Source organism: Methylobrevis albus (assembly GCF_015904235.1).
GTDB classification, from domain to species: Bacteria; Pseudomonadota; Alphaproteobacteria; order Rhizobiales; family Pleomorphomonadaceae; genus Methylobrevis_A; species Methylobrevis_A albus.
Genome location: NZ_JADZLT010000050.1, coordinates 366,769 through 423,348, shown reverse-complemented (window position 1 = coordinate 423,348; position 56,580 = coordinate 366,769). Strand labels below are relative to the sequence as shown.

Genomic DNA, 56,580 nt, shown 5'->3' with positions numbered 1-56,580 from the left:
GGTGATCACCGCCTATCTGATCGGCTTCGGCGTCGCCCAGCTGTTCTACGGCCCGATCTCCGACATCTTCGGCCGCAAGCCGGTGGTGATGGCCGGCCTTGCCGCCTATGTCGTCGCCGGCACCGTGTCGGTGATGGCGACGGACTTCGACCAGATGCTGCTCGCCCGCCTCGTCCAGGGCATCGGCGCGGCGGCGACGCGCGTCATCTGCATGTCGATCGTGCGCGACTGCTACGGCGGCCGCCGCATGGCGAGCGTCATGTCGCTGATCATGATCGTCTTCATCGCCGTGCCGGTGGTGGCGCCCTCGGTGGGGCAGGCGATCGTGCTGTTCGGCCCGTGGCGCTGGATCTTCGGCTTCCTGACGCTGGCGGGTGCCTTCGTGCTCGGCTGGGTGGCGCTGCGCCTGCCCGAGACGCTGCCGAAGGCGGCGCGTAGCAAGCCCGACGTCGCGAGCATCCTCGCCAACTACGGCACCGCCCTCACCAATCGCCTCGCCAACGGCTATACGCTGGCGACAGCGCTCGTGATGGGCGGCCTGTTCGGCTTCATCAACTCGGCGCAGCAGATCTTCGTCGATGTGCTGGATACGGGCACGCTGTTCCCGGTGCTGTTCGCCTTCATCGCGATCTTCATGGCGATTTCGTCGTTCATCAACGCGAAGATCGTCGGCCGGCTCGGCATGCGCCTCGTCTCGCACTGGGCGCTGATCGGCTTCACCGCCGCCAGCGCCCTGCACGCCGCCGTCGCCTACGCCGGCTTCGAGAGCGTCTGGACCTTCGTCGGCTTCCAGTCGCTGACGATGTTCATGTTCGGCCTGGTGATGTCGAACTTCAACGCCATGGCGCTGGAGCCGCTCGGCCGCATCGCCGGCACGGCGTCCTCGACGCTGGGCTTTGCCACCACGGTGATCGGCGCGGTGCTCGGCTACGAGATCGGCCAGCGCTTCGACGGCAGCACCGTGCCCCTGACGCTGAGCTTCGCCGTGCTCGGCGCGGCTGCCGTGCTGGTCGTCTTCGTTACCGAGGGCGGCCGGCTGTTCACGGCGCGGAACCCGCAGCCGGCGGAGTGATATTCGGGGGGCGGGCGGCGGCTTCGTGCCGTGTGGCCTCCCCCCTCCCTGTCCCTCCCCCGCTTCGCAGGAGAGGGGACGATGGGGGAGGGGACTTTCGCACAACGATGGTCACGCCGGATCGAAGAGCTGTTGAGATCGGCGCCCCATCCTCCTGCGTCCCCTCTCCTGCGAAGCGGGGGAGGGACAGGGAGGGGGGAGGCCACACGGCAAAGCCGAAGAGCCGCCCCAACCCTCACTCCGCCGCGGCGGCGGTCTTCTTCGGCTGCACGGCGGCCATGTAGTCGTTCATCAGCGTGATCGAGATCTCGCCGGGCTTGTAGCTGTGCGGGCCGATCTCCGACACCGGCGTCACTTCCGCGGCGGTTCCCGTGAGGAAGCACTCCGAGAAGGTCGAGAGTTCCTCGGGCAGGATGTGGCGCTCGATGAGTTCGAAGCCGCGGGCGCGGGCGAGGTCGACCACCGTCTGCCGCGTGATGCCGTTCAGGAAGCAGTCCGGCGTCGGCGTGTGGATGACGCCGTCCTTCACGAAGAACATGTTGGCGCCGGTCGCCTCCGCGACATAGCCGCGGTAGTCGAGCATCATCGCGTCGGCGTAGCCTTTCGCTTCCGCGGCGTGCTTCGAGATCGTGCAGATCATGTAGAGGCCGGCGGCCTTCGACTTCGACGGCGCGGTCTTCGGATCGGGCCGGCGGTATTCCGCCATGTCGAGCCGGATGCCCTTCAGGCGCTCTTCCGGCTTGAAGTAGGACGGCCATTCCCAGGCGGCGATCGCAAGGTGGATGGTGTTGTGCTGCGCCGAAACGCCCATCATCTCGCTGCCGCGCCAGGCGACCGGGCGCAGATAGGCGTCGACGAGGTTCATCCGCTGCAGCGTCTCGCGGCAGGCGGCGTTGATGACCTCCGCCGAATAGGGGATCTCGAAGCCGAGGATGCGGCCGGATTCGATCAGCCGGTCGGTGTGCGCCTCGAGCTTGAAGATCTCGCCGCCGTAGGCGCGCTCGCCCTCGAACACCGAGCTGGCGTAGTGCAGGCCGTGCGTCAGCACGTGCACCTTGGCATCCTTCCAGTCGACGAACTCGCCGTCGAACCAGATGACGCCGTCGCGGCTGTCGAAGGGAACGCTCGCCATGTCAGAAACTCCCAGATCCTTCGCCCGGCGGCCCACCTGGACCTTGGAGCGCGGCGCCCGTCATGGGGCGACCATTGGTTTTGCGTCGCAGCGGTCGAGCGGATATCTTCACCACGGATCGAGGGTCGGACAACCGTTTCGGCGGACATTTCCGGCCTGTCCGGTCGGGGAAGCGCCGCAGCGGTGGCGATTCGGCGATCGGATCCCGGGCGGAGCGGCCCCTCGCGAACGGGCTCGACGATGCGGGACGATCACCGTTTCGCAAAGCTGCGACGGCGACCGAGAACGATCGTTTCGCTGGAACGCCGCATCCAGTAACAATCGGAACAGAATAAGTCAATATGGCTGACATAAATTTCTCGAGGAGCGCCCCGCCGGTCGATCCGGCAGCCAAGGCCGCCGAGCCGTCCGGCCCGGATTTCCAGCTCATCGAGCTGCTGTTCTTCGCCTACCGCGACTTCGTCGGCGACGCCGACCAGATGCTGGCGCGCTACGGCTTCGGCCGGGCGCACCACCGGGTGCTGTATTTCGTCGAGCGCAACCCCGGCATCCGCGTCACCGACCTGCTCGATATCCTGCGCATCACCAAACAGAGCCTCGGCCGGGTGCTGAAGCAACTGGTCGACGAGGGCTTCATCCTGCAGACGCCGGGCGAATCCGACCGTCGCCAGCGCCTGCTGCACGCGACCCGCAAAGGTAGCCGCCTGGTGCAGGAGCTCGCCGAACGCCAGTCGCAGCGGCTCGAGCAGGCCGCCGCCGGCCTCGACGCGGCCGGGCGCGCCGGGGCACGCGCGTTCCTGCAGAACATGATCGACCGCGACGCGCCGCCCCGCGCGCCGAGCGACGACGTCGCTTGATCGCCCGCGCGGCGACAGGTGAGCCCGAGGAGAACGGCATGAGCCAGCAGGCGCCGGACACGTCCGCCATCGCCCCCACCGACGACGCCGTGCACATCCTCGTCGTCGACGACGACAGCCGCATTCGCAGCCTGCTGCAGCGCTTCCTCGGCAAGGAGGGGTTTCGCGTCACCGTCGCCGCCAACGCGGAGGAGACCCGGCGCAAGCTGCAGCAGATCGCCTTCGACCTCCTGATCGTCGACGTGATGATGCCGGGCGAGGACGGCATCAGCCTCGCCACCGCCATCGGCCGCACCCACGACGTGGCCGTGCTGCTGCTCACCGCCCGCAGCGAGCCGGAAGACCGCATCCGCGGCCTCGAGACCGGCGCCGACGACTATCTGACCAAGCCGTTCGAGCCGCGCGAGCTGGTGCTGCGTATCCAGAACATCCTGCGCCGCCGGGCGCGCTCGCGCAGCGCGGCGCCCGACGGCATGACCCGCACCCGCAGCATCCGCTTCGGCCGCTTCACCTACGACGTCGGCCGCGAGGACCTCAGCGACGGCGACGAGCCGGTGCGGCTCACCGAGCGGGAGCGCCAGCTGCTCACCATGTTCGCCCAGGCTCCCGAGGGCGTCGTCGCCCGCGACGCGCTGATCGGCGGCGGCGACGGCGGCGTCGGCGAGCGCAGCATCGACGTGCAGATCAACCGGCTGCGCCGCAAGATCGAGGCCGATCCGTCCAATCCGGCGCATCTGCAGACCGTGCGCGGCATCGGCTACCGGCTGAGGTTCGAGGAATGACCCCTCCGCCGCACCGGACGCTGCCGCCCGCCGCGCCGGACATCGATGCCGCCGCACCGCCGGACGACGACGGTCCGGACCTTGCCGACGACGCCGCCGACGTGGTCAGCGAGGGGCTCGACCGCGCCGCGACCGGTGTCCGCGTTGTCCGGCGCGGCCTCGGCCGTATCATGCCGGCGCCGGTCGCCGGGCTCTGGGCGGCGGTCGGCCGGGCGATCAACCGGCGCCTGCCCAAGAGCCTGTTCGGCCGCTCGATGCTGATCGTCGTGGTGCCGATGGTGATCTTCCAGTCGGTGATCGCCCAGGTCTTCATGGAGCGGCACTACACGCTGGTGACGAAGCGCCTCTCCGATGCGGTGGCGCGCGACATCGCCAGCATCGTCGACCTGATGCTCGACCGCCCGGATCCGGACGCGATGGAGACGATCCAGCGCATCGCCGCGGCGCGGCTCAGCATGTCGATCGCCCTGCAGCCGGCCGCCGACCTCGAGCCGACGCCGCCGGCGCCGCTGTTCTCCCTGCTCGACGAGACGCTGACCGCGAGCCTCGCCGACCAGATCACGCTGCCCTTCGCCGTCGATACGGTGAGCTACGAGCGACTGGTCGAGGTGCGCATCGCGCTGCCCGAGGCGGTGTTGCGCATCCGCCTGCCGCGCAACCACGCCTACGCCTCCAACTCGCACATCTTCATCGTCTGGATGGTGCTGACGGCCTTCGTGCTGATCGTCGTGTCGATCGTGTTCCTGCGCAACCAGATCCGTCCGATCCAGCGGCTCGCCGTCGCCGCCGAGATGCTCGGCCGCGGCCAGAACCCCAAGGATTTCACCCCGAGCGGCGCGCGGGAAGTGCGCAAGGCCGCCTACGCCTTCATCGAGATGCGCCGGCGCATCGAGCGCCAGGTCGAGCAGCGCACCACCATGCTCGCCGGCGTCAGCCACGACCTCCGGACCATTCTCACCCGCTTCAAGCTGGAACTCGCGCTGTTGCCCGAGAGCGAGGAGGCCGAGGCGCTCGCCGCCGACGTGGTCGAGATGGAGGCGATGCTCGAGGCCTATCTCGCCTTCGCCCGCGGCGTCGCCGACGAGCCGAGCACCGTCACCGACGTGCACCAGCTCGCCGCCGACGTCGTCGCCGAGACCGAGCGCACCGGCCGCCCGGCGACGATCGCCGCCGGCGGCCCGGCCAACGCCGCCGTGCGCCCGCTCGCCTTCAAGCGGATGATCGCCAACCTCGTCGGCAACGCCGTGCGCTACGGCAGCCGCGCCGCGGTGCAGGTGACGCGGCAGGACAACTGGCTCACCGTCATCGTCGACGACGACGGCCCCGGCATCCCGGAGGCCGAGCGCGACGCCGTCTTCAAGCCGTTCCACCGCCTCGACAGCGCCCGCAACCAGGACGTCGGCGGCTCCGGCCTCGGCCTCGCCATCGCCCGCGACATCGCCCTCACCCACGGCGGCGACATCCGCCTGTCGACGGGGCCGCTCGGGGGATTGCGGGCGCTGGTGCGGGTGCCGTGTTGAGGGGTGTGTGCCGTGGGGCTTCCCCCCTCCCTGTCCCTCCCCCGCTGCGCAGGAGAGGGGACGCAGGAGGTCAGGGCGTCGTTCTCAACGGCTCTTCGGTTCGGCGAAACATCAGTTTTGCGAAAGACATCTCGTCTTTCGTCCCCTCTCCTGCGAAGCGGGGGAGGGACAGGGAGGGGGGAGGCCACACGGCACACCCCCTCAGTACATCCGCCCCCCCACCGGTACGTCCTTGTCAGGCGTGATCAGCACCACCTTGCCGTTTTCGTCCGGCACGCCGAGCGTCAGCACCTCGGACATGAACTTGCCGATCTGCTTGGGCGGAAAGTTCACCACCGCCAGCACCTTGCGCCCGACCAGATCTTCCGGCGCGTAGTGCTCGGTGATCTGCACCGAGGTCCGCTTGACGCCGATCTCCGGTCCGAAATCGACTTTGAGCTTGTGCGCCGGCCGCCGCGCCCCCTCGAGCGGCTCCGCCTCGACGATCACGCCGACACGGATGTCGACTTTCAGAAAGTCGTCGAAGCCGATGGGGGCGGTGGGCGTGTCGGACATGGCTGCTCCGGATAAAACAAGCGGGGGAGGACTCAGCCCTTGAAGCGGGTCGCCTCGAAGGCCGGCACGGCGGCGGCGAAGCTCTCGAGCCAGGCGGCGAGCGCCGGATGCTCGGCGCGCCAGGCACCGGCAAAGCGCAGGTCGAGGTAGCCGAGCGCTGCTGAGAGCGCGATCTCACCCACCGTGATCGCCGCGGGATCGCCGACCGCCGTCGGCGGGGCGGCCTCCAGCGTGGCGAGCGCCCGGCGCACCTTCTCCGCCTGCCGCGCGCTCCAGCCCGGGCTGCGCTCGCCCTCGGGGCGCAGCCGCGTCTCGTAGACCTGCAGCAGGGCCGCATCCATCAGCCCGTCGCAGAGCGCCTGCAGCGTCAGCGCGGCAAAGCGCGGGCCGGTCTCGGTGGGGATGATCCGGCCGCCGCCGGCGAGATGGTCGAGATATTCGAGAATGACGCGGCTGTCGTAGAGCGCCGCGCCGCCCGCCGGCACCAGCGCCGGGATCTTGCCGAGCGGGTTGCGCGCCAGCAGCTCGGCGTCCGGCACCACGGTCTCCACCGCCACCACGGTGATGCGATCGCTAAGCCCGAGCAGGCTTGCCGCGATCTTCACCTTGCGCCCGAACGGCGAGGGCGGGGAACTCAGCAGGGTGAACTCGGTCATCGGGATGTCCTCGGCGGCGGGGTGCGGCCCGGCGTCGGGCCGCCGGCGGCCAGTGGTAGCCCGCTCAGCGCCCCTCGTAAACCACCGGCCAGGTGGCGGCGGCGCGCGGCCGGATGCAGTCCTCCCAGACGGCGAAGCGTTCCAGCTTGAAGGCATAGGCGTCCCAGCGCCAGCGCCCGGTGCGGCCGCAGCCGTCCGAGGTGCCGGGCATGGTGGCGGTCAGCACCCGGGCGCCTTCGTCATAGGCGACGTTTTCCAGCACCTCGGTGCCGGTCCAGCCGAAGCGGCTGGAATAGTCGGCGAAGTAGAGCGGGTGGATGCCGCCGATCTCACCGCTTTCGATCAGCCACAGCCTTGCGGCCACCCGGCCGCCGTCGCGGGCGTAGCAGGGCAGCACATAGAGCGTCGCCGTGTCGGACAGCGGCCCGATCAGCGGCTCGATCGCCGAAAGCCGCGGCGAATCGATCGCCTCGCACTCGGTCGCCCCGTGGCGGGCGACCAGTTCGGCCGGCACGCCGGCGGCGGCGATCATCGCCGGCACGTCCACGGCCGGCGCGCGCGGCAGGTCCTCCGGCGGGCCGGTGCGGCGGTCGCCGGCAATGCGGTTCTGCGCGCGGTCGATGTGCGCCAGCGCGGCGGTCAGCCCGTCGAGGGCGAAGCGCGGCTCGCGCGGCGCCCCGGCGATGTCGATGTAGCGGATGCGCAGCGTCGCGCCCGACTGCAGGTCGATCATCATCCGGTCGCGCCCGGCGGCGGACAGGATGTAGAAGCTGTCGGGCCGCACGAAGGGCGCATAGTCCGCCTCGGCGCGCAGCGTCACGCCGACACCGCCGTCGACCGCCATGGCGATCGTGCGGTCGCGGTCGGCGAGGTCGGCGAGGGTGGTGAACGACATCGTCCAGCGCGCCCGGCTGCCCGGCGCCCGCTGCAGCTGGAACACCGCCACCGGCTGCTCGCGCCCGTCGGCCGCGGCGCGGCGCTCGGTGGAGGGTAGCAGCGCGGCGCAGCTGCCGTCGTCCTCGCAGACGGCGGTGACGTTGCCGAAGCGCACGGTCTCGGCCGCCGCCGCCGGCAAGGCGCCGATCACGACGCCGAGCAGCGCGGCCAGCGCCGCCGCCAGTGCCGATCTGAGGGCGTGTCCCATGCGGATCGTCCTCGTCATCCTCCCGAAACCTTCCCGGCCCTTCGGCCGTGTTCTTCAATCGTCGCGTATCCTCGCCGCGTCAGCGCACCGGCGGCATCGCGACGCTCGCCTGCCGGCAGCCGCGCCGGTCGACCTCCGGACAGCTGCGGAAGTCGAGGTCGCGGGTGAGGCAGATGCGCACCTCGCGCAGCCGGTGCCGGTCGCAGGTCACGGCGATGCCGTTGTCCTTCAATCCCGGGTTGGCGGCGACGAACGCCGCCTCCACCGCCTCGGGCCTCACCGACATATAGCGGTCGAGCCGCCGATAGGCAGGGGGAATCGCCACGCGCGCGCGCGCCGCGCGAACGGTCGCAAAGAATTCATCGGGATCGGCGCCGGAACAGCTGCCGTGCTTGCGCCACTGGTGCCGCACCAGGCCGGGGCTCGGCATGATGTCGAGCACGCCGTCCACCGTCCGCCGCGACGGCTCGTCGTAAGCATCGCAGAAAGCGGGACCCTCGCCGCGCGCCGCCTGCGGCCACAGCCCGTGCACCACGAAGGCGAACGGCCGGCCGGAGCCGCACTGCAGCCGGTCGCGCTCCGACCCCTCCGCCTCGCAATAGCTCGGCGACCACGACAGCGACAGCACGTAGAACTCGAAGTCGCCCGGCTCGTCGGCCGCCGCCGGGGCGAAGACCTCCGGCACCAGCAGCGCGCCGAGGCCGAGCGCAAAGATACCCGCCACGGCAAGGCGCGAGGCCGCCCGCCTGCGCGTTGCGGCGCGCCGCAGACCAGCGCTCAGCGCAGCGAGCGGCATCCGGCACCGTAGACGTACCAGGCGTCGTTACGCGCGAGGCAGAACTCGACGTTCCAGCCGATACTTGCAAAACCCTGCCGCTGCGAGATCCGGTAGACCAGCTCGTCGCGGCCGCCGGTGGAGAGCAGCGCGGTTGCGGCGCAATGGCGGTGCACGATCGAGCTCGGCCCGTTCGCCACGACATAGCCGGCGCCGATCCGCTCGATCAGCGCGATCTCCACCCCGTTCTTCGTCTCCGGCGTCGCCCCCGCATGCCGGGTCGCAATCGTCCCCAGCACCCCGGCATCGTCACACGCCGGCACCCCGGGAACTTCGACCGCCGCGACGGGCCGCTGCCCCCCGCCATAGTAATCGGCGGCGAGGGCAGGGGCGGTGAGAACCGCAAACGCGGCGAACATCAGCGACGGCAGACGCATGGGGCAGCCTGAATGAATGACGGAGGGCTGCCGAAGCAGCGGAGTTGAGAAGGTGGCGGAGGGGAGGGGCGGGGTCAAGGCGGGAGGGGAATGAAGCAGGGCAATCGCCGAAGAGAAGGCAGGAAGTTTGTCATGGTCCGCGCCGGCGGACCATCCACGAAGGCCGCCGGCCACGGTGCCTCGTCCCTGGTCGCCTGTGCCGTCGATCGCAGCTTCATGGCCTCATCAATTTCATCGGAGACCTGTCCAGGCCGCGGGTCGTGGATGGTCCGCCTGCGCGGACCATGACGATGCTTCGATGACGATCAAACGATCGCCATGCAGTTGCACCGGGCTGGTTCGTGCCGCCGGGCAGACTACGACGGCCCTTGCAGCGTCCACCCCCGCACAAAACTCAGCCGTCATCCCCGCGAAAGCGGGGATCCAACTCTCAGCTAAATGAAGGCTCAATCGGCTACTTCCGAGCACGCACGGCTGCACACTCGATTTCCCAACCACTTTCTGCAGACGATGAGCCAAAATTGATTGATTCATCAAAGTCGATTTGATGGAATAAATTAGTTCAGACTATTCGCATTCCGATCCGCCCCACATAGCAGTGAAAGCCAGAGATTATCGTGTTACTAGGAAGTATGACTGTCAGATCCTTTTCAATTCTAATTTCTCGATAGTTTTCAAACGGATTCAAAGCTGCAAATCTGGGATAATCAATTCTAAATCTAGATTCAGATATATATATTACGCTTGTATTTGGGTTAAATTCAAAATTGATTACTCTTTTAGGATTAGAAAGTGATCTTATTTTCATTCGAGTTCCGGAAAAATCAAAATCCCAAAGATTTTCACCGAGAATCATCTCGTTATCGATGATTTTAAGAACTTGATTTCCTTCGATGTCGTTGATGAATATGGACACAAGAAGATTATCTCCTTCGCGTCGCACAGAGAATATCTCCATCTCCATGAAATTGATTGCTACGTATTTCTCACCGTCACTCATGGCCGGAGATCCAAATACGTTGTTTCCAATTCGAAATTCAACCGAATTACCCTGAAGTATCCATGTATGAATTCCCTTAGATTTGCGCATTTTGTTATGCGGTGATGCGCGATACTTTTTTACGACATCTTTAGACAGTCTTTTTGCTGTCTTTTCCATATGATGATTGTAGCACAAGAGCGCAATGTTACTTGATTCATGGCTTTGGGTGATGCTGAACTCGTCGATATGATCATAGGTGAAGATAGGGGCGCCACAAATTACGCAGCCGAAGCCGCAATCTTGACGGACTTGGCGTTGAACCGGTTCTGGAATGGTGCGGCTTGTCATCTGTGATCTCCAAGCCTCAGCATTACATTTAATCGACCTTTAGTGCAAAATAACAATATTCTCTGCATAGACCGGCGAACAGCAACGCGGTCCTGGTGACATGGATAGCCGAAGTTACGAACGGTCCCTTATGCCCATGCCCCACCCCCTCATCGGTCGCCAAATCATCGCCAGCATCGGCGAACCCTGGGACTTTTGCTCGGCCGCAGGCCAAGGGCGGCTCGACGGAACCGTGATCGACGTGTTCGAGGATGGCGACGGCCGCCTGCGCGCGATCATCCGCTGCTCGGCGTTTGTCCACAATGGGGTGGAAATCTCCGTCGCCGCAGCATCCGAGCGCTACGCGATCCCATTCGCCCTGCACGAAAGAAACGGCGCCAACCTCGCCTTCTTTCGGGATGGATCGCTCGTCGCGCGGGGAACCTTTCCCGGTACGCCGGGCGATTCCACGACGATCAGCTGGCTGATCGGATCGTTCCAGTTCTGATAGTCGTTCGGCTGGAGCCGAACGCCCTCGCGCTCGCCGCTGCCGTTCGGCCTGGAGATCGGCGAGGGGACAGCGCACCCGGCCTCGTCCTTCGAGACAGGCGCGTTGCGCCTTCCTCAGGATGAGGCCTCCGGGCGTTTTTCTGTGTTTTCAAACGCTTGTCTTTTTCCCTCATCCTGAGGAAGCCGCGCAGCGGCTGTCTCGAAGGGCGAGGGAAAAGCCGAGGCGTCGGCGGGAAGCGCTCTCACCATCTCTGCCAGCGGAACGTCCCGGATTCACAAATGAAGCACGCGACTTGCACGGGGAAGAATGGCCCGGCCAATCGCTCCCTCACTCCCCCGCCACCCACCCCACCCGCCAGCCCGCCCCCGGCCCGGTCGCCAGTGCCTCGGTCAGCCCCGGCAGCGCGGCCTTCGCGTCGTCCGCCAGCGTCCACGGCGGGTTCACCACCAGCATCCCCGCCGCCACCAGCGGGCCGTCCGGGGTGACCCGGCGGGTCCAGTGTTCGAGGCGGAGGATGCGCGGGATGCCGGTGGCCTCGACGCGGTCGATGAAGCTTTCCACGGCCTGCGGGTCCTTCAGCGGATACCACAGCAGCTGGATGCCGGTGGCGAAGCGGCGGTGGGCGTCGGTCAGCGCCCGGGCGAGGCGGTCGAATTCGCCCGGCTGCTCGAACGGCGGGTCGATCAGCAGCAGGCCGCGCCGCTCGGGCGGCGGCAGCAGGCTTTTCACCGCCGTCCAGCCGTCGAGGCTCATCACCTTGGCATCCTTGCCGAGCACGGCGGCGAGCGTCGCGTGGTCCTCCGGGTGCAGCTCGTTGGCGACCAGCGTATCCTGCGGGCGCAGCATCTGCGCCGCGATCAGCGGCGAGCCGGGATAGAGCGCGATCTCGGGCCCCGCGTTGGCGGCGCGCACCTCGGCGAGCCAGGGGGCGAGAAAGTCGCTCGTCGCGGCGGGCAGGGCGGCGTCGAGCACCCGGCCGAGCCCGCCCCGCCACTCGCCGGTCCGCCCCGCCTCGTCGCCGGCGAGGTCGTAGAGGCCGATGCCGGCGTGGGTGTCGATCACGCGGAACCCGGCCTCCTTCTGGCGGAGGTGCGCGAGGATGCGGGCGAGCACGGCGTGCTTCAGCACGTCGGCGAAATTGGCGGCATGGAAGGCGTGGCGATAGTTCATGGCGCGAGGCCTACAGCATGCCGCGCGCCGGGGAAATCGGCTTTTCGCGGCGGCGCCGGCGATGCGGCCGGCGGGTGCCTTCTCCCGAAAGCTGAACGGTGGATGAACGCGGGCTTCAGCGCCCGCTCAGCTTCTCCGCTATATTGACGAGGGGCGGAACATCCGGTCGATCCGTGCGTCTACCCGCGCGGACGGCGAATGCCGCCGCAGCCGGTGCCGCGAAGCGCCGGACAGAATACGGAGGACCAGGTCATGAAGCGCAGGCTCTTTGCGATGGCGGCACTCGTCGCGTCGCTGCTGTTGCCCGCGGCGGCCGAGGCGGCCAACGCCTACGCCACCGGCAACGTCAACATGCGCGCCGGCCCCGGCACGGCCTACCCGAAGATCACCACGGTGCAGCGCGGCGACGCGATCGACGTCTACGGCTGCGTCGCCGGCTGGTCGTGGTGCGACGTGAACTGGCGCGGCGCGCGCGGCTGGGTGTCGGGCAACTACATCGAGATGATCTACGCGCAGCAGCGCGTCGAGCTGCCGCGCTATGCGCCGCGCATCGGCGTGCCGGTGATCACCTTCGGCATCGAGAGCTACTGGGACCGCTGGTACGTCAACCGGCCGTTCTACCGCGAGCGGGAGCGCTGGTACCGCTCGCCGCGTTGGGACGACCGGCCGCAGCGCCCGCCGGTCTACTATGACGACTACCGCCCGCGGCCGCGCAACCCCGGCGGCGACGACCTGCGCCGCCCCGGCGTGCCCGACCGCGGCCAGTGGCGTGACGACCGCCGCCGCGACGACCGCCGCGTCGAGGAGCGCCGCCGCGACGATCGCCGCATCGAGGACCGTCGCCGCGACGACCGCCGCCGCGACGAACCCCGGCGCGACGATTCCCGCCGCGACGACAACCGCGGCCCCAACTTCGGCATCGGCGGCACCGGCATGCGCGATCCGTCGGGCGCCAACGAACGCCGCGACCAGCGCGACGTCTGCCGCCAGCCGGGCGCCCGCAACGACCCGCGCTGCAACTGACGACCCCGCGCCGGCCCCGGCCGGCGCTGGATCTGAACACCACGACGCCGGCCCCGGCCGGCACGCCTGACGACCACGCCGCCGGCCCCGGCCGGCGGCGTTTGGACCCGGCCACGACCCTGCCGCCCGCGCGGGCCGGGGGCGTGGTCGGCCGGCAGCCTGGAGGGCGCGCGCCGCACCCGCTCTCCAGGCCGTTGCCGATCCGGCGCAGCAGCCTTGCGCGATCTCTTTTCGTTCTGCTCCGGCCTTTTCCTGCGGGCGGACTCGCGCCATATTCCGGCAATGAGCCGCACCCCATCGAAATCGCCGCCCCGCGCCCCGGACACCGACGCCGCCGATCGTCCCGACGGCTTCGGCGAGGCGCCGCAGGCCTCCTTCACGCCGGCGCCCGCCACCGGCTCCGTCGCCGACTGGCTGCGCGACGTCGCCGGCGCCGACCTCGACGGCCTCGCCGCCGCCGCGCCGAAGACGGTCGCCCGCACGGCAAAATCCGCCAAGCCGGCCGACAAGGCCCAAAAGCCCGCCCGCTCGGCGCGCGGCACCTCGATGGGCGCCACCAACGACCCGAAGGCGCGCTCCGAGGGCGGGCTCAACCCCGTCGCCGGCATGAACCTGTCGCTCGACGAAGCCGTGGCCATGAACAAGGCCCGCGCCGAGCTGTCGAACCCGGAGGCCGGCGTCACCGCCACCGTCGCGGCGCTGGAGAAGCTGATCCAGGGCGGCCGCGCCGAGGTCGAGGGCAAGCCGTGGACGCCGCACCGTCCGGCGCGGCCGGAGAAGTCCGAGGGCGGCGTGCCGTTCCGCCTCGCCTCCGCCTATACCCCCGCCGGCGACCAGCCGACCGCCATCGCCGAGCTCGTCGAGGGCATCGCGACCGGCGAGCGCACCCAGGTGCTGCTCGGCGTCACCGGCTCGGGCAAGACCTACACCGCCGCCCAGATCATCGACCGCACCCAGCGCCCGGCGCTGGTGCTGGCGCCGAACAAGACGCTGGCGGCGCAGCTCTACGGCGAGTTCAAGTCGTTCTTCCCCGACAACGCCGTCGAGTATTTCGTCAGCTACTACGACTACTACCAGCCGGAAGCCTACGTTCCGCGCACCGACACCTACATCGAGAAGGAATCCTCGATCAACGAGCAGATCGACCGCATGCGCCATTCGGCGACGCGCGCGCTGCTCGAGCGCGACGACGTCATCATCGTCGCCTCGGTGTCGTGCATCTACGGTATCGGCTCGGTCGAGACCTACACCGCGATGACCTTCGGCCTCGAGGTCGGCGAGCGCATCGACCAGCGCCAGCTGCTCGCCGACCTCGTCGCCCTGCAGTACAAGCGCCAGGACATGGCCTTCGTGCGCGGCTCGTTCCGCGTCCGCGGCGACACGGTGGAAGTGTTCCCCGCCCACCTGGAAGACCGCGCCTGGCGCGTGTCGCTGTTCGGCGACGAGGTGGAATCGATCACCGAGTTCGATCCGCTCACCGGCCAGAAGGCCGCCGACCTCAAATACGTGAAGTTCTACGCCAATTCGCACTACGTCACGCCGAAGCCGACGCTCGCCCAGGCGACCAAGTCGATCAAGGCCGAGCTGAAGGGCCGCCTCGCCGAGCTCGAGGCGCACGGCCGCCTGCTCGAGGCGCAGCGGCTGGAGCAGCGCTGCCGCTTCGACCTCGAGATGCTGGAGGCGACCGGCTCCTGCGCCGGCATCGAGAACTACTCGCGCTACCTCACCGGCCGCGCCCCCGGCGACCCGCCGCCGACGCTGTTCGAATATTTGCCCGACAACGCGCTGGTCTTCGTCGACGAGAGCCACGTCACCATCCCGCAGATCGGCGCCATGTACAAAGGCGACTTCCGCCGCAAGGCGACGCTGGCGGAATACGGCTTCCGCCTGCCGTCGTGCATGGACAACCGCCCGCTGCGCTTCGAGGAATGGGACGCGATGCGGCCGCAGACGGTGGCCGTCTCCGCCACCCCCGGCGGCTGGGAGCTGGAGCAGTCGGGCGGCACCTTCGCCGAGCAGGTGATCCGCCCGACCGGCCTGATCGACCCGCCGATCGACATCCGCCCCGCCCGCACCCAGGTCGACGACCTGCTCGGCGAGGTGAAGCAGGTCGCGCTGAAGGGCTACCGCACCCTCGTCACCACATTGACAAAACGCATGGCCGAGGACCTCACCGAGTACCTGCACGACAACGGCGTCCGCGTCCGCTACATGCACTCCGACATCGAGACGCTGGAGCGCATCGAGATCCTGCGCGATCTCCGCCTCGGCGCCTTCGACGTGCTGATCGGCATCAACCTGCTGCGCGAGGGCCTCGACATCCCCGAGTGCGCCCTCGTCGCCATTCTCGATGCCGACAAGGAAGGTTTTCTGCGCTCCGAAACCTCGCTGGTGCAGACCATCGGCCGCGCCGCGCGCAACGTCGACGGCCGCGTCATCCTCTACGCCGACCACACCACCGGCTCGATGGAGCGCGCCATCGCCGAGACCAACCGGCGCCGCGAGAAGCAGCTCGCCTACAACGCCGAGCACGGCATCACGCCGGAAAGCGTGCGCCGCTCGATCGGCGACATCATGGGCTCGATCTACGAGCAGGACCACGTCACCGTCGACGCCGGCTTCGCCGAGGAGGGCACCCTCGTCGGCCACAACCTCAAGGCCCACATCGCCGACCTCGAGCGCCGCATGAAGGACGCCGCCGCCGACCTTGAGTTCGAAACCGCCGCCCGTCTGCGCGACGAGGTCAAGCGCCTGAAGGAAACCGAGCTCGCCGTCGCCGACGACCCGCTCGCCCGCCAGGCGAGCGTCGACGACCGCACCGGCGGCTACCGCGGCGACCGCAAGGACCCCGCCGGCACCAAGGGCCGCGGCGCCACCCGCGTCCACAAGCCCGCCAGCCACGAAATGGGCCCCCACAACCGAACCCTCCCCATCGGCAGCCCCGACGACCCGCACGGCCCGCGCAAGTCGAAGGTGGCAAAGCCAAGCCTCGACGACATGGGCCCCGGCACGGACATGACCGTGCCGGTGGGCGAGGGCAAGGTGTTCCAGAAGCCCGACCCGATGACGAAGAACTATCGGCCGGGGGGGAGGCGGAAGGGGTAGGGGGGAGGAGACGATCAGGAACTCTGATCATTCCCATCCAGACAATCTTCAGCATCAATGTTAGCTGTTCGGTCGACAAGGCGTTGGATCCGGCCTTTGTCCAATTGGAATAACGGCTTGGCAGATTCCGCCGCAAGTTCCAGAAGTCGGAGGCGATCTTCCTTTTGCCAATGGTTCCAGTAAACACGGGCAAGAAGGTGAGTGGCTAAAACGATCCTTAGAAACGGTACGTTTGGCAGCGCCTTAATAGATGACAAAAGCCGTTTCTGGCCGCGTTCGCTGTCGATGTCGCTCAGCCAAACTCCGTGAAATAGCTCCTCAAACAGACCTTCCGGACTGGCGCGTTCGACGCTGCCAACGAGCACTTTTTGTCTGGCGCCCTCGCAGATGTGACTGAGAATCCTTCGGGCAGGCTCAGCCAGAAAACTAAATTCAAGAAGATCGACCAGACCAGCAATCTTTTTCTTTGCTTCTGATGCATCTATATCAGAACCAGAAAAAATTTCATTTATAGATGATTCTGAAGTGAGATCTAATTTTATCTGATCGAAGTCAACTTCGACATGAGCTATGGTCCATCGATGCACGATTGAACTTCCGAGAGCAACAAGGTCTTGCGCCAGTCTTTTTTTCGTTTCACCAAGTAGTCCCTCAGCTGCGGCTCCTAAAAGAGTTGTGCCGACGGCCCAGCTTTTTGAGGACAAACGAATCTTAGACTCATCGATTGATCTGCCATCATTTTCATGGTCGCGACCGAATTTTGATTTGTCGGCTGCCGTCTCACGGATTCTGTCCGCTATATCAATAATTCTTTGCTTGCGCTCTTTATCTCCCTTTCCTTTCTGAACATCGTCCGTAAGGCGACGCATTGACTGCTGAAGATGCCCTAAGCGTTCAATGCTTTTTAGTGATGCAGGTCTAATGTCTCCAAAGAGAATGTGCTGCTCGTTATCATTTAAGCCGATGTTTTCAATCGATATCTCGATTGAATCAATTACGTGGTCAACTACCGCAGTCGATGCACCCAATTCGGCATAAAGGTCAAAGGTACCCATATCAAATCCTGATTTATGAAGATCAAAATAAGATCGAGCTTTGTCGGGATGCTCACAAAGTTCTTCTGCCAGCAGATATGATTGAATAAAAGGAAGAGAAAATTTGACATTTCCTTCATGAAAATGGAGAACGCCAGCATCAACAAACGACGTCACAAAAAATATTGGATCAATCTCGAAGTCATTAATCTCGGCGAAATCTTTCGTAAATTCAATTAGTTCAGACTGACTAAGCGCTCGCTCCTCAAGCTGAATTATACAGGCAATTTTTCGAAGGAATTTCTTTCTAGTGGTTCTGCTTAGGGTGATTTTCGCTTTATCCCCGGCAACTACAAAAGTTAAAAAGCCATCAACTGCGAGTTGTATAAGTTCGGCGCGTCGATTGGCTTGCAACAGAGCGGTAAGAACTTCCTTGTTAATGCCCGCAAAATACGTTGGGTGCGCGGAAAGATCAAAATGCCGAAAAGTGTCCCTTAGACGCAAAGCGATTACTTCGGATTCGGCAGAAGATAGTTCAAAGTTTTTTTGCACAAAATGTGCAATCTCAACAAACGAGACGCTAGTTAAATTGTATAAGCTAGCACCAACGGAGGCAGAAAATTCACTCTCGGCGACTATGCTTGTTTCATTTCTCGTAACAATTACAAATTTACATTTTGGATTGCTCTTAATTTCGGACTCGAGGAAGCGCATACGGGTTGACGATTCCAAAGGGATGCCATCAATTATGTAAATAATCTGGGTGCCGTTGAGATTACTGGGAATATGGAAACCGTATGCGGAAGCGGATGACATATTCCGTGCGGTTGGTCTCACCTGCGACTCATGAACAACAATTGGAAGTGCTTGCTTTCCGTCAATTTCAGCTTTGAGTAGGTCGTTCGCGATTACCCAAGGAAGGCTGCTGTCGGGGTAGGTACGCGAAAGTGTCAGCAAAATCACGTTGTCCGCCTCAAGTGCTTTTCGAACTTCGAGAGGGTCGGATGTGAAGTTGTATCCCAGAGCGCCTGTGTACTGGACCTCTCGGATTCTGGGCACTGGTAGACGATAGCCTTTTGCTTGAAGTTTGAATTCTGGAGACAGCTCCCGAAGACGAGAATCCAGAACATCTTCTATAGAAGCGATAATCCCAATTAAATTGTCAGCTTGCTGGTTAAATTCCTTTTTCTCAAGGTCGAGCGGAAGTTGATTGCGTGCAGAGGCTGCTTTGAGAGCACTCAGAAAATAGGGATTTTGCAGTTGGAGTTTGAAAAATTTGGCTGCATTCGAGGCGGCAATACGCCGAACTTTGGCACCTGTTTGTTCTTCAAGTTTATTTTTATTTTTGTCGGCGTGATCGGAGATTCCGCGAATAGTCAAACAAGGTATAAGTGCGTGCTTTCCTATCTCGAAAATTCCGCCGGACTCAGTTTCGATAGCCAAGATCTTTCGTTCGATCGATCGTATTTTCGCGTTGTAATCAGAACTTTTTGAAACGGACCCGCAGGCGATAACACCATTTTTAGAGTTTGGTATAGAAAGGATTCGAGATTTTCCATCCCTTTCTATTACGGGATCTGGAAGAATCGATGCGGCAAATTCCTTGCACTCTTCTTGCCAAGCCGCATACTGCTGTCTCAAATTGGGATGAACTCTGGAAAAATTGAGGGCCGCAGTAATTTGGGCAGGTGTACTAAAGTGCGTTGGGGAGAAGGAAATATTTATTCCTTGACCGTCATCTTCAACTTTCGCATTTTCAAGAATATCTATGACGGACTCAGAATAGCAAACATCGCATAAGCGAAGGTCGCTCGAAAGTGAGCCAGCGATGCCGATACATACAATTATTCCGACGTCGTAGATTGCAAGAACATCGTGGACTGATCGCCTTGCATGAGAGTTTCCCATGCCTTGTTGCTGGACAACAAGAACGCGAAGGTCAGATGAAAAATTTTCCGCTATATATCGTAGCGACGTCCCATCTGTTCGGTCCTCAAGGAATGGGAATACATTAGAAACCTCTAAAAGCTCCTCTTCTAATGGGACAACAATTAAGACGTCAATAAATTCTTTGCCGGTCATTGTCTTCTATGCTCCTTCAGGTTGCAATTTTTGCATGGAAGAGTCTGGAAGACAAGGCGTTGCCTAGTGGTTGCCTTCTCCCGGGGCCTGGTTTTGCTCAGGGTGTGCATGACGGCTCACCTCACCGCCTCTATCCGCGCCCTCTACATGTGCTAGTCATCATGCGCGTTCGCCCTAGCGTCTCCCCCCTTATCCCCCTCCCTCAATCCTCCCCCATACTCCCTCCATCCCACCCGCGAGGGGCGCCGTCCGGAGGCGTCTGGGCGATGGGGTGGGGTGCGGCGCCCGCGCGCCCGGCTGTCGCGGCCGGGCTCCCGGGCGGCCTCGGGGAACCGCCGGCTGCCACTACGAGCGGTTGCCGGTAGTCCGGTGATGCGAGCCACGGTGAACGGCGGCGAAATCCGCCGGGATGAAGGCGCAGGTGGAGCGGCCGCGGAAATGCCCTGGTGCGAGCGCCGTTGCCGAGTCATCTGTCCGCCGCGGCCGCGAGAGCGGTCCTGGGGTTGGAGACGTGGCGTGATGGGGCGCCGCAAGGCGAGCGTCCGGCCCGAACGGGGCGTGCCGCGGTTTCGCAAGACCGCTGCCGCGCCAGGGCCGGGGCGCGACGGAGCCGGCTGACGGGAAGGAGCGGACGCCGCAGGACGCGGCCACCGCCGTCCGCCGCAGGATCGCCCGCGCAAAGGCGATCCGCGGCCCGCCGCCGGATCCGGCAGGACCAATGCCGCGCCTTTCGGCGCCCCATCCCCCCTCGGCCCTCGCGCCGGGCCGGGCCAGACCATCCGATGCCCCCGGCGGCCGGCCGCGCGGGGCGCGCCGCCATGCGCCGCACCATATGCTGCACTGCGGGAACACCTTCCCCCGCCCCCCGTTCCCTCCATCGGACATCCGTCGAAGGGAACCCCATGGAAACCATCGAACCGATCCTCCGCGAGATCGACTCCGAGCTCGGCTGGCTGCCGGGTTGGGCGGTCAGTCTGGTGCTGTTCGCCGTCGCGGTGCTGCTGGCGCTGCTCGTGCACCGCATCGTGTTCCGGCTGCTGACGCAGCTCGTCGCCGAGCGCGACCTGTTCTGGCGCTCGCTGGTGGCGCGCACCGGCGGGCCGGTGCGGCTCGCCATGGTAATCGTGGTGCTGGGCGCCGCCAGCACGGTGGCGCCGCTCACCGGCGACCAGGCCGACTGGATGCGCCGGCTGCTGCAGATCGCCTTCATCGTGCTGCTCGGCTGGATCGCCCGCACCGCGCTGCACATCTGGACCACGGTCTATCTGCGCCGCTTCAAGCTCGACGCCGAGGACAACCTCCTGGCGCGCAAGCACGTCACCCAGTCGCGCATCCTCGAGCGGGTGGCGAATTTTTTGATCTACGTGATCGCCGTCGCGGCGGTGATGATGACCTTCGAGAGCGTGCGGCAGTACGGCGTCTCGCTGCTCGCCTCGGCAGGCGCCGCCGGCGTCGTCATCGGCCTCGCGCTGCAGTCGGTGCTGAAAAACCTGTTCGCCGGCATCCAGCTCGCCGTCACCCAGCCGCTGCGCCTCGACGACGCGCTGCTGGTCGAGGGCGAGTGGGGCAACGTCGAGGAGATCACCGCCACCTATGTCGTGCTGCGGCTGTGGGATTGGCGCCGGCTGGTGCTGCCGCTCAGCTATTTCATCGAGCAGCCGTTCCAGAACTGGACCCGCGAGGGCTCGGCGCTGATCGGCACGGTGATGATCTATCTCGACTACGACGTCCCCGTCGCCGACATCCGCGCCGAGGTCGAGCGCATCGCCAGCGCCTCGCCGCTGTGGGACCGCAAGGTGGTGGCGGTGCAGGTGACGGATTTCCGCGAGAGCGTGATGGAGGTGCGCATCCTCGTCAGCGCCACCACGGCGCCGCGCACCTTCGACCTGCGCTGCATCGTGCGCGAGCAGCTGGTCGAGTTCCTGCGTGCGAAGTACCCGGCCGCCCTGCCGCGCACCCGCATCGAGGTCGCGAGCCTGCCGGAACCCGTCATGCGCCGCGCCGCGGGGATGAAGCCGGCCCGCAGCGGAGAACTGGCGGCGGCCGGCCAGTCCTGATCCAGCACGACGGCGGCCATGCTCCCGCCGCCGTCGTGCGGTAAACTTCTGGTCAATCAGGGCGAACGCGGCCGATCCGCCGCGCCGTCCGCCGGATCGGAAGGCGAAGCCATGGCAGCGACAGACACCGCAGGACGGCAGGGCAGGGCGCACGCACAGCGCCCCGTCATGCGCGTCGCCGTCGCGTTCGGCCTGCTGCTCGGCGGCCTCGCCGCCGTGCCGCCCGCGCTCGCCGAACAGCCGCTCGGCATCGTCCGCCCGCCCGCCGTGCGCGTCGGGCCGTCGAGCGGCATGGACCGCCCCGGCGTCATCCGCCCGCCGGCCCCGCGCGAGAACCTGTTCTACGAGGCTCCCAGCCAGAGCTACGAGGCGCCGACCTACCGCTATGAGGCGCCGCAGGCGATCCCCGACAGCAATCTCGATCGCCGCCTGCCGGGCAGCCCGAAGCTGCCCGCGCGCTGCCGCAGCGGCTATGCCGCCTACGATCCCGCCACCAACACCACCCTCGACGAGGCCGGCAACCGGGTGCCCTGCACCTGACCGCCGGCGCCCGCCGGCGCCCGCCGTCGGCCTCAGCCGCCGGAGGCGAGGAACTGCACGATCAGCGCGCGCTCGTCGGCGTTGGTGATGCCCGGGAACGGCTTCATGTTGTGGCCCGGCACCACGGCGTCCGGGTTCTCGATGAAGGCGTCGAGGCGCGCCTCGTCCCAGGTGAAATCCGCCCGCGCCAGCGCCGACGAGAAGCCGTAGCCCTCGACCGAGCCGGCCTCGCGGCCGACGACGCCGGCAAGGCTCGGCCCCAGCCGGTGGTCGCCCTCGTTGAGGGCGTGGCAGGTACGGCACGAGTTGTTGAACGAGGTCTGGCCGTCCGCGGCCGGCGCATCGGCCTGCGCAAAGGCGGGCGCGGCGGCGAGCAGGCCGGCGAGGGCGAGCAGCGCGGGCGTGGCGCGTCCCGGCGTGGAGCGTCGCGTCGTGTCGGGCATTCGTTCCTCCTGCATGTATGATTTCTTCCCGTCCTCCGTGGCAACGCGGCGCAAGGCGCCGAAGTTCCCGCCGCAGGGCCGCAATCCCGCCGGCTTTTCCCGGCCTAATTGTCGCAAGTTCCGGGGTGGCGGGCAGGGCATGGCGCGGCGAAGTGTGGTCGAGTGGCGTCCCGGGCTCCGCGCCCTTCTCCTGTCCGCACTCGCCCTCGGCCTCGCCGCCTGCGGTAGCGGCCCGTCGCAATGCGGCCGCGCCTCCTGGTACGAGCTCACCTCGCGCACCGCGAGCGGCGAGATGGCCGACCCGAACCGCCTCGCCGCCGCCCACCCGAATCTCCCCTTCGGCAGCCGCGTCCGCGTCGAGAACCTGAAGAACCGCCGCAGCGTCGTCGTCCGCATCAACGACCGCGGCCCCTACAGTGGCGGCCGCGTCATCGACGTGACGCGCGCCGCCGCCGACCGCCTCGACTTCCGCCGCGACGGCGTCGCCGACGTCAGAATCTCCGTCGTCGACGGCGGTCCGCTGAAGGGAGGCCGGCGCTGCTGAAACAAGGTGAATAATCGATGAACGATGCCCGGCCGCGCAGGCATGACCGCCATGCAGCCGGCGCCGTTGACCCACCGCCGGCGACCGGCCAAAGCTGGTCGTCTAGGATCCTTCCGACATTCCGGATACGCACCCCATGGACACCGTCGCGCTCAGCGCGGTCATCGGTTCGGCTGCAGCGCTCATCACCACGCTGTGCTGGCTGCCCCAGGCTTTCAAGATCGTTCGGGAGCGCAACGCGTCCTCGATCTCCGCCCCCGCCTATGGCGCGCTCGCCTTCGGCGTCGCGCTCTGGCTCGTCTACGGCCTGATGATCGGCGAAGTGCCGGTGATCGCCGCCAATGCGGTGACGCTGCTGCTCGTGCTCGTCATCCTCGGCCTCAAGGTGCGGCTCGGCTGAACCGCGCGTCGAGCTCGCCGATCAGGCTCTGCACCCGGCGCCGGTTGGTGCCGAGGTCGGAGTGGCCGATCCGGCTCGCCGAGTAGATCCACACCGACGACGGCCCATCGGCGTCACCGCTCACCATGGCGGTGACGCGGTCGGGAAACCGCATCAGCGGCGTGCGGGCGATCGCCGAAACCTTGCGCGCCGGTGCGTCCGTCGATGGCGCCTCGGCAATCCCTTCCGCAACCATCACCTCCTGCAGCGCGGCGAACACCGCTTCCGGCGACCCGGCATAGCTTGGCGCAACCGCTTCCGGCAGCGCGGCGGTGCATTCGTCCGCCGGGCAGACGAGATAGTCGTTCGGCTTGCCGCTCCGCACCGGGGCGACGAAGTCGTACGCGCCGGGGTCGGGCGTATCGGCGAGTGCGTCCCACGCCTGGTCCCGGCCATAGAGCGCGAGCCCGGCATAGGCGGCGAGCAGCACGCCGGCGACCGAGGCGATGTAGACGGCGACCGATTTCAAGGTGCTGGGAACTTTCGATGCAGGAAGAGCCGGCCGGGCGGCCGTCCACACCACGGATGTCGCCCGCGTGGGGCGCGGTCCGGGCGCCGGCCGCCGGTCCCGGCGCGCACCCGGATCCTGCGATGCAGGACGCGGGCGAACGATACGCGGCGCGACCATCAGTCCTGTGGCGCCGGAACGATACGCCCGACGACGCCATCGGATTCGTCGGTAACGAACCAGATCGCCCCATCGGGACCGGCGCGCACGTCGCGGATGCGGCCGAAGGCGTTCTCGGCGATCACCGTCTCGCCGACCACGCTCTCACCCTCGACATCGAGGCGAACGATCTTCTCGTCCCTCAGGGCGCCGACGAAGATGTCGCCCTGCCACGCCGGGAACAGGTCGCCGGTGTAGAAGGCCATGCCGGAGGGGGCGATCGACGGGTCCCAGTAGTGGAGCGGCTGCGCCATGCCGGGGGCGCTGGTGCCCTGGCCGATCGCCGCGCCGGAATAGTGCACGCCATAGGAGATCTCCGGCCAACCCTGGTTCGAGCCGGCCTGCGGCAGGTTGATCTCGTCGCCGCCGCGCGCGCCGTGCTCCACGGTCCAGAGTTCGCCGGTCTCGGGATGCAGCGCGGCGCCCTGCGGGTTGCGGTGGCCGTAGGACCAGATCTCCGGCAGGCCGCCGCTGTCGGCGGAATTGAACGGGTTGTCGGTCGGAACGCTGCCGTCGGTGTTGATGCGGACGACCTTGCCTATGTGGGTGGTGAGGTCCTGGGCCAGTTCCTGCTGGCCGCGATCACCCAGCGTCACGTAGAGCTGCCCCTCGCGATTGAACACGAGGCGGGAGCCGAAGTGCTGGCGGGCCGAGACCTTCGGCGACTGGCGGAAGATGACCGTGAAGTCTTCCAGCGTCGCCGCGCCGTTCGCGACGGCGAGCCGGCCGCGGCCGACGGCCGTTCCGGCGCTCTGGCCCTCGCCGGGCTCGGAATAGGACAGGTAGACGAAGCCGTTCTCGGCGAAGCCCGGGTCGATCACCACATCGAGCAGTCCGCCCTGGCCGCGTGCGGCGACCTCCGGAACGCCGGCGATCGGCTCCGACAGGCCGGCGCTGCCGATGAGCCGCAGTCGGCCCGGGCGCTCGGTGACCAGCGTGCCGCCGTCGGGCAGGAACGCGATCGACCAGGGGTTTTCAAGGCCCTCCGCCACGATCTCGGCCGCGATCGCGACATCACCGGCCGGCTCCAGTTCGACGGTGCGGGCCGAGGCAGGCAAGATTAGGGCAACGCTGCAGAGCGCGGTGGCGAGGCCGAGGGCGGCATGGGTCGTCATGGCGGATCTCCAGGTTGCGGGTCAGCGCGGACATAGGGAGGCCGTTACGACCCGGCAACCGGCGCCCGATCACGCCGGACCAACGATCTCGTGTTCGCCGCCTCACCTGCAGCGTGCCTGAGGTGAGGCAGAGGACCGGCATCCGGCTCAGCGGCGCGGCGTTTCCTTTGTGACCCGGCGGCCGAATTCGCGCCACAGCGCACCGCTGAGACCCAGCATGCCGGCGAGCATCGCGCCGATCACGCCGTAGGCGTAGCTGGTCTCGACGCGTGCCGTGGCGGCCGCCTCGAACAGCGTGTCGCGCGCTGGCCGCACCATCACCGCGGTGGTGTCACTCGCGGCAAGCCGGGCATAGCGCAGGTCGTCGGCATGTTCGCCGCGGGTCGCGGCCTCGACGAGACGCCACGCCGGCTCCCCGGCCGGCGCGGCGGATGCGACACCCGCGACGGTGAGGATGGTCACGACGGCCAGAAGAACCACGAGCAGGATGGAATCCCGGCGCCGGGGCCTCGCCACGGCAGCAGGCAGTGCATCGTCCGGAAAGGCGGCGATCGGCGAAATCGGATGGTCGGTCATCGGAAGGCCCCTCATCAGTCGGACCGGCTTGTGGACGCCGGTTATCGAATGACGCGATTAGAGCGTCCGAATGCGACCTCGTGCCGACGCGAATGGGCAGGTGACCGGGAGATTTCGTGGCAAAATCGAGACCTTGGCGGCGTTTCCTCCAGCACCGGGAGGCGGTGCCGGGGTGTGCCTGTACCAAATCGGCCCGTCCGGGCGGCGACAGCCCGGCCGGCTGATGCTAAAAGCGCCACCGATCGCCGGCCGGGCTGGCGCTATCTGCGGCGGAGGAACGGTCGATGATCGTGGTGTTCGGGTCCATCAACGTCGATCTCGTCACGCGGGTACCCCGGCTTCCCGGCCCCGGCGAAACGGTGAAAGGCCCCGGCTACGAGCGCATTCCCGGCGGCAAGGGCGCGAACCAGGCGCTGGCCGCGCGCCGCGCCGGAGCGGACGTGGCGATGGTCGGCGCCGTCGGCGACGACGGCTTCCGCAGCATCGGCCTGTCGCTGCTCGGCGAGGCGGGGGTAGACCTTGCCGCCGTCGCCGTGGTCGACGCGCCGACCGGCATCGCGATGATCGCGGTCGACGCCGCGGCCGAAAACCAGATCGTCGTCGCGAGCGGGGCGAACGACCGGGCGGATCCCGCGGCGCTGGAGGATCTCCTCGGCGAGACGGCGACGCTGGTGCTGCAATACGAGGTGCCGGACGCGGCCAACCTCGCGGCGGCCCGCATCGCCCGCGCCAAGGGCGCCCGCATCATCCTCAATGCCGCGCCGGCCGCCCCGGTCCCGCCGGCGCTGGCGGGGCTGGTCGATATCCTCGTCGTCAACGAGCACGAGGCGGCCGAAGTCGCCGCCGCGGCCGGGCTGCCGGGCGATCCCGTCGCCTTTGCCCGCGCCTATGCGGCGGCGAACGGCGCGGTCGTCGTGGTGACCCTCGGCGGCGAGGGGGCGATCGCCTGCCGCGGCGAGGAGCTGACGCGGGTTCCGGCGCCGAAGGTCCCGGTCGTCGACACCACGGCCGCCGGCGACACCTTCGTCGGCGCGCTCGCCGCCGGCCTCGACCGCGGCGAAACCGTCGAGCAGGCGCTGCGGTTCGCCGTCGCGGCGGGTGCGCTGGCGGTGCAGGTCGCCGGGGCGCAGCCGAGCATCCCGCTCCGCGCCGCCATCGCGGCGGCTTTGGCTCAAATTTGAGGTAAGTCGCTCAGGTTTGCTCAACCGCGCTGAAAATGCGTTGCAGTTGGGACCCGATTTCGATGCCCGCGTTAACGGCGCGGTTCATGAACGGCGTGCAACCTCCCTTCAGCCGGCCCGACTTCGGGGACCAGCGCCCCGCAGCGGCCGGTGACGTGTCTTGCGGCCAGTACGCATGCGTCGACAGGGTGGACAATGAAGCGTCTCGTTTTCTTTGCCGTGGTGATGGCGGTGGCGACACCGGCCGCAGTTCAGCTGATCGACCGGTCCAGTTCCGCCGATGCCGGCACCGACGCGCTCATGACCGTCGAGGTGAAGCCGGAGGCGAGTTCCCGCTCCTCGCGCAAGGTCGAGGTCCGCGCCGACGCGTACGGGCACTTCGCCGTGCGCACCTACGTCAACGGCCAGCCGGTCGAGATGCTCGCCGACACCGGCGCGACCGCGATCGCGCTGCGGGAGAGCGACGCCCGCCGCGCCGGCCTGCATGTGAATCCCGCCGACTTTACCACGACCGTCCGCACCGCCAATGGCGAGATCCGGGCGGCGCGGGTGCAGATCGCCATGGTCGAGGTGGAATCGATCCGGATGCACAACGTCGATGCGCTGGTCCTGCCCGACAAGTCGCTCGGCGAGAACCTGCTCGGCATGAGCTTCATCGGTCGCCTCGACAGCTTCGAGGTCGGCTCGGGACGTCTCGTCCTGTCCGAATAGCGCCAATTTGGGCCGCCTGGGGGCGGCCGTCGTGCGGAGGTTCGTCGTGGGGGTGTCGCTTCGCCTCAGCCCGCGGCGCGGGAAAGGCCGGTCGAGAGACGCTCCGCGGCGCCGCGCAGGATGATGCGGACGCTGCATTCCATCTCGGTCGCGCTGAATTCGCTGACCTGGCCCCGCACCCGTCGCACCGCCGACCGCAAGGCCGCCAGCGCCACCTGCCAGTCGGCCGCCGTGGTGATCTCGCTGCCCGCCGTCGCCCGGAACGTATAGCCGGCGGTATCGAAATTGATGCCGCGCCCCTCCACCGTGATCATCGCCGGCGGCCCGCCGACCCGCGCATAGACGGTGAGCAGGGCAAGCCGGAACACCGTTTCGATGTCGGCCGCCGACCCGCTGACGGTGGGGCGTTCCTCGGAAACGTCGCCGCGCGCGATCATCCCGGCCGCCGTCGCCTCGGCGAGCCAGTGTTCCGCGAAACGCGCCGGCTCGACATGGGTGTCGCCGCCCGCCGGCGCGGTATCGAGCATCGCGAGGCAGCATTCCAGCATCATGCGCAATTCCGCCTGGCGGCGGGTCAGCTGCTGGTTGTCGGCGACACGCCGATCGACGTCGGCCGAAAGACCCGCCCGTTCGGCTTCGAGGCCGCTGGCGTCGGCGAGCAACACGATCGAGCGGCCTTCGTTTCCGGCCTCGTCGCCCGTGGTCAGCACCACCGCGCCGGCGATCGCATGGCGGGTCTCGACGGACGAGCGGATGGAGACGAGGCTGCACTCGCCATCGAAAGGATCCGCCCCGCCGACGACGGCCACCGCGCCGGAGCCGTCGGCGAAGGCGAGCACCGGCGGCGGAATCTCGCCGTTTGCGGCGGGGACGGTGCCGAGCAGCGCGAGGGCGGCGGGATTGGCGGCGATCACCCGGCCGGTCGAGGTCACCTGCAACACGCCGAACGGCGCGGATTCGAGGATGGCGTCGGCAACCATGATGCGGCTGCGCCAGGCTTCGGCGAACATCGCGAAGAAGCTGTCGATGCCGGACGCGAGGTGCCCGATCTCGTCGCGCCGCCCGTTGGCGAGGCTCGACCGGTCGGCGCTGGCCGGCTCCAGCGCCGCCGCTTCGAAGGCCCGGGCGAAACGCCTGGCGGGGCGCGATACGCGGCCATAGACGACGAGCCCCGCGGCGACGCCGCCGACGAGGCCACCGAGCACCGCGATGATCAGCAACTGGCGGCGCAGGTCGGCGATGTCCGCCATGGTCTCTTCGGTGGAGACGCGCAAGATGACGTGGAAGGGCGTGCCGCTCAGGGCGGGCGTGAAATGGAACTCGGCGCGGCTCGGCGCGCTCGGCGGGCGCGTCACCACCTGGCCGTGGCGGATCGCGTTGAAATCGGCGACGGGGGTTTCACCGAACGCGTCGATCGGCTCGCCGGAGACGTCGAAGATGGCGCCGCCCTTGATCGCCTCGGTGACCACGAGGCGCCGGCCGGTGCGGCCGATCTCGGCGGACTTGTTGTGGTAGCGCGGGTCGAGCGCGGACATGAACTGCCGTGTCGTGTCGAGGCGCAGGTGCGTGAACCGGTCGCGCTCGACGTCGGTCGCGACGGTCAGGGCAAAGCCGCCGGCGACCGCGACGGCCGCGACGATGACGGCGCAGGCCGCGACGACGGCGAGGGGAATGGGTGGCGGACGCAGCATCAGCACGCGGTTCCCCGGAAGGGCGTCGGGTGGTGCCGACGGTGGAGACAGTCCCGTCCGTCAGGGTCCGGCGACGGAATTGCCGATGCGCGGGCGCAGCATGGCCACATGCTCGAGGTCGTAGCCGTCGCTGCCGGTGATCTTCGAAACGAAGCTGCTCATCGGCGACTGGTAGAAGAACGACACCTTGGTGACGATCACCTGCCGCCCGGCGATCGCAATGTCACTCGGGATCGGAATCGGCGTGTTGGCGCCCTTTGCCGAGGCCGTCGTGTTGCGCGCGCGGCTCCAGGCCACCGTCTGCTTGGCAGTGTTGTTCTTGTCGATGTCCACCGCGGCGACGTAGATCTCGATGTTGCTGGACGCGAACGGCTGCATGATCGCTTGCGTGGCATCGAAGATGTTGTTGACCTCGGTCGCGCTGATGGTCTGGTACTGCGCGATCAGGTCGCCGATCGTCGAGGCGGCCGAGTTGACCTTGCGGTCGGCCGACAGCGCGGTCGAAAGCTCCACGGTGCCCATGTAGAGCGGGATCATGATCGGCAGGATCAACGCGAATTCGACCGCCGAGACGGCCCGCCGGTCGGCGGCGAGCCGGGCGAGGGCGCGGAGCGGTTTTGCAGCGAGGCGTCGGGCCGTCATCTTGATCGACATCGCGCTCACCATGGGAAGGGTTCGTTGCGGAAGGCGATGACGGAGGAGAGCAGGCGGTCGCCGTCGGCGACATTGCTCATCGACATGCCGAAGAGATCGAGCACCACCGGCCAGCGGTAGAACGTGCGGACGACGACGATCTGGCTCTTGCCACCGGGCGTGTAGCCGAAGCCGCCGGTCTCGAGTTCGCCATCCTCGTTGATCGGATTGTCGAGATCGGCGTTGGCGAACGAGGTGATCGTCTTGACGTCGAGATAGAGCCGCGAGTTGCAGTCGAAGATGCCGATCAGGCCGTCGCACACTGCCGAGCGGAACTGCCCCTGCGACCAGCCGGCCTGCTGGGCCTGGCCGGTGCGGATCTGGCGGGCGGCGTCGGCGGTGGCGTTGTCGAGGATCTGACCGGCGAAAAACACCAGCGAGGTTTCGAGGATCGCGAACAGCAGGGCGAAAAACGGGATCGATACCGCGGCGAACTCGATCGCCACCACGCCCGTTTCCGATCGCCGGAAGCGACGCAGGCGCAGGCCGCGCCGCGGCTTGAGCGGCTCCGGGCTGCGGGGGGCTGAGGGGGTGTCCACTGGCATGGCCGACCTTGTCTCGATCGCGGCGGAGGATCCGGTTTATGTCCGGAGTCTCTCAATACGCTCGACTGATTGAAGAAAGGTTTAGGCGATTTGCGACTCGACGCACTTCGCGCACGGGCGCGCCGGGGCGGCCGTGGCGAAGACGGAGCAGGGGATGAAATAGCCGGCGCAACCGCCCCGCGGGAGGGCGTTCCCGCACGGCGACGTCGGCAGGAGGAGAGCTTACTGGATGCCGCCGCCGGTGCTGGCGTGGCCGTTGCGGCCGGCGAGGCTCTTCAGCAGCGGGTCGAAGACGAGATCGACATTGTCGCCCGCCCGCAGCATCGGCTCGCAGGTGTTGCCGCAGCTGAGGCTGGCGCGGTTGCCCTGGCCCTGGCGGAACACGGTGACGAGGTTGGTCTCCTCGCCCTCGACCCGCACCTGGGCGTCCGCGACGGGCGTACCGTCGGTTCCGAGCACGATGAAGTTGGTGGTGCCGTAGCCGCGGCCGGTGATCACCAGCGTCTGGCTGTCCTGCATCGTCGCGTCGGCGATCGAGGGATTGCCGATGATCACCGTCTGCGCGGGCGCAGAGATGTGCATGACTTTGGCCTGGTCGATATTGACGACGACGGTATCGTCGGCCGCCGCGGGCAGGGCGGTCGCCGCGAGGGCGAAGCCGGCGAAGGCGATGCGGATGGCGTGCGGGAGCAAGGCGGCCTCCTTGAGAAATCGAGGTCGATCATGCCGCGTCTTGGTAAACAAACCGCCAACGCGGTGCAGAAGATCCGCGGCGATCGATCGAGACCGGCAGGCGTAACGCTCCGCGCGCACGAGGGCGCGCGTCAGCCCCGATCTTCGGGCGCGTCAGAGGGCGCGCCAGACTGGCCATGCGGCACGACGGCGAGAGGAGTGACCACCTCGCCGTCCGGGCCGGCTCCCGCTGCCGCGCCGCGGGGGGGGGGGAGGGGGAGGGTGGCTCCGCCGTTTCCGACGCGGCTGCTTATGGTAAACCTAAAGTAACCAAGACAACAACGATTTGCAGATCGTTCACCATCTTCCGGGCTTGTCTTATCTGTCCGCGAATCCGCGGTTCATTTAACTTCATGGCAATAAGTCGAGGGTAGCTTGGTCCTCGGTTCAGACGGGTCGAGCAAACAAAAAGACCTGCGGACCGAGAGCTGTCAAACCCAGAGTGCAAGGATTATCACCATGAAGAAGTTCGTTTCCTTCCTGAAGAACGAGTCCGGCGCCACCGCTATCGAGTACGGCCTGATCGCAGCCCTGATCGCCGTCGGCATCATCGTCGCCGCCACCGCGCTCGGCGAGTCGATCTCGGGCACCTTCGAGAGCGTGTCGAGCACCCTCGACGCCGCCGGCTGACCTTTAACGGTCACCGCTTGTCTTGCCCGGCGCGTCATCGACGCGACGCAAGACACAAAGAGAAAGGCGGTCCGCCAACGCGGGCCGCTTCTTTTTTTGTCCGGTCGCCCGGACGCGAATTGGTGCGGGTATTTCACTGCAACGCGCCGTTTACGCGCGCAGGCTTAGGATCGCCGTCGCCCGCCCAGCCCGTTCGCGCTGCGCCGCCGGCAACAGGGAGCCCGACGATGCTGCAGACTGCTTCGATGCTGTTCTTTCCCGCGGCGATGGCCTATGCGGCGGCGTCCGACCTCCTGACGATGACGATTTCGAACCGGATCAGCCTGGCGCTGATCGCCGTATTTCTCGTCATCGCGCCGCTGACCGGCCTGCCGTGGCCGCTGATCGGCGTTCACGTGCTGCTCGCTGCGGGCGTCCTGGTCGGCACCTTCGTGCTTTTCAATTTCGGCTGGATCGGCGGCGGTGACGCGAAGCTCGCCGCGGCGATCGTGCTCTGGCTCGGCCCCTCGCTCAGCCTGCCGTTCTTCGTCTGGACGGCGCTCACCGGCGGTGGCCTGACCCTGGCGCTGATGATCTTCCGCCGGGTGCCGCTGCCCGCCGTGCTGCTCCGGCAGCCGTGGATCGCGCGGCTCTATTCCCCCGAAGTCGGTGTTCCTTATGGCATCGCCCTCGCCGCCGGCGGCCTGATCGTGTTTCCGCAGTCGGTCTGGTTCACCGGCTGAGCGGCTGCGTCCGTCGCGGCGGCGCCGGCGACATCGGCCGGTCCGGAGAAACTTACCGAATTGTTAATGCAAACGGCGCCCTATCGGGTGCCGTTTTCTGTTCATGCCCCGGAACGTTGCTTTAACCACTTGTTAATGCAATCTGCCAAGTCGTTGTTAACCATAAATTCAGGGCTTTGTTCTTAAATCGGCACAGAAGGAAAATCATGACCGCCCGGTCGTTCGCGAGGTTTCCGAAATGCGCCCGATTCAGTTGATCATCCTCGTTGTCGCCCTCGGCGCCGCGGTGGTGGCAGCGATGCTCGCCATGAAGATGACCGGCGGCAACACCCAGACCGACGTGGTCGCCGTTGCCCCGAACATCCCCGCCGAAGAAGTCCTCGTCGCCTCCAGGCAGGTGGCGATGGGTGGCACGGTGTCCACCGACGCCCTCGTCTGGCGCCCCTGGCCGACCTCCGGCATGAACGACGCGTTCATCCGCCGCTCGAACCGCCCCGAAGCGCTGACGGAACTCTCCGGCATGCTGGCCCGCACGCCGATTCTCGACGGTGAGCCGATCCGCGAGGTCAACCTCGTCCGCACCGATCGCGGCTTCCTCTCCGCGATCCTGCCGAAGGGCATGCGGGCCGTGGCCGTGCGCGTCAACGCGGCCTCGACGGCCGGCGGCTTCATCCTGCCGAACGACCGCATCGACGTGATCCTCACCACCCAGTCGCAGTCCGGCGCCTCCGGCGCGACCCAGGCGGTGAGCGAGATCCTGCTCTCCAACATCCGCGTCCTCGCCATCGATCAGGCGACCGACGACCCGGAGAACAAGAAGACCGTCGTCGCCAACGACACGGCCACCCTCGAGCTCACGCCGGAACAGTCGCAGCTCATCATCCAGGCACAGCAGCTCGGGTCGATCTCGCTCGCCCTGCGCTCGATCGCCGATGCGAATGAGCCGGAGTCCGACGCCAAGGCCCGCAAGGGCATCAACATCGTCAAGTTCGGCAATTCGACCCGCGTCACGGCCAGCCAGTGACGACCCGCGCCAGGCACGTTCCTGCGAAGGAGCCTTTTCCGATGAAATCCAAGCTCAAGAACCTGCTGGCCGCGCTGTTGACCGCCGCCGTGCTCGCAGCTCCCCCGGCCGGCCTCGCCCCGATGTCGCTGGTCACGAGCGCCGCCGCCGCCGATGCCGCCTACCTGCGCGTCGGCTCCGCCGCCGAGCTGTCGGGCCGCCAGATCGCCCTCGGGGTTTCGAAGTCGATGGTGATCGACGTCCCCGAGGACATCGTCGACGTGCTGATCTCCAACCCGGGCATCGCCGATGCGATCGTGCGCACCAAGCGCAAGATCTACCTGATCGGCAACGCGGTCGGCGAGACCAACGTCATCCTGTTCGGCGCGGGCAACGAACAGTTCGCCCAGTTCGAGATCGTGGTGGCGCGTCCGACCGGCTCGATCGCCGCGACGATCCAGCAGCTGCTGCCGGGCTCGAACATCCGCGTCGAGACCGTCAATGACAGCGTCATCGTCTCCGGCACCGCCCAGACCCCGGCCGACGCCGGCAAGGCGGCCGAGATCGCGGCGAAGTTCATCGGCGATCCGGCCAAGGTCGTGAACATGATCACGATCGCCGGCAGCGACCAGATCCACCTCAAGGTGGTCGTGGCCGAAGTGCAGCGCGATATCTTGAAGAACCTCGGCATCAACACCGAGGCCGTGCTTTCCAACACCTGGGTCGGCGCGGCGTCCTCGAGCGGCCTCGGCAGCTCGCTGGTCAGCGGCCTGTTGCTCAACTCCGACTTCACCGACAACAAGCTCACCATCACCAACCCGCTGAGCACCTTCGTTCAGGCGCTGAACCAGCAGGGCGTGGTGCGCACCCTCGCCGAGCCGACCCTGACGGCGACGTCCGGCGAGTCGGCGAGCTTCCTCGCCGGCGGCGAGTTCCCGATCCCGGTCTCCAGCGATGATGGCCAGGTGACGGTCGAGTGGAAGCAGTTCGGTATCGGCCTGTCGTTCACGCCGGTCGTGCACACCCCGGGCCGCATCAGCCTGCGCATCAAGTCCGAGGTCAGCGAACTGACCACCGAGGGCGCGGTCGAGGTGAACGGCATCTCGCTGAAGGGCCTGACCGTCCGCCGCGCCGAGTCGACCGTCGAATTGCCCTCGGGCGGCTCGATCGTGATGGCCGGTCTGATCAAGGACAACATCCGCCAGCAGGTCGGCGGGTTCCCCGGCCTGATGGACGTGCCGATCCTGGGCTCGCTGTTCAAGAGCCGTGAGTACCAGCGCTCGCAGACCGAGCTCGCGATCTTCGTCAGCCCCTACATCGTCGATCCGGTCCGGACCTCGGCGCTGCAGCGGCCCGACCAGAACTTCGCGGCGCCGACCGATGCGCAGTCGCTGTTCCTCAACCAGCTCAACCGCATCTACCGCATGCCCGGGACGCCGCCGAAGGGCCCGTACCACGGCAAGGTCGGCTTCATCTACGAGTGACGCAACGCTAGCGACGGCGCGCCGCGCCCGGAGGTTCGACGATGACCCGCGATGATGGGACTGCCGACGTCGCGGTCTCGGCTTCGATCCGCCCCGGTGTGGCGCCAGGAGTTAAACCCATGACCCGATACGCTGAGGTCTCCCGCCGCCTCGCCGGCTGCGTTCTGCTCGCCGCGCTCGTCGCCGGCTGCCAGAGCGGGCCCGACGCCACCGGCAGCATCGATACCGACGACTACCGCAAGCGCCACCCGATCGTGGTGCAGGAAGGCGAAGAGACGCTCGACCTCGCGGTCGGCCATGGCTCCGCCGGCCTCAGCGGCACCGACCGCGACCGCGTGATGGCCTTTGCCGCCGTCGCCCGTGACAAGGGCACCGGCCCGCTGGTGATCTTCGTGCCGACCGGTTCGTCGAACGCCACCGCGGCGAGCTACCTCGCCGGCAGCATCCGCAAGTCGGCGCTGCAGACCGGCATCTCGTCGCAATATGTCGAGACCCGCTCCTACGGCGTGCCCGACCCGCGCATCGCGGCGCCGATCCGGCTCAGCTTCACCCGGATCAAGGCCTCGGTGCCGCATCCCTGCGGCCAGTGGCCCGACGGGATCTACACCTACAACACCAACAACGGCGACGCCGAGTTCGGCTGCTCGACCCAGGCGAACCTCGCCGCGATGGTCTCCGATCCGCAGGACCTGCTCGGGCCGCGCGCGTCGACCGCCATCCCCGGCGACCGTCGCTCCGACATCATCGCCAAGTGGATCCGCGGCGAGAAGACGGCGAGCGCCGCCGACAGCGGCAGCCAGGGCAACATTTCCAGCGTCGGAGGTGGCAACTGATGGCCGCACATTCCTTCGATCTCGATCCGCCGGACGCGCGCGGACCCGTCACGGCCGAGACCGCCGACGGCGCGGACTTCCGCCCGATCCCCCGCATCGCGATCCAGGCGTTCGTCGAGAGCCCGGAAATCGCCGCGGTGCTCGAGGCGGCCGCGCGTGACCGGCGTCTCGCCCGGGCCCACGTCAAGGTGCACATGGGCGGCATCGCCGCGGCGACCGACTTCTATTCGAGCGCCCCGACGCCGAACCTGCTGTTCGTCGAATCCCGCGAACGCCGCGACCAGGTGATCGCCTCGCTCGAGGGCCTCGCCGGCGTCTGCGATCCCGGCAGCAAGGTCGTGGTCATCGGTCACGTCAACGACGTGATCCTCTACCGCGAGTTGCTGCGCCGCGGCATCAGCGAATATGTCGTCGTTCCCTTCGACATGTTCGACGTCATCCGCACCATCGGCGACCTCTACTTCGATCCGGACGCCGAGCCGGTCGGCCGCACCATCGCCTTCGTCGGCGCCAAGGGCGGCGCCGGTTCCTCGACGATCGCCCACAACGTCGGCTTCGCGCTGTCGCGCGGCTTCGAGTCCGACGTTGTGATCGCCGACATGGACCTCGCCTGGGGCACCGCCGGCCTCGACTTCAACCAGGACCCGGCCCAGGGCATCGCCGATGCGGTGTTCACGCCGGAGCGCATCGACGACGTCTTCCTCGACCGCATCCTGTCGAAGTGCTCGGACAACCTCAGCCTGCTCGCCGCACCGGCGACGCTGGACCGGACCTATGATTTCGACGAGGAGGCGTTCACCGGTCTGCTCGACGTCATCCGCGTCGGCGTGCCGATCGTCGTGCTCGACGTGCCGCACGTCTGGACCGGCTGGGTGCGCCGGACGCTCGCGAGCGCCGACGACGTCGTCATCACGGCGAGCCCCGACCTCGCCAGCCTGCGCAACGTCAAGAACATCATCGACCAGCTCAAGCTGATGCGCCCGAACGACGGCCCGCCGCGCCTGATCCTCAACCAGGTCGGCATGCCGAAGCGCCCGGAGATCAAGCCGGAGGATTTCAAGAAGTCGCTCGGCCTCGATCCGATGGCGGTGATTCCGTTCGATACGCAGCTGTTCGGCACGGCCGCCAACAACGGCCAGATGGTCGCCGAGACCAATCCGAAGAGCCCGATCGCGGAGCAGTTCGCCGAGATCGGCCGGGTGGTCGCCGGCAAGGCGGAAATCCGCCGCCCGAAGAAATCGGCCCTGGCACCGCTGCTCGCCAGGATCCGCGCACGCCGCAAGTCCGGGTAACTGACGCTTAGAGGGAGACGTACTCCATGTTCGGCAAACGCGGCGGCTCCGATACCGCCAGCTCCCGTCCGCAGGCCCCGGCGGCCGTGCCGGCCGCGCGTATCGAGCAGGTCGCACCCTCGGCCGCGTCGCGCCCGGCCGCGCCCCCGCCCGAGCCGGTCGAACGGCGCAAGTCGGAAGGCTACTACGCGACCAAGACGTCGATCTTCTCGGCGCTGATCGACACGATCGACCTCTCGCAGCTCGCCAAGCTCGACACCGAGAGCGCGCGCGAGGAGATCCGTGACATCATCAACGACATCATCTCGCTGAAGGCGGTGGTGATGTCGATCTCCGAGCAGGAGGAACTGCTCGACGACATCTGCAACGACGTGCTCGGCTACGGTCCGCTGGAGCCGCTGCTCGCCCGCGACGACATCGCCGACATCATGGTGAACGGCGCCAACACGACCTACATCGAAGTCGCCGGCAAGGTGCAGCGGACGGGCATCCGCTTCCGCGACAACCTGCAGCTGATGAACATCTGCCAGCGCATCGTCAGCCAGGTCGGTCGACGCGTCGACGAATCCTCGCCGATCTGTGACGCGCGCCTCCCCGACGGCTCGCGCGTCAACGTCATCGCCCCGCCGCTGGCGATCGACGGTCCGACGCTCACCATCCGCAAGTTCAAGAAGGACAAGCTGACCCTCGGCCAGCTCGTCAACTTCGGCACGATCACGCCGGAAGGCGCGACGATCCTCGAGATCATCGGCAAGTCGCGCTGCAACGTGCTGATCTCCGGCGGTACCGGCTCGGGCAAGACCACGCTGCTGAACTGCCTCACCGCCTTCATCGAAAGCGACGAGCGCATCATCACCTGCGAAGACGCCGCCGAACTGCAGCTGCAGCAGCCGCACGTCGTCCGTCTCGAAACCCGCCCGCCCAATCTCGAGGGCGAGGGCCAGGTGACGATGCGCGACCTCGTCAAGAACTGTCTGCGCATGCGTCCCGAGCGGATCATCGTCGGCGAAGTCCGCGGCCCGGAGGCGTTCGATCTCCTCCAGGCCATGAACACCGGCCACGACGGCTCGATGGGCACGCTGCACGCCAACACCCCGCGCGAGGCGATGTCGCGTATCGAATCGATGATCACCATGGGCGGCTACTCGCTGCCCTCGAAGACGATCCGCGAGATGATCGTCTCGTCGATCGACGTCATCGTCCAGGCGAGCCGCCTGCGCGACGGTTCGCGCCGCATCACGCACATCACCGAAGTGATGGGCATGGAAGGCGAAGTCGTCGTGACCCAGGACATCTTCCTCTACGAGATGATGGGCGAGGACGAGCACGGCAAGATCATCGGCCGGCACCGCTCGACCGGCATCGGTCGGCCGAAGTTCTGGGACCGCGCCCGCTACTACGGTGAAGAGAAGCGTCTCGCCGCTGCGCTCGACGCGGCCGAGGCGAAGGAAAAGGCGTACTGACGACGTCGGCCCGGTCCGGCGCCCGGGGCAAGCCCGGTGCCGGTCCGGTTCGCCCGGCCGCCGCGCCGGGACGTCGCGAGCTTGAGTGATCCCGTGCCGCTCTCCTCGGGCGGCGTCGGCGAGAGGGAGAAGGCAAGGCGATGTTCGGCCTCAACGTTACGATCCTCGCCCTGATGGGGCTGGTGATGCTGTCGGTCGGCGCGCTGATCTACGGCCTCTTCTATACGCGGATCTCCGCGTCGGCCCGGGCCGAGAAGCGCGTCGGCAAGGTGGTGTCGCAGGCGCCGAGCCCCTCCGTCGAGGTGCGCTCGAAGGGCGAGGCCATGGCCGCCCGGCGCAAGTCGGTGCAGGCGACGCTGAAGGACATCGAGGTCAAGCAGAAGCACCAGGCGTCGAAGTCGAAGAACCCGCCGATGTCGCTCCGCCTGCAGCAGGCGGGCCTGAAGATCTCGCTTGCGCAGTTCGTTGTCATCAGCGCGGTGGTCGGCCTGCTTGCGGTGCTGATCGCCTTCGTGCTGCGCGCGCCGCTGCTCGCCATCGTCGGCGTCGGCTTCGTCGGCGCCTTCGGCCTGCCGCGCTTCGCCGTCAACTACCTGCGCTCGAAGCGCCAGAAGAAGTTCATCGCCGAACTGCCGAATGCGGTCGAGGTCATCGTCCGCGGCGTCAAGGCCGGCCTGCCGCTGAACGACTGCCTGCGCATGATCGCCGTCGACGCCAACGAGCCGGTGCGCTCGGAATTCCGCAACGTCGTCGACACCATGGCGCTCGGCATTCCGATCGACGAGGCCGTCGGCAAGATCTACGAGCGCATGCCGCTCTCCGAGGCGAACTTCTTCGCCATCGTCATCGCAATCCAGGCGAAGGCTGGCGGCAATCTCTCCGAAGCCCTCGGCAACCTGGCCCGCGTGCTGCGCGAGCGCAAGAAGATGAAGGCCAAGATCCAGGCGATGAGCATGGAGGCCAAGGCGTCGGCCGGCATCATCGGCTCGCTGCCGCCCATCGTGATGCTGCTCGTCTACATCAGCAGCCCGGATTACATCCGCATCCTCTGGACGGAGCCGGCCGGCCAGGTCGTGCTCGGCTGCTCGGCGCTCTGGATGTTCATGGGCGTGATGGTGATGCGCAACATGATCAACTTCGAAATCTGATCGCGGCCGCCGCGACGCCGATTGCAGGGCAGGGAGCCCGGGACGCATGGAATCCTTCATTGCCACGGTGCGCGATCCGAACGTGCTGCTCGCCGTTTCGGTCGGGATCGCGATCTTCGCGACGATCGTCTCCTTTGCGATGCCGCTGCTGTCGGCCGACAAGCTCGACAGCCGCATGAAGGCGGTTTCGGTGGAGCGCGAGCGCATCCGCAGCCGCGAGCGCGCGCGCCTGCAGCAGGAGAGCCGGTCGCAGATGCGCCGGGCCGAGCCGAAGAAGTACATGCGCGACCTCGTCGACCGGCTCAGCCTGCGCCGCGCGCTCGCCGACGAGCAGACCGAGGCGAAGCTCCGCATGGCGGGCTACCGCGGCGAGGCGCCGATGACGGCGCTCTTGTTCGCCCGCTTCGTGCTGCCCTGCCTCGCCTTCACCCTGGCGGCGCTCTACCTCTTCGTGATCGGCGAAGTCGATCGCCCGCCCGCGATCAAGCTGCTGATCTGCATCGTCGCCGCCTACGCCGGCTTCTATGCGCCGGTGCTGTTCCTGTCGCAGAAGGTGTCGAAGCGCCAGCTCTCGGTGAAGCGCGCCTTCCCCGACGCGCTCGACCTGCTGCTGATCTGCGTCGAGTCCGGCATGTCGATCGAGGCGGCGTTCCGCAAGGTCGCCGAGGAGATCGGCATCCAGTCGATCGAGCTCGCCGAGGAACTCAGCCTCACCACCGCCGAGCTCTCCTTCCTGCCCGAGCGCAAGATGGCCTACGAGAACCTCGCCAGCCGCACCGGCCTCGAGGGCGTCCGGGCGGTCTGTCTCAGCCTGATCCAGTCCGAGCGCTACGGCACCCCGCTCGGCACCACCCTGCGCACCATGGCGCAGGAAAACCGCGACATGCGCATGAACGAGGCCGAGAAGAAGGCCGCCGCGCTGCCCCCCAAGCTCACCGTCCCGATGATCGTGTTCTTCCTGCCGGTCCTGTTCGCCGTGATCATGGCGCCGGCGATCATCAAGGTGATGGCGATCCAGAGCGGCGGCTGACGGGGGCAGGGGCCGGGTCGGTGCTGTCCGGGCCGAATGCGTGAGACGCTAGGGAGCCGCGAGACATCGCGGCTCCTTTTGCGTTCGGGGGGCGCGATCTGACTGGTCACGGGGGCCTCGGCATCCTTTGACGCCCCGCCCTGCGGCGGGTCCCCCCCTCCCTGACCCTCCCCCTCGAGGGGGGAGGGGATGGATAGCCGTGCGCAAATGAACGCCGAGCCCGCAGCAGAGCACCCCACTCTCTGACTTTCCATCCCCTCCCCCCTCGAGGGGGAGGGTCAGGGAGGGGGGGAGGTTGCGGGTATCGAGGCGGTCGGAGAACCCGCAGCCCCAGAACAAGTTACGCCCGCCGGATCTCGATCGATCGGGCGGGCGCCTGGAAACGTAGCAGTGAAAAGGCTTCGACCTCCGGAGACCCCCTCCGGCCGCCCGCCCCTTCAGCCCGCGCGCTTCTTCTCCGAGCTCTCGATGTCCTTCCAGGTGTTCGCCTGGGTCATCATCGATTTCAGATAGGCGACGTTGGCGGCCGCCTGCTGCGGGTCGAGTTCGTTGCTCGCCACCGCTTCGGCCTCGGCGAAGCGGCCCTGCAGGCCGAGCACCAGGGCGAGGTTCTGGCGGATGCGGCTGGTCGCCTTCGGCTGGGCCGCGGCGCGGCGCAGCACTTCTTCCGACTTGGTGAGTTCGCCGGCGAGCAGGTAGCTGAGGCCCATGTTGTTGAGCACCGACGGCTCCTCGGGCACGATCCCGAGCGCCTTGGCGTAGAGCTGGCGCGCGGCATTGCCCTGGCCGACCTGGTCGAGGATCGCGCCTTCGGCGGACAGCAGCGCCCAGTCGGGCCGGTCCGGCGTCTGGGCCGAGCGGATCACGGTCAGCGCCTGCTCGAAATCACCGTTCGCCGCCAGCGCCTTGCCATAGGACGCGGAGATCGCCCGGTCCTTCTTGAAGGCGATCATGCCCTTCTGCAGCACCGCCACCGCCTGGTCGGTCTGGCCGCTGAGGCGCAGCGCTGCGGCGTAGTTGAGGATGGTGGCGCGGTCGCCGGGGTTCTTGTCGTAGCGCTGGCCCCACGCCTGCGTCGCCTGGGCGAGCTGGGCGTCGGTCAGCTTCGACGACGAGGTGATCGTCGGGCCGCCGTGGGTCCCGATCGCCGGCCCCCGATTGAGGGCGCAGCCGCCGAGCAGCGTCGCCGCGAGCACGCACGCCACGGCGGCGGTTCGGGGCAGGGCGCGAAGCAGCGGGAGGCGGGCGGACGGCTGGCGCATGAACAGAGCTCCGGACCGGGAAACGGGTCGGCCTTCGATGTTCCAATTCGTAGTCCGTTAACCCTAATAGCGGGTTAATGGCCGCGGTCGGCGGGCCGGGGGCGCCCGAAACCGGGTCGAAAGCGGCCTCCGAACCCGGCGATCGCTGCCGTTGCGATCTGCGAGGCGAATTGCGCGGGGCGCATTCGCGTTCTGCGAATCCGGACCATCGCGCATTGCGCCGCCCGGGGCGCCACGCCATCATCCGCCGCCTTGACCCCGACGGAGATTCGCCCGGTGCTCACCATCTTTGCCGCCGCAGACACCACCGAGGCCGCCGTGCCGATCCATGCGGTACACGACGACGGGCTCGAGGCGACGCTGGCGGCGCTCGGCGGCGGCGCGGACGCCTGGGCGGCGGCGAGCGGCTTCAAGGCCGAGGCGGGGGCGCTGCTGCTGGTGCCCGGCGCCGACGGCAGCCTCCGGGCGGTGCTGTTCGGCCTCGGCCGCGCCGACGATCCGGCGCGCGCGCCGCTCTTGTTCGGCCGCCTCGCCACGCTGCCGAAGGCGCTCTACCGCCTCGCGACCTTCGCCGGCGACCTGCCGCTCGCGCTGCTCGGCTTCGCCCTCGGCAGCTACCGCTTCTCGCGCTACCTGAAGACGCGCGAGGACGGGCCGCGGCTGGTGATGCCCGCGGGCGTCGACGCGCGCGAGATCGACGCGCTCGCCCGCGCGGTCTACCTCGTCCGCGATCTCGTCAACACGCCGGCGAACGACCTCGGGCCTGAGGAGATCGCCGCTGCGGTGCGCGCGCTCGCCGACCGGCACGGCGCCGACTACGACGAGATCGTCGGCGATGACCTGCTTTCCCGCGGCTTCCCGCTCGTCCACGCCGTCGGCGCGGCCAGCACCCGGGCGCCGCGGCTCGCGACCTTCACCTGGGGCGACGAGGCCGATCCGAAGATCACCCTCGTCGGCAAGGGCGTCGCCTTCGACACCGGCGGCCTCAACATCAAGCCCGACAACTCGATGCTCTTGATGAAGAAGGACATGGGCGGCGCCGCCAACGTCCTCGGCCTCGCGCAGCTCATCATGGAAGCGGGCCTGCGCGTGCGCCTGCGCGTCGTGGTGCCGGCGGTGGAGAACTCGATCGCCGGCAACGCCTTCCGCCCCGGCGACGTCTTCACCAGCCGGAAGGGCCTCACCGTCGAGATCGGCAACACCGACGCCGAGGGCCGGCTGATCCTCGCCGACGCGCTCGCCTTCGCCGACGACGAGGCCCCGGCGCTGATCGTCGACATGGCGACCCTGACCGGCGCCGCCCGCGTCGCCCTCGGCCCGGACCTGCCGCCGGTCTATACCCACGACGACAAGCTCGCGGGCGACCTCGCCGCGGCCGGCCTCGCCGTCGGCGACCCGGTGTGGCGCATGCCGCTGTGGCCGCCCTACGACAAGCTGCTCGCCTCGAAGATCGCCGACGTGAACCACATCTCGAGCGGCGGCTTCGCCGGTTCGATCACCGCGGCGCTGTTTCTGGCCCGCTTCGTCGGCAAGGCGACCGCCTGGCTGCACGCCGACGTCTTCGCCTGGGTCCCGGCCGACAAGCCCGGCCAGCCGGTCGGCGGCGAGGCGCAGGTGATCCGGGCGCTTTACGAGGTGCTCAAGGCGCGCTATCCGCGCTGAGCGCAAGAGGCTAGGGTCGCGGCGCTGGCAACGACGAGGCGGCAACGCTCGGTCATATCTTCGGAAGGCTTGATGCTGTTTTCGAGAGGCAACGCGAAGAATGTCGCGCTCGACGCGCGCAATGCGCTGAAGAAGGCGCGCCGGATCGCCGCCGAAGGTCGCTGGCGCAGCGTGCTGCCGCTGACGCGGGACGAGGCGCTGTGGGGGGCCGAGCCGCGTCTCGCCGAACTCCACCTGATTGCCGCCCGCGAGGCCGGTGAGCGGGAGTCCGCCGCGGCACAGGTCGCCCGCTTCGTCGCCGCCTCGACCCTCGATCCGACGATCAAGTTCGTGCTGATGCGCGAATTGCTCGTCACCAACGACACCGCGTCGACCTGGGCGATCCTCGGCGCCGACGACCGGCTGCTCTCGCACCCCCTGTTCCTGAAGACGGCGAACCGCATCCTGGCGCAAACGTCGTCGAAGACCGAGAAAGCCGATGTGCGGGCCTTCCTGCGCCGCACCTTCGGCCGGCCCGAGCCGGCGCGCCCGAGCCTGCTGCGCTTCGACGTCGCCGCCACCCGGCCGGACCTCGGCCCGGTGCGGACGCCGCAATTCACCTGGTCCGCCGACGTCTCGCCCGATCACCAGACCCGCTGGGCGGCGACCGAGGCGTCCTTCCGCCATCTCCTCGACATCGGGCGGGCACCGCGGCTCGTCGAGTTCAGCAACGTCTTCATCGACCCGATCGGCCAGATCTGGACCGAGGACGGACGCATGGTGAAGTCGAAGGGCGTCGCGACCCCGACACTCTCCCGCAGCGACGTCAGGACGGTACCGGTCGCCTTCAACGCGCTCGGCTATACCAAGGGCATCTTCCACTGGCTGACCGACCGCTTCGTCAACACGTCGTTCCTGCTCGAACCGGCGGCCGCCGACGTCACCGTCCTGCTGCGCGCCACGGCGCCGGCCTTCGAGGCCGCGTCGCTGGCGCTCGCCGGCATCGGCGCGGACCGCGTCCTGATGCTGTCGGAGCCGGTGTTCTGCGAGCGGCTGGTTCTCGCCCGGGTCGGCTTCGCCGGCCTGCGCTGGTGGGGCGGTGCGGCCCCCACCGTGCTGGCCGCCGCTGAGGCGGCTGCGGCGGCGGCCGAACAGGACGGCTTCAGCGCCCCGCGCCGGCTCTACATCTCCCGCCGGGATGCCACCCGGCGCGCGATCGACGGCGAGGACCGGCTGGAAGCGGCGCTCGAATCGCGCGGCTTCACGCCGCTGCTGTTTTCCAAGCTGCCCTTCGCGCACCAGATCGCCGCCGCCATGGCGGCGGACGTCATTGTGGCGCCGCATGGCGCCGGCCTGTCGCACATCCTGTTCGCAAAGCCGACCGCACGTATCGTCGAGCTGCTGCCGGTCTCGCCGGGCACGCACCACCTGCGCTTCAACTATGCGAAGCTCTCGATCCTGCGCAATCTCGACTACCGCGCCTTCGTCGAGGAGCCGCCCGTCAAGGCGGCGCTCTGGCGGCCGGATATCCCGGCGTTACTGAAGGTCGTCGACGGCGCGCTGCACTGATCGGAGCCTAAGCGCCCCGCGCGCGGGCGGCGCCTCAGCCGGTCGCCTGCCCGAGCAACCGCGCCGGCGGGCGCTCGAAGCTCGGCCGGCCGGCCTTCCACCCCTTCAGCGCCGACGCGACCTCAGCCACCGCTGCGGGCGCACTCGCCGCGTCGAACAGCACGATGTCGGCGATAGCGCCCTCCGCGAGACCATAGCCCTCGAACCCGCCGAGGCGGGCGGCGCCGTCGCTCACCATGCCGAACACCGCGGCGAGGCCTGCGTCCGTGCCGACCTGGGCGACGTTGGCGTAGAGGTTCGCCATCCGCATCAGCGCGACGTCGCCGAACGGCGTGAACGGGTTGAGCACGTTGTTGGTCGAGATCGACGCCTGGGCACCAAGTTCGAGCAGCCGGTGCGCCGGCGTCACCCCGCGCGGCACCAGCCGGTCGGCGGCGCGGCCCGTCAGGAAGAGATCGGTCGCCGGCAGCACGGTGATCCCGACGCCCGCCTCGGCGAGCCGGCGGCCGGTGGCCTCGAACTCGGCGGGCGCAAGGGCGGAGAGCTTGGTGACGTGCCCGACCGACACCCGCCCGCCCCAGCCGCGCGTCCCGGTTTCCGCCAGCACCGCCGGCAGGTTGGAGCCGGCCGGATCGAGGTCGAAGTCGAGGTGGAAGTCGGCGTCGACGTCGTATTTCTCTGCGAGATCGAAGATGCGGCGGATGTGGTCGGTGGGGTCGCTGTCGGTATAGGGGCAGCCGCCGACGAGGTCGGCGCCGTCCGCCAGCGCCGCATCGAGCATCGCCTCGGTGCCGGGGTCGTTGGTCAGCCCTTCCTGCGCGAAGGCGCACAGCTTGATCTCGATCAGCCCCGCATAGTGGCGCTTCACCGCCTGCAGCGCCTCGAACGAGCGGAAGCCGGCGCGCGGGTCGATCTCGACGAAGCTGCGCAGCCGCGTCGTGCCGTGCAGGATCGCCTTCTCCACGATGGCAGCCGCCCGGGCATAGACGTCGTCCACCGTGAACGCGGCCTTCGCCTTCGAGGTCTCGGCCACCGCCTCGGCGAGCGTGCCGGCGCAGATCCGGCAGCGGCCGATGATGCCGGCCTTGTCGAGGTGGATGTGCGTCTCGACCAGCCCGGCGGTCGCGAGCCGGCCGCCGGCGTCCTCGGTCGGCGCATCGCAGACGAAGGCGCCCGCTGCGCTCGGCGCGATGCCGGCGATGCGCCCGGCCGCGACGGCGATGTCGGAGAGGCCGGGCTGGCCCGGCAGGGCGGCGCTCCGCAGCACGAAGTCGATCGACACGGCGCTCAGCCCTCCGCGACGGCGTTGTAGCGATAGGGGCGATAGCTGCCGGCGTCCGGATAGGCGCGGAACCAGGCCTCGAGATGCGGCATCAGCCGCGCCACCATCGCCTGCGCCTTTTCCTCCGCCGGCGACATCGGCGCGGAAAGCCGCGCCTCGATCTCGGCGAACACCGCGTCGCGGTCGATCGTCACCACCTTGCCGTCCTCGACCACGCGCGCCCCGCCGACATAGACGGTGCGCACCGCGCCCTTGCGGCTGCGCAGGATCAGCGCGTCGACGAGCGAAGTGCGCGGGTCGATGATCGGCCGGGCGATCTCGGCCCAGTCGATCAGCACCACGTCGGCGGCGAGCCCCGGGTCAAGCCGGCCGATGCGGCCGTCGAAGCCGGTGGTGGCGGCGCCGTGCTCGCTCGCCATCTGCAGCACCTCGGCCGGCTTCAGCCGGTCGTTGAACAGGCCGGCCTGCCGGTGCAGCGCCCAGGCGAGCCGCATCTCGGTCAGCATGTCGCGATCGTCGTCGATGTTCGACTGGTCGATGCCGAGCGCGACGCGGATGCCGCGCTTTTTCATCTCCGTCACCGGCGCGATGCCGCTGGATAGCCGCAGCCCGGAACTCGCGTTGTGGCAGACCTGGCACTGGTGCTCGGCGAGGAGGTCGAGATCGGCGCCGCTCGCCCAGATGCCGTGGCCGAAGGTGACGTTCGGCCCGAGGCAGCCGAGATGGGCGAGGTGGCCGATCGCGCTGCGGCCGGTGCGGCGGCGCGCAAAAATCTCCTGCCGCTCGGTCTCGATCAGATGCATGTGCACCTTGGCGCCGGTCTTCCGCGCCGTGTCGAAGATCGCCGTCAGCGCCCCGTCGGTGCACCAGTGCAGGTTGGCGGGGGCGAGCTGCAGGCTGACCCGCTCCGGATCGCGCTCCGCCCAGCGCGCGGCGGCGTCCTCGAAGAACGCCATGTGGCGGCCGATCGGGGCGAGCGCCGCCTCGATCTGTGGCCGGAAATGGGCGGCGACCTCGTCGGGGAGCCGGGCGAGAAAGGCGTCGTCGTCTTCGTAGGTGAGCTGGTTACGATCGCGCAGCATGAACGACCACGACACCCGCATCCCGATTTCGCGATAGGCCTCGACGACGGGGTCGACGGTGGCGTGCCAGTCCTCCTCCGGCCCCGAGACGCCGCCCTGGATGTGCTGCACCGTGGTGGTGCCGCTCTCCAGCATCTCGATCGCCGAATAGAGCGTGTCGAGCCGGTGGCCGACCGAGCGCATGCCGCGGAACTGCGGCAGCCAGAGCTCCAGCGGCGCAAACGGCACGCCCATCATCAGCGGCGTCAGGCCGGAATGATGATGGCTGTTGACGAGGCCGGGGATCGCGACGAGCCGCTCGCCGCCCTCGACGGTCAGCTCCGGATGGGCGGCGACGAGGTCCGCCGCAGGCCCGACCGCCTCGATCCGCCCGTCCGCCACCAGGATGGCGCCGTCCTCGATCACCTCCGCCTCGCCGGCGGCGTCGACGCCGCGAACCACGGCCTTGGTGCGGATCAGGAAGCGGGACGCGGGCATGGCAGCTGTTCCGGGAGAGGTGGCGGGGCGGGGCGGTCTCCCCCTATTGCACTGCGGCCACCGCCCGGTAAAGCGCGCGGTAGCGCTGGTAGCCCGCCGCATGGACCGCGGCGTTGGCCGGATCCGGCTGCAGCATCTCGTCCATGGTCACGAAGGCCGCGATGCCGCCCCAGTCGCTCGCAAGTCCCGTGCCCATCGCCGCCGTCCACGCCGCGCCGAGGCAGGAGCCGGGGTGGCCGGCGAGTCGCTGCAGCGGCTGTTGCAGCACGTCGGCGACGATCTGCATCCAGACCCGGCTCGCCGCGCCGCCGTCGGAGACGAGATAGCGCGTGGTGGCGTGGCCCATGTCGTGCAGCACCTCGACATGGTGCTTCAGCGCATAGGCATAGGATTCGAGCAGCGCGCGCCAGAGGTGGCCGAGGTCGTGCGACAGGGTCAGCCCGTCGATCAGCCCGCGCGCCTCCGGATCGTGGATCGGCGTCTTCTCGCCGAGGAAATAGGGCAGGATCGTCAGCCCATCGGCCCCGGCGGGCTTCGCCGCCGCCAGCCCGTCGAGGTACTGGTGCAGTGTCTTGCCCTCGAAGGCCGCCTTCTGCGTCTCGCCGGCCGCGAAGGTACGCACGAACCAATTGAGGCCCGAGCCGCCGGTCGCCATGCAGCCGTTCGGCATGTAGAGGCCGGGCACGAGGTGATAGTCGAGATAGAGCCGGGCATCGGGCGCGACGGTCGGCGTCGCGGTCAGGATATCCACCGAGCCGCCGAATTTCAGCAGCACATCGCCCGCGCCGACCACGCCGGCGCCGAGCGCCGAGGCGATCAGGTCCGCCGCCCCGCCGACCACGGGCGTGCCCGCCGCAAGCCCGGTCGCCGCGGCCGCCTCCGGCGTCACGCTGCCGAGGATCGCATGCGAGCGCGAGAAGCGCGGCACCACACTGCGCGGCACATGGGCGAGAGCGACCAGATCGTCGTCGATCACGTCGCGGCCGACATCGACGAAGCCCGCCTCCAGCGCCCAGTTCTGCTCCACCGCCCGCTCGCCGGTGAGGCGGAAGTTGATGTAGTCGTAGGAGCCGAACACGGTGGCGATCTTCGCGAACACCGCCGGCTCGTGCGTCTCGATCCAGCGCAGCTTGGCGGTGACGAGCTGCTGGTTGACGCCGTTGCCGGCGGTCTGCAGGAACGCCGCCGCATCGACCTCGCGCTTCAGCGCCTCGACTTCCGCGCCGCAGCGCCCGTCGCTCTGCTGGATGCTCGGCCGCAGGATTTCACCGTCCGCCCCGAGCAGCACCACCGCCGGCAGCATGCCCGTAACGCCGACTGCACCGATCTCGGCGGCGTCGATGCCGGCCTCGGCGAGAAGCTGCGGCACCAGGGCCGTGACGTTCGCCCACCATTCGGCGGGGTCTTCCTCCGCCCAGCCCGGGTGCGGCGACGACAGCGTCACGGCACGCGACGCGAGCGCCAGCACCCGCGCGGTCGCGGGCTCGATCAGGATGCCGATCGTCGAGGTGGTGCCGATGTCGAGCCCGAGCGCATAGCGCCCGGGCGCCGTCCGGTCGGAGGCGCTGTCCGTCACCGCAGCGTCTCGACGACGTCCATGAACCGCTTCACCCGGTCGCCGTCGACGGCGTTCCAGGTGTTGCCGTCGACCTTGAAGTGCGTCCCGACGACCGCGCCGGAGGCGAGCGCCAGGACATCGCGCACATTGCCGAGGTTGCAGCCGGTGTTGGTGAACACCGGCACGTCGGTGACGGCTTCGCACACGGCTTTGAGGTGCGACTGCTCGGCCGGCTGGCCGGTGATCGGGCCGGAGACGAGGATCGCGTCGGCGAGCGACGAGAACACCGCGCTGCGGGCGCGCAGTTCGATCGGGCGCTGGTCAAGCGAGTGGGCGAACTCGGCATTGATGTTGAAGAACAGCTTCATCGACTTTGCGCCGAGCTGGCTGCGCAGCCGCAGCGCGCCGGCGCAATCCGGCTCCCAGATGCCCATGTCGGAGGCGAACACGCCGGTGAAGATCTCGCGCACGAACTGCGCGCCGGTGACGGCGCCGATGGCGACGCTCGCGACCGGGTCCCAGAGGTAGTTGACGCCGAACGGCACCGTCAGCATCGGCTTCACCGCGGTCACCACCGCCGTCATCGCCGCGATGCTCTCCGGCGTGCCCTTCAGGAGATACGGCCGGTCGTTCTCGTTGCCGAACATCACCGCGTCGACACCGCCCGCCTGCAGCTTCTCGGCATCGGCGAGCGCGCCCTCGATCAGCTTGTCGACGCCGCCGTCGGCGTCATAGAGCGGCGAACCGGGCAGGGCGCCGATGTGGACCATGGCGATGATCGCCTTCTTCTTCGGCCCGAGAAACTCGAAAATCATGCGTTGGGGTCTCCGGAAAGGGGGCGAGGGGGACTGCTCACCCATCGCCATGTCCGTCTCGGGGAGGAGAGCGGACCGGGGTCTAGATCGGGGGCGGGCCGCCGCGCGGCTGGTCACCCGGCGGGCGGCGAGGGAGCGGCGGCGGGATGGGTCACATCAGCTGCACGCGCCGCGCCGCCAGCACCCGGTAGAGCGGATCGCCGGTGCGGCGGAATTCCTGCAGCGCGGAGAAGACGAGGCTGTGGTCGTGTTCATCGTCCGAGGCGATCGCCGCCGCGGCGATGTCGAGGTCGTCGGGCGGGGTGAGCGCCCGCAGCGCCGCGAGCTCGTCCACCGTCGCCGGCAGCGGCATGCCGATCTTCGGATAAAGCGCGAGGATCGCCGCCCAGAAGTGGCGCAGCAGCGGCAGCGGATCGTCGAGATACGGGGTGACGATCCGCACCCAGTGGCTGCCGGTCACCGCATGCAGCGCCTCGAAGCTCATCGTCGAGGCGTAGAGCGCGGCCGACGTCGCCGTCACCCGGTCGAGCGTCTCCGGTCCGAAGCGCAGCCGCCCGATCAGCGGCGCGAAGGCGTCCATCCGGCCGGTCTTCGCGATCCAGTGCCAGAGCAGGTGCGCGTCGAAGCTGAAATCCTGGAACGCCGGCTCGGCGCGCATCATCAGCGCCAGCGCGGCGGGATCGTCGGTCTCCGGCGGCCCCGCCGGCTCGTCGCGCAGCGGCAGATAGGTGGTTGCCCAGTAGCCGAGCGCGGCGCCGATCTCGGCGTCGTCGCCGCGCAGCACGCCATAGGCGAGCCGCATCAGCCCGTGCAGCGCGCTCGCGGCGACGCCCTGCACGAGTTCGGGCACATAGATGCGGATGGCGCCGAAGCCGCCGAGCCGCTGCGCCTCGGTGAGGAAGAAATCGCGCAGGTCCGCCTCGCGACGCCGGTCACCCAGCGCCGCGCGCCAGTCGGCGCGGCCAAGGGGAGCAATGCGGGGGGCGAGCAGCGGCACCGCATGTACCCGGTCGTAGTGCTCGGCATAGGCGGCCAGCCGTGCGGCGGGGGCACCGAGCCGGCACAGCGCCTCGAGCACCATCGGCAGGTGGTTGGCGAGCATCACCGGGAACTCGCCGCTCTGCAGCCGGGTCGCGGCGATCAGCCGGTCGGCCTCGGCGCGCGCGGCGGCGCGCTCCGGACCCGCGGCGGCGCACCGGCCGGCGCGCAGTGCGCTGATCCGCGCCGTCGACCCGTCGAACATCGGCTCGGCATAGGACTCCAGCTTCTGGAAATGCATCGGGGCGTCCTCCAGGAAGAGGTCGCGGGCGATCGCGTCGACCACGCGCGGCACACCGTATTTGAGGCCCGTGACGCCGTTGCAGACGGGGCCGAGGCTGGCGACGGCGCCGGTATTGAAGAGATGGATCCGGCCGAGGAACGCCGCATCGGCCGGGTCCAGCGCCGAGAGCTGGAAACCGCTGCCGAGATAGGGATGCGCGGCGAGATCGTCGTCGGCCTCGCCGGGCGGCGGCACGAAGCGGTCGCGCCACAGCGCGACGCGGCCGGCGAGCGCCGCGATTTCGGGCCGCTCGGTCAGCGTCGTGGTGAAGCCGGTCGCCGCGATCAGCCGATCGAAGAGTTCGGTGGCGCCGTCGGTCGCGACGACCAATCCGTCACCGTCCGCGGCGAGACTGTCGATCGGCGCCCCGAGCCGCAGCTCGAAGCGCGGGTCGGCGGCGGCCTGGTCGAACATCTCCTGCGTCGGCGGCGCCACCAGCGCCCGCATCTGCCGCATGAAGGCCCAGCGCACGGCGTCGGGCAGGTCGGCAAACGCGCCGAGGAAGCCGGGGAAGTTGCTCCAGGCGAGAACCTCGACGTCCGGCAGGTCGGCGCGGCGCGCATAGAGCACGACACGCGTCGCACCGGCGCGCAGCGCATGCACCGCGCAGTCGAAGGCCGACGCCCCCGCGCCGATCACGGCGATCCGCCGCCCGGCCATCAGGTTCGGTGCAATCGTGTCGGAGCTGTGGAACCAGAGGGCGCGCGGCAGCTCCGCGACGGCGGGCGGCACCACCGGCCGGCCCGCGCCATCGACGCCGGTCGCCAGCACCAGCCGGCGGGCATGGCTGGTCTCGCGCCCGGACGGGCCCTCGACCGTCAGCCGCAGCAGGTCGCCGGCCGGCTCGACGCCGACGAGGCGGACGTCGTTCTCGACCGGCAGCCCCAGCGTCTCGCGGTACCAGATCAGGTAGTCCATCCAGTGGCGCCGGTCGATCTTGTCGAGCCGCTGCCACGACTCCTCGCCGAAGCCCGCGACATGGAAGGCGCGATAGGTGAGCGAAGGCAGGCCGAAGTCGAGGCCGGTCAGGGTTTTGGGCGACCGCAGCGTGTCCATCCGCGCGAACGTCACCCACGGCCCCTCCAGCCCGCGCGGCGCGCGGTCGAGGATGCGGATGTTCGACACCCGCCGCCGCATCAGGCCGAAGCCGATCGCAAGACCGCTGAGGCCGGCGCCGATCACCGCGACGTCGTCGACGATGTCCCCGTCCGGCCCGCGCCGTGGCGGCACCCAGGCCCGCGGCGGATACTCGACCGCGCGCAGGTCCTCGTGGACGCGCCGCGCCAGCGCCGCCAGCCCCTCGGGGGAGGGGGCACGGCGGTCGTTCGGCGCGTCGCTCGGCACGGATTGAACAGAAATCATGCGCTCTGCCGTCTTTGCGGGCGGTCGGTGTTGGGTCATCGTCGTGGTCGAAGCCGATAGCGCCGTCCTGCCGGTGCAGGCATCGGCCATGCCACCTCGACAAGCGGGCCTGTTTGCGATCTTACATGTGCAACTGCGTTTGACAATGTTCGTTTTCGTTCATTGGTGTTGCAACTGGCACAGGCTGTGCAAATCTAGGCGCCGAGACTCGCGCACCCGGCGAGGCGGCAAGCCATGCCGCCGACCCGGGGTGCAGCGTGGTCCGGAAAGGGAACCACCCATGCAGAAGAACCGCAGAGCGCTGATCTCGCCATTCCTTCTCGCCGCGTCGGCCTTGATCGTCGCCGGGCCGCTTTCGGCCGCATCGGCCGCCGAGGTCACCCTCAACATCGCCTCGATGAACGACCCGTTCGGCGCGGCGATGACCAAGCTCGCGCCGAAGGTGGAGGCCGCGACCGGCGTCGCCATCAAGGTCGACATCATGAGCTACGGCGAGCTGATGACCAAGACGTCGGCCGATTTCATCGGCGACACCGGCAGCTACGACATCGTCACCATGGACAACGTCCTGACCGGCCAGTACGCCACCGCCGGCCAGGTGATCGACCTGAAGCCGTGGATCGAGCAGGACGCGGCCGAACTCGACCTCGACGACGTCTACCCGGTCGTCATGAACTCGCTCGGCGGCTACGGCGAGATGCAGGTCGCCTTCCCATTCTCCGGCTACGCCAACGTCCTCGTCTACCGCACCGACCTCTTCGAGGCGGCCGGCCTTTCGGCGCCGACGACGATGCAGGAACTGCAGGCGGCCGCCGAGAAGATCACCGACCGCGAAAAGGGCCAGTACGGCTGGGTCGCCAACGGCCAGAAGGGCCCGGCGGTGGCGCAGGACTGGATGCAGTACAACGCCCAGCTCGGCGGCTCGATCCTCGACGCCGAGGGCAAGCCCGCGATCAACTCCGACGCCAACGTCGAGAGCCTCACCGTCTACAAGGCCTTCTTCGACAAGGCGGCCCCTCCCGGCGCGGTCGACTATGACTGGGGCGGCCGCGAGCAGGCGTTCCGCCAGGGCGTCGCCGCCACCATGCAGACCTGGTCGGTCGGCGCGGCGGGCTACGGTGATCCGGCGCAGTCGAACGTCGTCGACAAGTTCGCCGTCATCAAGGCGCCGACCGGCGAGGGCGTCGAGCCGAAATACGGCATCGGCGGCTGGGGCCTCTCGATCAACGAGGACATCGCCGAGGACCGCCAAGCCGCCGCCTGGACGGTGATCAAGTACCTCGCCGGCAAGGAAGGCCAGAAGGAGCTCGCGCTGCTCGGCGCCGGCGGTTTCGTGCGCAAAAGCACGCTCGCCGACCCGGAACTGAACGCGAAGTATCCCTTCCTGCCGATCATCGCCGAATCCTTCGAGAAGGGTGACGGCGACTACCGTCCGCGCATCCCGGAATACCCGGAGATCCAGGACATCCTCGGCACGGCGGTCAACGCCGTCCTCGCCGGCGATGCCGACCCGAAGGCCGCCCTCGACGACGCCCAGGCGCGCGCCGAAGATCTGTTCTGACCGTGGCGGACGCGGCGACCCAACCGAAGGAGGCGGCCGCCGCAGCGGCCGCTTCTACCCATGCGCGGCCGGGTCTCGGCCAGCGGCTGCTCGGCCGGTTCTTCCCGGCGCTGTTTCCCCCGGGCGAGCCGCTCGAGGCGCAGCGCCGGCTGTTCCTGATCGCGCTGACGGCGCCGGTCATCACCTACGTCCTCGTCTTCGCCGTCTATCCCGCCATCGTCGGCCTCAGCTACAGCCTGTGGCGCTACAACCTCCTGCGTCCGCACCGCACCGCCTTCGTCGGCTTCGACAACTACGTGAAGTTCTTCAGCGACCCGGCGATGCAGGCGGCGCTGTGGAACACCGCGGTCTTCGTCGTCGCCGCGGTCATCCTCGAATTCCTGCTCGGTTTCGCGCTGGCGCTGCTGCTCTGGCGCGACCGGCTGTTCTCGCGCATCTGCCTCGCCCTGCTGCTGGTGCCGGTCACGGTGACGCCGCTCGCCACCGGCCTGATTTTCCGGGCCCTGCTCACCGCCGACTACGGCCCGATCGGCTACTGGGCGCGCATTCTCGGCATTTCCGGCGAACGCGGCTTCCTCGGCACGCCGTCGACGGCGCTCGCCACCATCGTCGTCATGGACGTCTGGCAGTGGACGCCGCTGATGGCGCTGATCCTGCTCGCGGGCCTGAAGGCGATCCCGGCGACGACGCTGGAGGCCGCGCGCGTCGATGGCGCCACGGCGCTGCAGCGGCTCACCACCATCGTCGTGCCGCTGATGGTGCCGAGCATCCTGCTCGCCCTGCTGCTGCGGATGATCGACGCCTCGATGGTGTTCGACACGATCTACGTCACCACCAACGGCGGCCCGAACAACGCGACCAACGTGCTGATGATCGCCGCGGTGAAGGAGGGGCTGGAGTTCTTCAACATCGGCACCGCCAGCACCATCGCCACCGTCATGCTCGCCCTCGTCGGCCTGATGGCGACGGTGTTCTTCCTGCTGATCGGGCGATACGAAAAGAAGGTGGCGCCATGACCGAGGTTTCCGCATCGGCCGCACGCCGCGGGCTGCGACTGCGCGGGCTAGCCGAGAACGCCGCGCTGGTCGCCGCCGTGATCGCCTTCCTCGCCCCGCTGGTCTGGCTCTATTCCACCGCCTACAAGCCGGCGCGCGAAATCTTCCAGATCCCGCCCGCGCTCGCCTTCACGCCGACGCTCGAGAATTTCCGGGTGCTGCTCGAGCTCTACGACCTGCCGAGCCTCGTCTCGAGCAGCCTCGGCATCAGCCTCGGCACCACGGCCGTGGCGTTGCTCGTCGGCGTGCCGGGGGGCTACGCGCTCGCCCGCAGCCGCTGGAAACACGCGACCACGCTCGCCTATGCGCTGCTCGCCATCCGCATGATGCCGCGCGTCGTCACCCTGATGCCGTTCTACCTGATGATGCGCGATGTCGGCCTGCTCGGCACGATCTGGGCGGTGGTGCTCACCAACGCCACCCTGTCGGCCGGCTTCGTCGTCTGGATGATGTTCTCCTACTTCCGCGCCCTGCCGCCGGAAGCCGAATACGCGGCGCAGATCGACGGCCGCACCGCCTTCGGCGCCTTCCTGTTCGTCGCCGTGCCGCTGGTGGTGCCGGGCATCGTCGCCAGCGCGCTGTTCTCGATCATGCTGTCCTGGAACGACTTCCTCACCCCGGTCTTCCTCACCGGCGTCGATTCCAAACCCCTCTCCGTCGCACTCCTCTCCGCCTACGGCACCAAGGACGTGTCCTGGGGCACGATGGGGGCGCTGGCGCACTTCGCAACGCTGCCGATCGTGCTGATCGCGCTGGTGCTGAACCGGTATTTTATCCAGGGGCTGACGAGGGGGATGCACTGAGGGGGGAGGGCGGCTCGCGGCCGGCTTTGCTACGGGGGGCAGAAGCCGGGGAGATGCTGCTACCCCTCCCGACCCCGCCTCTGGCGGGG

The 56,580-nt window shown here is 68.0% G+C and carries 50 protein-coding genes (1 of these 50 only partly in view); 27 read left to right on the top strand and 23 right to left on the bottom strand.

The window, feature by feature from the left end:
• Positions 1-1,072 carry the 3' portion of a multidrug effflux MFS transporter gene (locus I5731_RS11680; protein WP_197311551.1) on the top strand. It extends 443 nt beyond the left edge of the window, so 1,072 of the gene's 1,515 nt are visible here — the last part of the coding sequence; the start codon falls outside the window, past its left edge; its stop codon occupies positions 1,070-1,072.
• Positions 1,073-1,307: 235 nt separating this feature from the next.
• Here I5731_RS11680 and I5731_RS11675 read toward each other — a convergent pair whose 3' ends face one another.
• A complete protein-coding gene (locus I5731_RS11675; protein ID WP_197311550.1) occupies positions 1,308-2,204 on the bottom strand; it encodes a branched-chain amino acid aminotransferase in 897 nt (298 codons plus the stop codon).
• A gap of 341 nt (positions 2,205-2,545) precedes the next feature.
• On the opposite strand from I5731_RS11675, the gene I5731_RS11670 reads away from it, so the two are divergent.
• The 3 genes from I5731_RS11670 to I5731_RS11660 all read left to right on the top strand — a co-directional run bounded on the left by I5731_RS11670 (position 2,546) and on the right by I5731_RS11660 (position 5,363).
• Positions 2,546-3,061, top strand: coding sequence for a MarR family winged helix-turn-helix transcriptional regulator (locus tag I5731_RS11670; RefSeq protein ID WP_197311549.1), 516 nt, complete (start codon positions 2,546-2,548; stop codon positions 3,059-3,061).
• Between the two features lie 38 nt (positions 3,062-3,099).
• Entirely contained in the window at positions 3,100-3,843 is a 744-nt protein-coding gene (locus I5731_RS11665) for a response regulator (protein ID WP_197311548.1), read from the top strand.
• Positions 3,844-4,013: 170 nt separating this feature from the next.
• Positions 4,014-5,363, top strand: a complete 1,350-nt coding sequence (locus tag I5731_RS11660) for an ATP-binding protein (protein WP_407941840.1) — start codon at positions 4,014-4,016, stop codon at positions 5,361-5,363.
• A gap of 201 nt (positions 5,364-5,564) precedes the next feature.
• On the opposite strand, the gene I5731_RS11655 is transcribed toward I5731_RS11660, so the two are convergent.
• The 6 genes from I5731_RS11655 to I5731_RS11630 all read right to left on the bottom strand — a co-directional run bounded on the left by I5731_RS11655 (position 5,565) and on the right by I5731_RS11630 (position 10,260).
• Positions 5,565-5,918, bottom strand: a complete 354-nt coding sequence (locus I5731_RS11655; RefSeq protein ID WP_197311546.1) for a tRNA-binding protein — start codon at positions 5,916-5,918, stop codon at positions 5,565-5,567.
• A 32-nt stretch (positions 5,919-5,950) separates the two neighbouring features.
• Complete coding sequence (locus tag I5731_RS11650) at positions 5,951-6,574, bottom strand: glutathione S-transferase family protein (protein ID WP_197311545.1); 624 nt, start codon at positions 6,572-6,574, stop codon at positions 5,951-5,953.
• Between the two features lie 64 nt (positions 6,575-6,638).
• Complete coding sequence (locus tag I5731_RS11645) at positions 6,639-7,718, bottom strand: DUF1176 domain-containing protein (protein WP_197311544.1); 1,080 nt, start codon at positions 7,716-7,718, stop codon at positions 6,639-6,641.
• 79 nt (positions 7,719-7,797) lie between these two features.
• Positions 7,798-8,514 carry a ribonuclease T2 family protein gene (locus I5731_RS11640; RefSeq protein ID WP_197311543.1) on the bottom strand — a complete coding sequence of 239 codons (717 nt, stop codon included), beginning with the start codon at positions 8,512-8,514 and terminating at the stop codon, positions 7,798-7,800.
• Positions 8,496-8,930, bottom strand: a complete 435-nt coding sequence (locus tag I5731_RS11635) for a hypothetical protein (protein ID WP_197311542.1) — start codon at positions 8,928-8,930, stop codon at positions 8,496-8,498. Before I5731_RS11635 ends, I5731_RS11640 begins: the two co-directional genes overlap by 19 nt.
• A gap of 562 nt (positions 8,931-9,492) precedes the next feature.
• A complete protein-coding gene (locus tag I5731_RS11630) occupies positions 9,493-10,260 on the bottom strand; it encodes an HNH endonuclease signature motif containing protein (RefSeq protein ID WP_197311541.1) in 768 nt (255 codons plus the stop codon).
• A gap of 136 nt (positions 10,261-10,396) precedes the next feature.
• Here I5731_RS11630 and I5731_RS11625 point away from each other — a divergent pair, with 136 nt between their 5' ends.
• Entirely contained in the window at positions 10,397-10,747 is a 351-nt protein-coding gene (locus tag I5731_RS11625) for a hypothetical protein (RefSeq protein ID WP_197311540.1), read from the top strand.
• Between the two features lie 330 nt (positions 10,748-11,077).
• Here I5731_RS11625 and I5731_RS11620 read toward each other — a convergent pair whose 3' ends face one another.
• Positions 11,078-11,920, bottom strand: a complete 843-nt coding sequence (locus I5731_RS11620; RefSeq protein WP_197311539.1) for a 23S rRNA (adenine(2030)-N(6))-methyltransferase RlmJ — start codon at positions 11,918-11,920, stop codon at positions 11,078-11,080.
• 252 nt (positions 11,921-12,172) lie between these two features.
• Between I5731_RS11620 and I5731_RS11615 the strand changes: the two genes are divergently transcribed.
• Together I5731_RS11615 and uvrB are read left to right on the top strand one after the other, a co-directional pair.
• Complete coding sequence (locus I5731_RS11615; RefSeq protein WP_197311538.1) at positions 12,173-12,943, top strand: SH3 domain-containing protein; 771 nt, start codon at positions 12,173-12,175, stop codon at positions 12,941-12,943.
• Between the two features lie 282 nt (positions 12,944-13,225).
• Positions 13,226-16,048, top strand: coding sequence for an excinuclease ABC subunit UvrB (gene uvrB / locus I5731_RS11610; RefSeq protein WP_197311537.1), 2,823 nt, complete (start codon positions 13,226-13,228; stop codon positions 16,046-16,048).
• 14 nt (positions 16,049-16,062) lie between these two features.
• Here uvrB and I5731_RS11605 read toward each other — a convergent pair whose 3' ends face one another.
• Positions 16,063-19,164 (bottom strand): phosphorylase family protein, encoded by a 3,102-nt coding sequence (locus I5731_RS11605; RefSeq protein ID WP_197311536.1) that lies wholly within the window; start codon positions 19,162-19,164, stop codon positions 16,063-16,065.
• Between the two features lie 902 nt (positions 19,165-20,066).
• On the opposite strand from I5731_RS11605, the gene I5731_RS11600 reads away from it, so the two are divergent.
• Entirely contained in the window at positions 20,067-21,221 is a 1,155-nt protein-coding gene (locus I5731_RS11600; RefSeq protein WP_197311535.1) for a mechanosensitive ion channel family protein, read from the top strand.
• A 111-nt stretch (positions 21,222-21,332) separates the two neighbouring features.
• Entirely contained in the window at positions 21,333-21,761 is a 429-nt protein-coding gene (locus tag I5731_RS11595; protein ID WP_197311534.1) for a hypothetical protein, read from the top strand.
• Between the two features lie 32 nt (positions 21,762-21,793).
• On the opposite strand, the gene I5731_RS11590 is transcribed toward I5731_RS11595, so the two are convergent.
• On the bottom strand, positions 21,794-22,204 hold the full coding sequence (locus tag I5731_RS11590; protein ID WP_197311533.1) for a c-type cytochrome: 411 nt from the start codon (positions 22,202-22,204) through the stop codon (positions 21,794-21,796).
• Positions 22,205-22,343: 139 nt separating this feature from the next.
• On the opposite strand from I5731_RS11590, the gene I5731_RS11585 reads away from it, so the two are divergent.
• Both I5731_RS11585 and I5731_RS11580 read left to right on the top strand, forming a co-directional pair.
• The gene (locus tag I5731_RS11585; RefSeq protein WP_197311532.1) at positions 22,344-22,748 is read left to right on the top strand and encodes a septal ring lytic transglycosylase RlpA family protein; all 405 of its coding nucleotides are present in this window, start codon (positions 22,344-22,346) and stop codon (positions 22,746-22,748) included.
• Positions 22,749-22,884: 136 nt separating this feature from the next.
• Positions 22,885-23,148, top strand: a complete 264-nt coding sequence (locus tag I5731_RS11580) for a SemiSWEET transporter (RefSeq protein ID WP_197311531.1) — start codon at positions 22,885-22,887, stop codon at positions 23,146-23,148.
• On the opposite strand, the gene I5731_RS11575 is transcribed toward I5731_RS11580, so the two are convergent.
• The 3 genes from I5731_RS11575 to I5731_RS11565 all read right to left on the bottom strand — a co-directional run bounded on the left by I5731_RS11575 (position 23,129) and on the right by I5731_RS11565 (position 25,545).
• A complete protein-coding gene (locus I5731_RS11575) occupies positions 23,129-23,656 on the bottom strand; it encodes a DUF1499 domain-containing protein (RefSeq protein ID WP_197311530.1) in 528 nt (175 codons plus the stop codon). The genes I5731_RS11580 and I5731_RS11575 overlap by 20 nt on opposite strands.
• Before the next feature lie 158 nt (positions 23,657-23,814).
• A complete protein-coding gene (locus I5731_RS11570; protein ID WP_197311529.1) occupies positions 23,815-24,969 on the bottom strand; it encodes a PQQ-dependent sugar dehydrogenase in 1,155 nt (384 codons plus the stop codon).
• 147 nt (positions 24,970-25,116) lie between these two features.
• Positions 25,117-25,545: a hypothetical protein gene (locus tag I5731_RS11565; RefSeq protein ID WP_197311528.1), complete on the bottom strand. Its 429-nt coding sequence runs from the start codon at positions 25,543-25,545 to the stop codon at positions 25,117-25,119.
• 284 nt (positions 25,546-25,829) lie between these two features.
• Between I5731_RS11565 and I5731_RS11560 the strand changes: the two genes are divergently transcribed.
• Positions 25,830-26,726, top strand: coding sequence for a ribokinase (locus I5731_RS11560; protein WP_197311527.1), 897 nt, complete (start codon positions 25,830-25,832; stop codon positions 26,724-26,726).
• A 195-nt stretch (positions 26,727-26,921) separates the two neighbouring features.
• The gene (locus tag I5731_RS11555) at positions 26,922-27,437 is read left to right on the top strand and encodes a TIGR02281 family clan AA aspartic protease (RefSeq protein ID WP_197311526.1); all 516 of its coding nucleotides are present in this window, start codon (positions 26,922-26,924) and stop codon (positions 27,435-27,437) included.
• Between the two features lie 65 nt (positions 27,438-27,502).
• On the opposite strand, the gene I5731_RS11550 is transcribed toward I5731_RS11555, so the two are convergent.
• From I5731_RS11550 to I5731_RS11535, 4 genes are all read right to left on the bottom strand, one after another.
• Positions 27,503-29,128, bottom strand: coding sequence for a PAS domain-containing protein (locus tag I5731_RS11550; RefSeq protein WP_197311525.1), 1,626 nt, complete (start codon positions 29,126-29,128; stop codon positions 27,503-27,505).
• Positions 29,129-29,188: 60 nt separating this feature from the next.
• Positions 29,189-29,794 carry a TadE/TadG family type IV pilus assembly protein gene (locus tag I5731_RS11545; RefSeq protein ID WP_197311524.1) on the bottom strand — a complete coding sequence of 202 codons (606 nt, stop codon included), beginning with the start codon at positions 29,792-29,794 and terminating at the stop codon, positions 29,189-29,191.
• The gene (locus I5731_RS11540) at positions 29,788-30,267 is read right to left on the bottom strand and encodes a TadE/TadG family type IV pilus assembly protein (protein ID WP_197311523.1); all 480 of its coding nucleotides are present in this window, start codon (positions 30,265-30,267) and stop codon (positions 29,788-29,790) included. The genes I5731_RS11545 and I5731_RS11540 overlap by 7 nt, the downstream gene beginning before the upstream one ends.
• 321 nt (positions 30,268-30,588) lie before the next feature.
• Complete coding sequence (locus I5731_RS11535) at positions 30,589-31,059, bottom strand: pilus assembly protein N-terminal domain-containing protein (protein ID WP_197311522.1); 471 nt, start codon at positions 31,057-31,059, stop codon at positions 30,589-30,591.
• A 498-nt stretch (positions 31,060-31,557) separates the two neighbouring features.
• Here I5731_RS11535 and I5731_RS11530 point away from each other — a divergent pair, with 498 nt between their 5' ends.
• The 9 genes from I5731_RS11530 to I5731_RS11490 all read left to right on the top strand — a co-directional run bounded on the left by I5731_RS11530 (position 31,558) and on the right by I5731_RS11490 (position 40,703).
• Entirely contained in the window at positions 31,558-31,728 is a 171-nt protein-coding gene (locus I5731_RS11530; RefSeq protein WP_197311521.1) for a Flp family type IVb pilin, read from the top strand.
• A gap of 227 nt (positions 31,729-31,955) precedes the next feature.
• Positions 31,956-32,450, top strand: a complete 495-nt coding sequence (locus I5731_RS11525; protein WP_197311520.1) for an A24 family peptidase — start codon at positions 31,956-31,958, stop codon at positions 32,448-32,450.
• Between the two features lie 238 nt (positions 32,451-32,688).
• Positions 32,689-33,474, top strand: a complete 786-nt coding sequence (cpaB, locus tag I5731_RS11520; protein WP_197311519.1) for a Flp pilus assembly protein CpaB — start codon at positions 32,689-32,691, stop codon at positions 33,472-33,474.
• A 41-nt stretch (positions 33,475-33,515) separates the two neighbouring features.
• Positions 33,516-34,937 (top strand): type II and III secretion system protein family protein, encoded by a 1,422-nt coding sequence (locus tag I5731_RS11515; RefSeq protein ID WP_197311518.1) that lies wholly within the window; start codon positions 33,516-33,518, stop codon positions 34,935-34,937.
• Positions 34,938-35,056: 119 nt separating this feature from the next.
• Complete coding sequence (locus tag I5731_RS11510; protein ID WP_197311517.1) at positions 35,057-35,770, top strand: CpaD family pilus assembly protein; 714 nt, start codon at positions 35,057-35,059, stop codon at positions 35,768-35,770.
• On the top strand, positions 35,770-37,062 hold the full coding sequence (locus tag I5731_RS11505) for an AAA family ATPase (RefSeq protein ID WP_197311516.1): 1,293 nt from the start codon (positions 35,770-35,772) through the stop codon (positions 37,060-37,062). Before I5731_RS11510 ends, I5731_RS11505 begins: the two co-directional genes overlap by 1 nt.
• Before the next feature lie 26 nt (positions 37,063-37,088).
• Positions 37,089-38,525 carry a CpaF family protein gene (locus I5731_RS11500; RefSeq protein WP_197311515.1) on the top strand — a complete coding sequence of 479 codons (1,437 nt, stop codon included), beginning with the start codon at positions 37,089-37,091 and terminating at the stop codon, positions 38,523-38,525.
• Between the two features lie 140 nt (positions 38,526-38,665).
• Positions 38,666-39,673 carry a type II secretion system F family protein gene (locus I5731_RS11495; RefSeq protein WP_197311514.1) on the top strand — a complete coding sequence of 336 codons (1,008 nt, stop codon included), beginning with the start codon at positions 38,666-38,668 and terminating at the stop codon, positions 39,671-39,673.
• Between the two features lie 46 nt (positions 39,674-39,719).
• Entirely contained in the window at positions 39,720-40,703 is a 984-nt protein-coding gene (locus I5731_RS11490; protein WP_197311513.1) for a type II secretion system F family protein, read from the top strand.
• A gap of 437 nt (positions 40,704-41,140) precedes the next feature.
• Here I5731_RS11490 and I5731_RS11485 read toward each other — a convergent pair whose 3' ends face one another.
• Positions 41,141-41,965, bottom strand: a complete 825-nt coding sequence (locus I5731_RS11485) for a tetratricopeptide repeat protein (protein ID WP_197311512.1) — start codon at positions 41,963-41,965, stop codon at positions 41,141-41,143.
• Between the two features lie 276 nt (positions 41,966-42,241).
• Between I5731_RS11485 and I5731_RS11480 the strand changes: the two genes are divergently transcribed.
• Complete coding sequence (locus I5731_RS11480; protein WP_197311511.1) at positions 42,242-43,627, top strand: leucyl aminopeptidase family protein; 1,386 nt, start codon at positions 42,242-42,244, stop codon at positions 43,625-43,627.
• Positions 43,628-43,699: 72 nt separating this feature from the next.
• Positions 43,700-45,175, top strand: a complete 1,476-nt coding sequence (locus I5731_RS11475) for a glycosyltransferase family 61 protein (protein ID WP_197311510.1) — start codon at positions 43,700-43,702, stop codon at positions 45,173-45,175.
• A gap of 34 nt (positions 45,176-45,209) precedes the next feature.
• On the opposite strand, the gene I5731_RS11470 is transcribed toward I5731_RS11475, so the two are convergent.
• The 5 genes from I5731_RS11470 to I5731_RS19785 form a co-directional block, all read right to left on the bottom strand.
• Complete coding sequence (locus tag I5731_RS11470) at positions 45,210-46,457, bottom strand: amidohydrolase family protein (protein WP_197311509.1); 1,248 nt, start codon at positions 46,455-46,457, stop codon at positions 45,210-45,212.
• Positions 46,458-46,462: 5 nt separating this feature from the next.
• Entirely contained in the window at positions 46,463-48,016 is a 1,554-nt protein-coding gene (locus I5731_RS11465) for an amidohydrolase family protein (protein WP_197311508.1), read from the bottom strand.
• A gap of 43 nt (positions 48,017-48,059) precedes the next feature.
• Positions 48,060-49,592 carry an FGGY-family carbohydrate kinase gene (locus I5731_RS11460; RefSeq protein ID WP_197311507.1) on the bottom strand — a complete coding sequence of 511 codons (1,533 nt, stop codon included), beginning with the start codon at positions 49,590-49,592 and terminating at the stop codon, positions 48,060-48,062.
• On the bottom strand, positions 49,589-50,389 hold the full coding sequence (locus tag I5731_RS11455) for a BtpA/SgcQ family protein (protein WP_197311506.1): 801 nt from the start codon (positions 50,387-50,389) through the stop codon (positions 49,589-49,591). The genes I5731_RS11460 and I5731_RS11455 overlap by 4 nt, the downstream gene beginning before the upstream one ends.
• A gap of 151 nt (positions 50,390-50,540) precedes the next feature.
• Complete coding sequence (locus I5731_RS19785; RefSeq protein ID WP_235981723.1) at positions 50,541-53,072, bottom strand: questin oxidase family protein; 2,532 nt, start codon at positions 53,070-53,072, stop codon at positions 50,541-50,543.
• Between the two features lie 280 nt (positions 53,073-53,352).
• Between I5731_RS19785 and I5731_RS11440 the strand changes: the two genes are divergently transcribed.
• From I5731_RS11440 to I5731_RS11430, 3 genes are read left to right on the top strand one after another with little or no spacing between them, the layout of a single operon-like run.
• Positions 53,353-54,633 carry an ABC transporter substrate-binding protein gene (locus I5731_RS11440; protein ID WP_197311505.1) on the top strand — a complete coding sequence of 427 codons (1,281 nt, stop codon included), beginning with the start codon at positions 53,353-53,355 and terminating at the stop codon, positions 54,631-54,633.
• A gap of 2 nt (positions 54,634-54,635) precedes the next feature.
• Positions 54,636-55,649 carry a carbohydrate ABC transporter permease gene (locus I5731_RS11435; protein WP_328838664.1) on the top strand — a complete coding sequence of 338 codons (1,014 nt, stop codon included), beginning with the start codon at positions 54,636-54,638 and terminating at the stop codon, positions 55,647-55,649.
• A complete protein-coding gene (locus tag I5731_RS11430) occupies positions 55,646-56,491 on the top strand; it encodes a carbohydrate ABC transporter permease (protein ID WP_197311504.1) in 846 nt (281 codons plus the stop codon). The genes I5731_RS11435 and I5731_RS11430 overlap by 4 nt, the downstream gene beginning before the upstream one ends.
• Positions 56,492-56,580: the final 89 nt, after the last annotated feature.

Excerpts from the sequence above, each read along its gene's own strand:
- I5731_RS11675 (WP_197311550.1), bottom strand. The coding sequence starts at position 2,204 with ATGGCGAGCGTTCCCTTCGACAGCCGCGACGGCGTCATCTGGTTCGAC.
- I5731_RS11670 (WP_197311549.1), top strand. The coding sequence starts at position 2,546 with ATGGCTGACATAAATTTCTCGAGGAGCGCCCCGCCGGTCGATCCGGCA.
- I5731_RS11665 (WP_197311548.1), top strand. The coding sequence starts at position 3,100 with ATGAGCCAGCAGGCGCCGGACACGTCCGCCATCGCCCCCACCGACGAC.
- I5731_RS11660 (WP_407941840.1), top strand. The coding sequence starts at position 4,014 with ATGCCGGCGCCGGTCGCCGGGCTCTGGGCGGCGGTCGGCCGGGCGATC.
- I5731_RS11655 (WP_197311546.1), bottom strand. The coding sequence starts at position 5,918 with ATGTCCGACACGCCCACCGCCCCCATCGGCTTCGACGACTTTCTGAAA.
- I5731_RS11650 (WP_197311545.1), bottom strand. The coding sequence starts at position 6,574 with ATGACCGAGTTCACCCTGCTGAGTTCCCCGCCCTCGCCGTTCGGGCGC.
- I5731_RS11645 (WP_197311544.1), bottom strand. The coding sequence starts at position 7,718 with ATGGGACACGCCCTCAGATCGGCACTGGCGGCGGCGCTGGCCGCGCTG.
- I5731_RS11640 (WP_197311543.1), bottom strand. The coding sequence starts at position 8,514 with ATGCCGCTCGCTGCGCTGAGCGCTGGTCTGCGGCGCGCCGCAACGCGC.
- I5731_RS11635 (WP_197311542.1), bottom strand. The coding sequence starts at position 8,930 with ATGCGTCTGCCGTCGCTGATGTTCGCCGCGTTTGCGGTTCTCACCGCC.
- I5731_RS11630 (WP_197311541.1), bottom strand. The coding sequence starts at position 10,260 with ATGACAAGCCGCACCATTCCAGAACCGGTTCAACGCCAAGTCCGTCAA.
- I5731_RS11625 (WP_197311540.1), top strand. The coding sequence starts at position 10,397 with ATGCCCCACCCCCTCATCGGTCGCCAAATCATCGCCAGCATCGGCGAA.
- I5731_RS11620 (WP_197311539.1), bottom strand. The coding sequence starts at position 11,920 with ATGAACTATCGCCACGCCTTCCATGCCGCCAATTTCGCCGACGTGCTG.
- I5731_RS11615 (WP_197311538.1), top strand. The coding sequence starts at position 12,173 with ATGAAGCGCAGGCTCTTTGCGATGGCGGCACTCGTCGCGTCGCTGCTG.
- uvrB (WP_197311537.1), top strand. The coding sequence starts at position 13,226 with ATGAGCCGCACCCCATCGAAATCGCCGCCCCGCGCCCCGGACACCGAC.
- I5731_RS11605 (WP_197311536.1), bottom strand. The coding sequence starts at position 19,164 with ATGACCGGCAAAGAATTTATTGACGTCTTAATTGTTGTCCCATTAGAA.
- I5731_RS11600 (WP_197311535.1), top strand. The coding sequence starts at position 20,067 with ATGGAAACCATCGAACCGATCCTCCGCGAGATCGACTCCGAGCTCGGC.
- I5731_RS11595 (WP_197311534.1), top strand. The coding sequence starts at position 21,333 with ATGGCAGCGACAGACACCGCAGGACGGCAGGGCAGGGCGCACGCACAG.
- I5731_RS11590 (WP_197311533.1), bottom strand. The coding sequence starts at position 22,204 with ATGCCCGACACGACGCGACGCTCCACGCCGGGACGCGCCACGCCCGCG.
- I5731_RS11585 (WP_197311532.1), top strand. The coding sequence starts at position 22,344 with ATGGCGCGGCGAAGTGTGGTCGAGTGGCGTCCCGGGCTCCGCGCCCTT.
- I5731_RS11580 (WP_197311531.1), top strand. The coding sequence starts at position 22,885 with ATGGACACCGTCGCGCTCAGCGCGGTCATCGGTTCGGCTGCAGCGCTC.
- I5731_RS11570 (WP_197311529.1), bottom strand. The coding sequence starts at position 24,969 with ATGACGACCCATGCCGCCCTCGGCCTCGCCACCGCGCTCTGCAGCGTT.
- I5731_RS11565 (WP_197311528.1), bottom strand. The coding sequence starts at position 25,545 with ATGACCGACCATCCGATTTCGCCGATCGCCGCCTTTCCGGACGATGCA.
- I5731_RS11560 (WP_197311527.1), top strand. The coding sequence starts at position 25,830 with ATGATCGTGGTGTTCGGGTCCATCAACGTCGATCTCGTCACGCGGGTA.
- I5731_RS11555 (WP_197311526.1), top strand. The coding sequence starts at position 26,922 with ATGAAGCGTCTCGTTTTCTTTGCCGTGGTGATGGCGGTGGCGACACCG.
- I5731_RS11550 (WP_197311525.1), bottom strand. The coding sequence starts at position 29,128 with ATGCTGCGTCCGCCACCCATTCCCCTCGCCGTCGTCGCGGCCTGCGCC.
- I5731_RS11545 (WP_197311524.1), bottom strand. The coding sequence starts at position 29,794 with ATGGTGAGCGCGATGTCGATCAAGATGACGGCCCGACGCCTCGCTGCA.
- I5731_RS11530 (WP_197311521.1), top strand. The coding sequence starts at position 31,558 with ATGAAGAAGTTCGTTTCCTTCCTGAAGAACGAGTCCGGCGCCACCGCT.
- I5731_RS11525 (WP_197311520.1), top strand. The coding sequence starts at position 31,956 with ATGCTGCAGACTGCTTCGATGCTGTTCTTTCCCGCGGCGATGGCCTAT.
- cpaB (WP_197311519.1), top strand. The coding sequence starts at position 32,689 with ATGCGCCCGATTCAGTTGATCATCCTCGTTGTCGCCCTCGGCGCCGCG.
- I5731_RS11515 (WP_197311518.1), top strand. The coding sequence starts at position 33,516 with ATGAAATCCAAGCTCAAGAACCTGCTGGCCGCGCTGTTGACCGCCGCC.
- I5731_RS11510 (WP_197311517.1), top strand. The coding sequence starts at position 35,057 with ATGACCCGATACGCTGAGGTCTCCCGCCGCCTCGCCGGCTGCGTTCTG.
- I5731_RS11505 (WP_197311516.1), top strand. The coding sequence starts at position 35,770 with ATGGCCGCACATTCCTTCGATCTCGATCCGCCGGACGCGCGCGGACCC.
- I5731_RS11500 (WP_197311515.1), top strand. The coding sequence starts at position 37,089 with ATGTTCGGCAAACGCGGCGGCTCCGATACCGCCAGCTCCCGTCCGCAG.
- I5731_RS11495 (WP_197311514.1), top strand. The coding sequence starts at position 38,666 with ATGTTCGGCCTCAACGTTACGATCCTCGCCCTGATGGGGCTGGTGATG.
- I5731_RS11490 (WP_197311513.1), top strand. The coding sequence starts at position 39,720 with ATGGAATCCTTCATTGCCACGGTGCGCGATCCGAACGTGCTGCTCGCC.
- I5731_RS11485 (WP_197311512.1), bottom strand. The coding sequence starts at position 41,965 with ATGCGCCAGCCGTCCGCCCGCCTCCCGCTGCTTCGCGCCCTGCCCCGA.
- I5731_RS11475 (WP_197311510.1), top strand. The coding sequence starts at position 43,700 with ATGCTGTTTTCGAGAGGCAACGCGAAGAATGTCGCGCTCGACGCGCGC.
- I5731_RS11465 (WP_197311508.1), bottom strand. The coding sequence starts at position 48,016 with ATGCCCGCGTCCCGCTTCCTGATCCGCACCAAGGCCGTGGTTCGCGGC.
- I5731_RS11455 (WP_197311506.1), bottom strand. The coding sequence starts at position 50,389 with ATGATTTTCGAGTTTCTCGGGCCGAAGAAGAAGGCGATCATCGCCATG.
- I5731_RS19785 (WP_235981723.1), bottom strand. The coding sequence starts at position 53,072 with ATGATTTCTGTTCAATCCGTGCCGAGCGACGCGCCGAACGACCGCCGT.
- I5731_RS11440 (WP_197311505.1), top strand. The coding sequence starts at position 53,353 with ATGCAGAAGAACCGCAGAGCGCTGATCTCGCCATTCCTTCTCGCCGCG.
- I5731_RS11430 (WP_197311504.1), top strand. The coding sequence starts at position 55,646 with ATGACCGAGGTTTCCGCATCGGCCGCACGCCGCGGGCTGCGACTGCGC.